The 57,671-nt window shown below is 38.5% G+C and carries 56 protein-coding genes and 1 other RNA gene (2 of these 57 cut by a window edge); 51 read left to right on the top strand and 6 right to left on the bottom strand.

What is annotated here, in order from left to right:
- The 10 genes from ACESSZ_RS00570 to ACESSZ_RS00525 form a co-directional block, all read left to right on the top strand.
- Positions 1–171, top strand: partial view of a helix-turn-helix domain-containing protein gene (locus ACESSZ_RS00570; RefSeq protein WP_008688152.1) — the 3' portion only. 147 nt of this gene lie to the left of the window's left edge; only the last 171 of its 318 coding nucleotides appear in the window; the start codon falls outside the window, past its left edge; its stop codon occupies positions 169–171.
- A 150-nt stretch (positions 172–321) separates the two neighbouring features.
- On the top strand, positions 322–534 hold the full coding sequence (locus ACESSZ_RS00565) for a sporulation initiation factor Spo0A C-terminal domain-containing protein (protein ID WP_029732086.1): 213 nt from the start codon (positions 322–324) through the stop codon (positions 532–534).
- A gap of 4 nt (positions 535–538) precedes the next feature.
- Positions 539–970, top strand: a complete 432-nt coding sequence (locus ACESSZ_RS00560; protein WP_161286416.1) for a hypothetical protein — start codon at positions 539–541, stop codon at positions 968–970.
- Positions 971–1,296: 326 nt separating this feature from the next.
- Positions 1,297–1,770, top strand: coding sequence for a sigma factor-like helix-turn-helix DNA-binding protein (locus tag ACESSZ_RS00555; protein ID WP_172677211.1), 474 nt, complete (start codon positions 1,297–1,299; stop codon positions 1,768–1,770).
- 580 nt (positions 1,771–2,350) lie between these two features.
- Positions 2,351–2,731 (top strand): type II toxin-antitoxin system PemK/MazF family toxin, encoded by a 381-nt coding sequence (locus ACESSZ_RS00550; protein WP_161286413.1) that lies wholly within the window; start codon positions 2,351–2,353, stop codon positions 2,729–2,731.
- Complete coding sequence (locus tag ACESSZ_RS00545; protein WP_015568866.1) at positions 2,712–2,960, top strand: DUF6870 family protein; 249 nt, start codon at positions 2,712–2,714, stop codon at positions 2,958–2,960. Before ACESSZ_RS00550 ends, ACESSZ_RS00545 begins: the two co-directional genes overlap by 20 nt.
- A gap of 108 nt (positions 2,961–3,068) precedes the next feature.
- Complete coding sequence (locus ACESSZ_RS00540) at positions 3,069–4,760, top strand: recombinase family protein (protein ID WP_161286412.1); 1,692 nt, start codon at positions 3,069–3,071, stop codon at positions 4,758–4,760.
- Between the two features lies 1 nt (position 4,761).
- Positions 4,762–6,453 (top strand): recombinase family protein, encoded by a 1,692-nt coding sequence (locus tag ACESSZ_RS00535; RefSeq protein ID WP_161286410.1) that lies wholly within the window; start codon positions 4,762–4,764, stop codon positions 6,451–6,453.
- Positions 6,450–8,021: a recombinase family protein gene (locus ACESSZ_RS00530; protein WP_026648813.1), complete on the top strand. Its 1,572-nt coding sequence runs from the start codon at positions 6,450–6,452 to the stop codon at positions 8,019–8,021. Before ACESSZ_RS00535 ends, ACESSZ_RS00530 begins: the two co-directional genes overlap by 4 nt.
- Before the next feature lie 391 nt (positions 8,022–8,412).
- Positions 8,413–8,868 (top strand): low molecular weight protein-tyrosine-phosphatase, encoded by a 456-nt coding sequence (locus ACESSZ_RS00525; RefSeq protein ID WP_117547545.1) that lies wholly within the window; start codon positions 8,413–8,415, stop codon positions 8,866–8,868.
- A 27-nt stretch (positions 8,869–8,895) separates the two neighbouring features.
- On the opposite strand, the gene ACESSZ_RS00520 is transcribed toward ACESSZ_RS00525, so the two are convergent.
- The 3 genes from ACESSZ_RS00520 to ACESSZ_RS00510 all read right to left on the bottom strand — a co-directional run bounded on the left by ACESSZ_RS00520 (position 8,896) and on the right by ACESSZ_RS00510 (position 11,500).
- The gene (locus tag ACESSZ_RS00520) at positions 8,896–9,477 is read right to left on the bottom strand and encodes a uracil-DNA glycosylase family protein (RefSeq protein WP_270355558.1); all 582 of its coding nucleotides are present in this window, start codon (positions 9,475–9,477) and stop codon (positions 8,896–8,898) included.
- Between the two features lie 69 nt (positions 9,478–9,546).
- Entirely contained in the window at positions 9,547–10,779 is a 1,233-nt protein-coding gene (locus ACESSZ_RS00515; protein ID WP_117547546.1) for an MFS transporter, read from the bottom strand.
- A 79-nt stretch (positions 10,780–10,858) separates the two neighbouring features.
- On the bottom strand, positions 10,859–11,500 hold the full coding sequence (locus tag ACESSZ_RS00510; RefSeq protein WP_117547547.1) for a TetR/AcrR family transcriptional regulator: 642 nt from the start codon (positions 11,498–11,500) through the stop codon (positions 10,859–10,861).
- A gap of 269 nt (positions 11,501–11,769) precedes the next feature.
- On the opposite strand from ACESSZ_RS00510, the gene ACESSZ_RS00505 reads away from it, so the two are divergent.
- The 10 genes from ACESSZ_RS00505 (at position 11,770) to nth (ending at position 18,190) form a co-directional block, all read left to right on the top strand.
- Entirely contained in the window at positions 11,770–12,294 is a 525-nt protein-coding gene (locus tag ACESSZ_RS00505) for a YqeG family HAD IIIA-type phosphatase (protein WP_119983323.1), read from the top strand.
- A complete protein-coding gene (gene yqeH, locus ACESSZ_RS00500; protein WP_119983324.1) occupies positions 12,287–13,366 on the top strand; it encodes a ribosome biogenesis GTPase YqeH in 1,080 nt (359 codons plus the stop codon). Before ACESSZ_RS00505 ends, yqeH begins: the two co-directional genes overlap by 8 nt.
- Entirely contained in the window at positions 13,366–13,650 is a 285-nt protein-coding gene (locus ACESSZ_RS00495) for a YhbY family RNA-binding protein (RefSeq protein ID WP_119983325.1), read from the top strand. Before yqeH ends, ACESSZ_RS00495 begins: the two co-directional genes overlap by 1 nt.
- Position 13,651: 1 nt before the next feature.
- Positions 13,652–14,677, top strand: coding sequence for a nicotinate (nicotinamide) nucleotide adenylyltransferase (nadD, locus tag ACESSZ_RS00490; RefSeq protein ID WP_119983326.1), 1,026 nt, complete (start codon positions 13,652–13,654; stop codon positions 14,675–14,677).
- Positions 14,674–15,012, top strand: a complete 339-nt coding sequence (gene rsfS, locus ACESSZ_RS00485; protein WP_008688226.1) for a ribosome silencing factor — start codon at positions 14,674–14,676, stop codon at positions 15,010–15,012. The genes nadD and rsfS overlap by 4 nt, the downstream gene beginning before the upstream one ends.
- Positions 15,009–15,713: a class I SAM-dependent DNA methyltransferase gene (locus ACESSZ_RS00480; protein WP_119983327.1), complete on the top strand. Its 705-nt coding sequence runs from the start codon at positions 15,009–15,011 to the stop codon at positions 15,711–15,713. The genes rsfS and ACESSZ_RS00480 overlap by 4 nt, the downstream gene beginning before the upstream one ends.
- Before the next feature lie 14 nt (positions 15,714–15,727).
- Positions 15,728–16,405 (top strand): 5'-methylthioadenosine/adenosylhomocysteine nucleosidase, encoded by a 678-nt coding sequence (locus tag ACESSZ_RS00475; RefSeq protein WP_119983328.1) that lies wholly within the window; start codon positions 15,728–15,730, stop codon positions 16,403–16,405.
- Between the two features lie 139 nt (positions 16,406–16,544).
- Entirely contained in the window at positions 16,545–17,000 is a 456-nt protein-coding gene (locus ACESSZ_RS00470; protein ID WP_008978468.1) for a hypothetical protein, read from the top strand.
- A gap of 9 nt (positions 17,001–17,009) precedes the next feature.
- Positions 17,010–17,543, top strand: coding sequence for a DnaD domain-containing protein (locus ACESSZ_RS00465; protein WP_008978467.1), 534 nt, complete (start codon positions 17,010–17,012; stop codon positions 17,541–17,543).
- Positions 17,543–18,190, top strand: coding sequence for an endonuclease III (gene nth / locus ACESSZ_RS00460; RefSeq protein ID WP_119983329.1), 648 nt, complete (start codon positions 17,543–17,545; stop codon positions 18,188–18,190). Before ACESSZ_RS00465 ends, nth begins: the two co-directional genes overlap by 1 nt.
- A gap of 195 nt (positions 18,191–18,385) precedes the next feature.
- On the opposite strand, the gene ACESSZ_RS00455 is transcribed toward nth, so the two are convergent.
- Entirely contained in the window at positions 18,386–21,088 is a 2,703-nt protein-coding gene (locus ACESSZ_RS00455) for a transglycosylase domain-containing protein (RefSeq protein ID WP_499842650.1), read from the bottom strand.
- Positions 21,078–21,638 (bottom strand): Holliday junction resolvase RecU, encoded by a 561-nt coding sequence (gene recU, locus ACESSZ_RS00450; RefSeq protein ID WP_008978464.1) that lies wholly within the window; start codon positions 21,636–21,638, stop codon positions 21,078–21,080. Before recU ends, ACESSZ_RS00455 begins: the two co-directional genes overlap by 11 nt.
- A gap of 404 nt (positions 21,639–22,042) precedes the next feature.
- Between recU and ACESSZ_RS00445 the strand changes: the two genes are divergently transcribed.
- The 23 genes from ACESSZ_RS00445 to ACESSZ_RS00335 all read left to right on the top strand — a co-directional run bounded on the left by ACESSZ_RS00445 (position 22,043) and on the right by ACESSZ_RS00335 (position 47,099).
- Positions 22,043–22,369 carry a DivIVA domain-containing protein gene (locus ACESSZ_RS00445; protein WP_119983331.1) on the top strand — a complete coding sequence of 109 codons (327 nt, stop codon included), beginning with the start codon at positions 22,043–22,045 and terminating at the stop codon, positions 22,367–22,369.
- A 6-nt stretch (positions 22,370–22,375) separates the two neighbouring features.
- Positions 22,376–22,717: RNase P RNA component class B (gene rnpB / locus ACESSZ_RS00440), an RNA gene on the top strand.
- A gap of 200 nt (positions 22,718–22,917) precedes the next feature.
- Positions 22,918–23,856, top strand: a complete 939-nt coding sequence (locus ACESSZ_RS00435; protein WP_119983332.1) for a helix-turn-helix domain-containing protein — start codon at positions 22,918–22,920, stop codon at positions 23,854–23,856.
- Positions 23,840–24,430: a CDP-diacylglycerol--glycerol-3-phosphate 3-phosphatidyltransferase gene (gene pgsA, locus ACESSZ_RS00430; protein WP_119983333.1), complete on the top strand. Its 591-nt coding sequence runs from the start codon at positions 23,840–23,842 to the stop codon at positions 24,428–24,430. Before ACESSZ_RS00435 ends, pgsA begins: the two co-directional genes overlap by 17 nt.
- On the top strand, positions 24,431–24,907 hold the full coding sequence (locus ACESSZ_RS00425; protein WP_119983334.1) for a CinA family protein: 477 nt from the start codon (positions 24,431–24,433) through the stop codon (positions 24,905–24,907). It begins immediately after the preceding gene.
- Between the two features lie 16 nt (positions 24,908–24,923).
- Positions 24,924–25,955, top strand: coding sequence for a recombinase RecA (gene recA / locus ACESSZ_RS00420; RefSeq protein ID WP_008688242.1), 1,032 nt, complete (start codon positions 24,924–24,926; stop codon positions 25,953–25,955).
- 202 nt (positions 25,956–26,157) lie between these two features.
- The gene (gene rny, locus ACESSZ_RS00415; protein WP_008688243.1) at positions 26,158–27,714 is read left to right on the top strand and encodes a ribonuclease Y; all 1,557 of its coding nucleotides are present in this window, start codon (positions 26,158–26,160) and stop codon (positions 27,712–27,714) included.
- Between the two features lie 5 nt (positions 27,715–27,719).
- Positions 27,720–28,505: a TIGR00282 family metallophosphoesterase gene (locus ACESSZ_RS00410; RefSeq protein ID WP_008688244.1), complete on the top strand. Its 786-nt coding sequence runs from the start codon at positions 27,720–27,722 to the stop codon at positions 28,503–28,505.
- Positions 28,506–28,787: 282 nt separating this feature from the next.
- Positions 28,788–28,961 carry a 4Fe-4S binding protein gene (locus tag ACESSZ_RS00405; RefSeq protein ID WP_008688245.1) on the top strand — a complete coding sequence of 58 codons (174 nt, stop codon included), beginning with the start codon at positions 28,788–28,790 and terminating at the stop codon, positions 28,959–28,961.
- Between the two features lie 86 nt (positions 28,962–29,047).
- Positions 29,048–30,487 carry a tRNA (N6-isopentenyl adenosine(37)-C2)-methylthiotransferase MiaB gene (miaB, locus tag ACESSZ_RS00400; RefSeq protein ID WP_008688247.1) on the top strand — a complete coding sequence of 480 codons (1,440 nt, stop codon included), beginning with the start codon at positions 29,048–29,050 and terminating at the stop codon, positions 30,485–30,487.
- Positions 30,488–30,668: 181 nt separating this feature from the next.
- Complete coding sequence (locus ACESSZ_RS00395; protein WP_499842649.1) at positions 30,669–32,330, top strand: ribonuclease J; 1,662 nt, start codon at positions 30,669–30,671, stop codon at positions 32,328–32,330.
- A gap of 26 nt (positions 32,331–32,356) precedes the next feature.
- Complete coding sequence (locus tag ACESSZ_RS00390; RefSeq protein WP_008688250.1) at positions 32,357–34,753, top strand: DNA translocase FtsK; 2,397 nt, start codon at positions 32,357–32,359, stop codon at positions 34,751–34,753.
- On the top strand, positions 34,746–36,254 hold the full coding sequence (locus tag ACESSZ_RS00385; protein ID WP_008688252.1) for a YjjI family glycine radical enzyme: 1,509 nt from the start codon (positions 34,746–34,748) through the stop codon (positions 36,252–36,254). The genes ACESSZ_RS00390 and ACESSZ_RS00385 overlap by 8 nt, the downstream gene beginning before the upstream one ends.
- On the top strand, positions 36,232–37,071 hold the full coding sequence (locus ACESSZ_RS00380) for a YjjW family glycine radical enzyme activase (protein ID WP_008688254.1): 840 nt from the start codon (positions 36,232–36,234) through the stop codon (positions 37,069–37,071). The genes ACESSZ_RS00385 and ACESSZ_RS00380 overlap by 23 nt, the downstream gene beginning before the upstream one ends.
- Positions 37,072–37,167: 96 nt before the next feature.
- A complete protein-coding gene (locus tag ACESSZ_RS00375) occupies positions 37,168–38,235 on the top strand; it encodes a BMP family lipoprotein (protein ID WP_008688256.1) in 1,068 nt (355 codons plus the stop codon).
- 289 nt (positions 38,236–38,524) lie between these two features.
- Positions 38,525–40,051: an ABC transporter ATP-binding protein gene (locus tag ACESSZ_RS00370; RefSeq protein ID WP_008688258.1), complete on the top strand. Its 1,527-nt coding sequence runs from the start codon at positions 38,525–38,527 to the stop codon at positions 40,049–40,051.
- On the top strand, positions 40,048–41,151 hold the full coding sequence (locus tag ACESSZ_RS00365) for an ABC transporter permease (RefSeq protein WP_008688260.1): 1,104 nt from the start codon (positions 40,048–40,050) through the stop codon (positions 41,149–41,151). Before ACESSZ_RS00370 ends, ACESSZ_RS00365 begins: the two co-directional genes overlap by 4 nt.
- A complete protein-coding gene (locus tag ACESSZ_RS00360) occupies positions 41,148–42,098 on the top strand; it encodes an ABC transporter permease (RefSeq protein ID WP_008688262.1) in 951 nt (316 codons plus the stop codon). The genes ACESSZ_RS00365 and ACESSZ_RS00360 overlap by 4 nt, the downstream gene beginning before the upstream one ends.
- A gap of 141 nt (positions 42,099–42,239) precedes the next feature.
- Positions 42,240–43,496, top strand: a complete 1,257-nt coding sequence (gene yfmF, locus ACESSZ_RS00355) for an EF-P 5-aminopentanol modification-associated protein YfmF (protein ID WP_008688264.1) — start codon at positions 42,240–42,242, stop codon at positions 43,494–43,496.
- Complete coding sequence (gene yfmH, locus ACESSZ_RS00350) at positions 43,477–44,760, top strand: EF-P 5-aminopentanol modification-associated protein YfmH (protein ID WP_119983335.1); 1,284 nt, start codon at positions 43,477–43,479, stop codon at positions 44,758–44,760. The genes yfmF and yfmH overlap by 20 nt, the downstream gene beginning before the upstream one ends.
- A 176-nt stretch (positions 44,761–44,936) precedes the next feature.
- Positions 44,937–45,263, top strand: a complete 327-nt coding sequence (locus tag ACESSZ_RS00345; protein WP_008688269.1) for a single-stranded DNA-binding protein — start codon at positions 44,937–44,939, stop codon at positions 45,261–45,263.
- A 226-nt stretch (positions 45,264–45,489) separates the two neighbouring features.
- Positions 45,490–45,840, top strand: a complete 351-nt coding sequence (locus tag ACESSZ_RS00340; RefSeq protein WP_008688272.1) for a hypothetical protein — start codon at positions 45,490–45,492, stop codon at positions 45,838–45,840.
- A 161-nt stretch (positions 45,841–46,001) separates the two neighbouring features.
- Positions 46,002–47,099 (top strand): glycerol dehydrogenase, encoded by a 1,098-nt coding sequence (locus ACESSZ_RS00335; protein WP_008688273.1) that lies wholly within the window; start codon positions 46,002–46,004, stop codon positions 47,097–47,099.
- A 130-nt stretch (positions 47,100–47,229) separates the two neighbouring features.
- Here the strand turns inward: ACESSZ_RS00335 and rpsD are convergent, their stop codons facing one another.
- Positions 47,230–47,832 carry a 30S ribosomal protein S4 gene (gene rpsD / locus ACESSZ_RS00330; RefSeq protein ID WP_008688275.1) on the bottom strand — a complete coding sequence of 201 codons (603 nt, stop codon included), beginning with the start codon at positions 47,830–47,832 and terminating at the stop codon, positions 47,230–47,232.
- A gap of 329 nt (positions 47,833–48,161) precedes the next feature.
- Here rpsD and ACESSZ_RS00325 point away from each other — a divergent pair, with 329 nt between their 5' ends.
- From ACESSZ_RS00325 to ACESSZ_RS00290, 8 genes are all read left to right on the top strand, one after another.
- On the top strand, positions 48,162–49,916 hold the full coding sequence (locus tag ACESSZ_RS00325) for a septation ring formation regulator EzrA (protein WP_008688277.1): 1,755 nt from the start codon (positions 48,162–48,164) through the stop codon (positions 49,914–49,916).
- 1 nt (position 49,917) lies between these two features.
- The gene (locus ACESSZ_RS00320; RefSeq protein WP_008688279.1) at positions 49,918–51,048 is read left to right on the top strand and encodes a cysteine desulfurase family protein; all 1,131 of its coding nucleotides are present in this window, start codon (positions 49,918–49,920) and stop codon (positions 51,046–51,048) included.
- On the top strand, positions 51,029–52,246 hold the full coding sequence (gene thiI / locus ACESSZ_RS00315) for a tRNA uracil 4-sulfurtransferase ThiI (RefSeq protein ID WP_008688281.1): 1,218 nt from the start codon (positions 51,029–51,031) through the stop codon (positions 52,244–52,246). The genes ACESSZ_RS00320 and thiI overlap by 20 nt, the downstream gene beginning before the upstream one ends.
- 47 nt (positions 52,247–52,293) lie before the next feature.
- Positions 52,294–52,536, top strand: a complete 243-nt coding sequence (locus ACESSZ_RS00310) for a hypothetical protein (protein ID WP_008688283.1) — start codon at positions 52,294–52,296, stop codon at positions 52,534–52,536.
- Between the two features lie 247 nt (positions 52,537–52,783).
- Complete coding sequence (locus tag ACESSZ_RS00305) at positions 52,784–54,388, top strand: single-stranded-DNA-specific exonuclease RecJ (protein ID WP_017144658.1); 1,605 nt, start codon at positions 52,784–52,786, stop codon at positions 54,386–54,388.
- A gap of 59 nt (positions 54,389–54,447) precedes the next feature.
- Complete coding sequence (locus ACESSZ_RS00300; protein WP_008688285.1) at positions 54,448–54,963, top strand: adenine phosphoribosyltransferase; 516 nt, start codon at positions 54,448–54,450, stop codon at positions 54,961–54,963.
- A 41-nt stretch (positions 54,964–55,004) separates the two neighbouring features.
- On the top strand, positions 55,005–57,206 hold the full coding sequence (locus tag ACESSZ_RS00295) for a RelA/SpoT family protein (protein WP_017144657.1): 2,202 nt from the start codon (positions 55,005–55,007) through the stop codon (positions 57,204–57,206).
- A gap of 36 nt (positions 57,207–57,242) precedes the next feature.
- A protein-coding gene (locus ACESSZ_RS00290; RefSeq protein ID WP_119983336.1) for a GNAT family N-acetyltransferase crosses the window boundary here: on the top strand, positions 57,243–57,671 show its 5' portion. It continues 117 nt past the right edge of the window; the window shows 429 of its 546 coding nt (coding positions 1–429); the start codon lies at positions 57,243–57,245; the stop codon falls past the right edge of the window.

The raw sequence follows: 57,671 nt of genomic DNA, 5'->3' as shown, positions 1-57,671 counted from the left end.
TTTGTTGCAATTGCAAATGCATTAGATGTTTCAGCAGATACTCTTTTGATTGATGTTGTGGCACATTCAGTTACAGGTGTTACCAATGAGCTGACAGAAAAAATTGAAAAACTTCCGATCAAAGAGCAGAAAAAAATCATCAAAGTAATTCACACATTATTGGAAGAGTGATATGACAAACTGGGAAGAGCGAGTAGCTCTTCTTTTTTTGACCTTTTATTCAGCTTTAAGTTGTAAAGTGTCTTTTCATGATAATAGAAATATGCTAAATTAGTTCTATAGAACAAGGTGTAATTCTACTTATATATTGGAGGAAAATGAATGAGAGAGAAAACTATTTATGAGAAGATTGCAGAAAAGTACAACACAACACCAGAAGAGGTACGCAGAGAAATGCAGATAGCCATAGATGCAGGATTTGATAATCCCGATCCGGCTGTGCAGGAAGAATGGAAGAAAATGACACTTAAAGGAGACAGACCCACACCGGAAGAAGTAATCAATTACGCAGTAAAAAAACTAAAAGGAAAATAAAAATATGAAGAAAAAGATAATTGCATTGATTTCAGGAGCAGTGATCTTGATAATTGCTGCAGGAAGTATTTATGGGAAATCTGAATCTGGTCATAAGGAAGGCGAACCGGATGTGGTAGGAACATTTTCCGTAAATCGGGATGAAAATCTAACCGTAGTCGCTAACCGGGAACATATCGAGGATAGAGAAGCGTTTGCAAGAGAACTTTTGCAGATGTACAAGGATGATTCATTTTATTCGACAAAATTCTCCACAGACAGGGGATATGCGACGAGCCTTGATATGAACATCTATTTATGGAAAGAGGATATTGAAGATGGGGAATCGGTAATGACAGCCGAATATAGACCTGTAGAATACGGAAAGGACTATGATGTAGTCAATAATCCTGATAAATTTCAACTATATATAGATGGAAAAGAAGTAGAAGAATAACACGGTGAACTTTTTATACTGAAATATGTACGATTCTAATAATGAGATGAACTTATGGGAATGTATTGCGGATACTTTGTGAACTTTATCCTGATACAATGATTATGCTGATGAAAGAAGGCATAGATAACTGAATACAAGAAAGAGACTAAAGCCTCAGTAGTTAAGAAAAAACTACTGGGGCTTTTTTTCGTGCCTGAATTTCTCAGCCAATAACTGCGGGCGTATCCCGGCAGGATAAAGGCGGAGCAGGCATGATCCTAAACAGAGGTCCGCCTTCTGGATTTGAAACGAGCAACAAGATTTCAAATTCAGGAGGAACGGATATGTATATTGAACACCCATATTTTTACGAAGGAAAGTATTACGCAAATATTGATGGAGAAATGATCGAGATTACAAAAGAAGTTGCGTATGCGATGAATAATTTTTACAGAAGCAGCAAGGCAAAAAAAGTTGAGATTAAGAATGAACTGGGTGAGGTTGTGGATAAGATGCTGAGAGAAGTACCTTACAGCGGTCAGTCCATTGATGGAGAAGGCTTCATGATTGAGGATTTTCCAGATCTGAACTGTGATGTGGAGCACTGTGTACTGACAAAAATGGAACAGCAGGATATTCACACAGTGATCAATCAACTGAACTCAGAGGAACGCATGATTATTTATGGCATTTTCTTTGAAAACAAGACACAGACACAGATGGCGGAGATTATGGGGATTTCCAGACAGATGCTGTCATACAAGCTGAAATCCACTCTTAATAAGATGCGTGAAATGTATATGAATAAATTTTTTTAAAAAATTTTTCAAAATCTTTTGCATCTGCCAAAGTCATTTGACTTTAGTAATTAGAGGAAGTTAAAGGACTTCCTAAAATGAACCATGATAACTGAATATCCAATAATAACTGACGTGACATTTCATGCAAAGAGCACGAGGAAGATGCCGCTATAGGATTATAAGACAAAACAAAGATTTTTAGTTCAGTCCGTAATGCTGCGAAAAAGCACTGACCGAAGCCAGCTGGCAGGCTGGTGATGCGATGATATGTATGAGATGCGATACACTTGCAGATCCTGAGAAGTCTGTAACTGGTAAACCTATGAACTGCTGGAGCCTGGAAACGAGAGTTTCCGGGGTGTGGTCCGGAGTATGCATCCGGGCAGGTTATTATTCCCTTCCTGCATATGCGGGAGTAACGATTCGGGGTATCGAGGATAAATAGAATCGAGCGAGCACTGTTTAATAATCAAATTGGCTATAGAGGTTATGCGGCAGAGCTTTCCTTATGGGAAAGAAACTCTGCCGTATTCCTGTGGAGCCAATATAGCGCTATGGATGCTTTACAAATAAAAATAATAGATTGGAGAGAGGACAAATGACAATCCGCAGAGGAGATATTTTATGGGCAGATCTCGGTATGTTTCCTACAACATCTGTTCAGGGTGGAATAAGACCGGTGATCGTAGTGAGTAATAATAAAGCCAATACATACAGTTCAGTCATAACGGTAGTTCCGCTGACATCAAGAATTTATAAGAAACGGTATTTGCCAACACATGTGTTTATCAGCAAATATGATATGACGGGAATCCGAAAAGGAAGTTTGGCACTGGCTGAACAGGTTATGAGCATTTCTACGAAATGTATTATTGAGAAATGCGGAAGAGTGAACAAGTGGAGCCTGGATCGGGTACTGAAAGCAGTACAGATTCAGATGGGAATGGAAGGAGAAGGGCATGACGGCAGAGGAATATAGAAATTATCTGGAGCAGGATTTCAGTGACGTAGATATAAATGAAATGACTGATCTACGGATGATAAAAGCAGACAGAAATAAATCGCTTCAGGAACGGAGAGATATTTTCCTGAATAAAGTAGGAAATCCTTATCTGGTCCGGATCGGTAATATGAAAGTAAAAGTCAGATTTGCCAATAACGGTATATCTATGGAGCAGGCATTTGAGAATATGCTTCTGAGTGTCTGAAAAAGTACTGGCAAGATTGAGGGGACTGTGTTAGAATGTCGGTAAGGACAAATTATGCAGCCCCCTTTTATTACATGGATTTTCTGACGTAATAAAAGGAGGTAAGATATGTATCAGAATATCAATAAAATCTATCATGCCGCCATCTATGTCAGATTATCTAAAGAAGATGGCGATATTTCCAGTTCAGCAAAACTGGAAAGTAACAGCATTTCTAACCAGAAAGCTTTGATTCTGGATTTCCTGAAAGACAAAAAAGATATAGAAGTTGTTTCAGTCCGAGTTGATGATGGCTACTCAGGCTCTAATTTTGATCGTCCTGCATTCCAGGCAATGCTGGAAGATATCCGGCGTGGGATTGTAGACTGCGTAGTGGTAAAAGATTTATCACGATTTGGAAGGGAATATATTGATTCCGGGAAGTATATCGAGAGATTATTCCCGGCTCTTGGTGTGCGTTTTATTGCCATCAATGACAATTATGACAGTCTCAAGGGAAAGAATCAGGCAGACGAAATTATTATCCCATTTAAGAATTTAATCAATGATGCTTATTGCCGTGACATTTCTATTAAGATCAGGAGTAATCTTGAGATTAAGAGGAAAAAAGGTGAGTGTGTGACTCCGTTTGTAGCTTTTGGATACAGGAAGACAAAGACAGATAAGCATAAATTAGAGATTGATCCATCTGCAGGCAGTGTAGTACAGGATATTTTTAAGATGAAGCTGCAGGGAATGAGTCAGGATGCGATCGCTAATCGTTTAAATGAACTGGGTATTCTTTCCCCATTTGAGTATAAAATCAGCAACGGCAGTCGTTATGAAACAGGCTTCCGGCAGAAAGAACAGGCACTTTGGAGTTCCGTTACCGTCCGCAGGATACTGGAAAACGAGGTTTATATCGGAAACCTTGTGCAGGGAAAAAGGACGACACCGAACCATAAAGTGAAGCAGACTTATGTGAAACCGGAAGATGACTGGATCCGGATTGAGAAAAATCATGAGCCATTGGTGAGTGACCGTGATTTTGAAATTGTTCAGAGACTTCTGGGCATGGATACACGTACTTCGCCTGACCAAAAGCAAGTATATCTGTTATCCGGAATTGCTGTATGTGCGGATTGTGGTGCACCTATGACAAGAAAGGTTTCTACTGTGGCAGGGAAAAAATATGCTTATTATCTATGTTCCGCAAATAAAGAAACAAAACGCTGTTCCAGTCATAGAATACCGGAAAAGGATCTGGAAGATGCCGTACTGGTGATGCTGAAACAGCATATCCAGAATATCCTGCACCTGAAAAGAGTCCTGGAATTTGTTGGTACTGTGCCATTTCAGGAGATCAATATGAAGAAGCTGCAGGACAGGCTGGAGAAGAAAAAACAGGAGACAGAACGTTGTAAGGAGTTACGGATGATGCTCTATTCGGATATGAAAGAGGGCATTGTATCAAAAGAAGACTATGTAGAGCTTCATGCAGCCTATGGAAAGAGGCTTAGAAATGCGGAAAAGAATATCCGTGCAATCCAGAAAGAAATGGATAGTGAGCTGGAAAAAGCAGACAATGCCAATACCTGGCTGGATTATTTTGTGAAATATCAGGATATTGAAGAACTGTCCCGCACAGTGGTGGTAGAACTGATCAGGAAAATCAGAGTATATGATAAAAAGAATATAGAGATCACTTTTGATTTTGATGATTGTTATCAGACATTGCTGAATCAATTACCGGCTATGGGAGTTGATACGGTAGTAGATGATGATAATAATCTGCAGGTCAAGGTAAAGGAGGTTGTATAAAATGGCACGAAAGAGTAGGAAAAACATTCCGGAAGTAGTCGGCAGTGCAACCGTCCAGACAGAGGTGAGAAGACCATTCCGGGCAGGATTGTATGCCAGAATTTCAATGGAAACAGAAGAAACATTAGAAAGAGGGACGATAGAAACCCAGGTGGAATTGATGAAAAACTTTGTAGCAGATACGGAAGATATTTCGGTTGCGGAAGTTTATAAGGACTCAGACTATTCAGGTACAAATTTTGACCGTCCTGGATTCGTACAGATGATGGAAGATATCAAGCATGGAAAAATCAATTGTGTTATTGTAAAAGATTTGTCCAGACTTGGAAGAAATTATGTCGAAACCAGCAACTATATTGAACGAGTATTTCCGTTTTTTCATGTAAGATTCCTGGCTGTGACAGATGATTTCGATTCCTTCAGAGAGGGTGTGGATCTTACAGTTCCACTGAAGAATATTATCAATGAGTTCTATTCGAAAGACCTTGCCAAAAAGAGCAGCAGCGCAAAAAAAGCTCTTTGGAAAAAAGGAAAATTTACAAGTGCCTGGGAACCGTATGGTTACAGAAAGTCAGAAGAAGACCATCATCAGCTGATCGTTGATGAAGAAGCTGCAGAACATTTGAAAAGTATATTTTCTATGTATATGGATGGCAGGAACTATAGTGATATTGCAAGACAGCTCAATAAAGATGGAGTTTTATCGCCGACTTTACAGAGAAAATTCTATAAAACCGGTGAGAAGCCGCTTCCGGAGTCAAAACCCTGGAACAATTATGAAGTGAAACGAGTTCTTCAGGATGTTCATTGCACAGGTGATTCTGTATTTGGAAAATATCAGCAAAGTGTTTTCCAGGGAAATAAACAGAGAAATCGACCAGAGAGTGAATGGGTGCATGTGGAGAACACGCATGAAGGGATTATAGATAGAGAGTTGTTTCAACAGGTACAATCTAAAATCCAGGAATATACGGAAGCTTATAAGAAGAAACATCAGCAGAACAATGGGGCTATTAGAAACCATAATTTCTATACAGGAAAGATATGGTGCGGAGGCTGTGGCAACCGCATGACGTTGTCCAGAGAAAGAAATGGCACATTCTTTTATATCTGCGGAGCCAATACTAACCATAAATCCGGAGGAAAGCAATGCAAAGGGCACAGAGTCAGAAAAGAATATGTGGATGACGATGTTCTTCGCCTGATCCAAACGCATATGAAAACCGTATTGGATACAGAAAAAATGATTCAGAAAATGAATGCAGCTTCCAAAAATCAGACACAGTACCTGCTTTTGGATAAAGAGGTAGGAAAACTTCGACGAGAACTAAGCCGTATCAGTAAGCGTAAATCGGATTTATATGAAGACTATTCCGAACGTTTGATTACAGAAGAAGAATACATACAGTTTTCTCGGATCTATTCCAATGAAATTGAGAATATCAAGAGCCGTCTGGACACAGTATTGGCGGCACAGGTTCGGTATTCCCAGGATTACCACATTGAAGAAGGCTGGGGAAATGTGATACATACTTATATGTCAAAGCGTAAGCTGACAAAAGAAATGGCAGATGCCTTTGTGGATTCAATTATTATCCATGGTAAGTATGATTATGAGATCAAGCTGGTATATGACGATCAGTTTGCAGATTTACAGAAACTAAAGAAAGAGAAGGAGGCGCAGTCAAGATGACAGATCTTAGAAAAACAGCTGTTTACATCCGTTTGTCTGCAGAAGATGACAATGTAGATGGCAGAGCCAAAAAAGAGAGCGACAGTGTAACTTCTCAGAGAATTCTGTTAAAATCATTTGTAATTGATGAGCTGGGTGTAGTTGAGTCGGATATTCTGGAATATGTGGATGACGGTGTCAGCGGTACTCATTTTAAAAGGCAGGGATTTCAACAGCTGCAGGATGACATGAAAAGCGGAGAAATCGGCTGTGTAGTTGTGAAAGACTTTTCCAGATTTGGAAGAGACTATTTGGAAGTTGGATTTTATATTGAATATATTTTTCCACTTCTACAGATTCGATTTATTTCGATTAATGACAGCTATGACAGTGCAGCAAGTAGCGGAATGACTGGTGGAATGAATGTAGCATTGCAGAATCTGGTATACAATATGTATAGCCTGGATTTGTCCAAGAAAATTTCATCAGCATTGCAGACAAGAACGAGAAATGGTACACGCCTTCCGGTAAATGCCAGATATGGCTATAAAAAAGGAAAAGATGGAAGGCTGGAAGTAGATCCAGAGGCTGCAAAAGTCGTGAAAATGATTTTTCGGATGGCAGCGGAAGGAACAAGTTTTGCGGATATTACAAGGGAATTGAACGGACAGGCGATTGCCACTTGTGATGAGCAGAAATTATCAAGAGGGGATCAGGTGCAGTTCCAGAGGTTTGACACGATCAAAAAGAAACACTGGAGCCCTACGACAGTAGCGGCAATTGTCCGGGATGAGATTTATATTGGAACCAGAATCTGGGGAAAAACACGTTGCAGTATGCATACCGGTCATAAAGCAGTTCTGAATGATGAAACAGAATGGGTTCGCCTGGAAAATCATCATACGGCAATTATAGACAGGGCATTGTTTGAAAAAGCAAATGAAATGCATCCGAAAAAGAAGAGAAGTGTTGCGGAATCACGTACCAATTTTACTCTGGAAAGACGTAAAAAACAGCCGGCATTGTTGCTATGTGCTAACTGCGGGCATTCTCTGCTAAAAGAAACAGAGCATTTGCTGAAATGTTCAGATGCCCGAACCAATGGAGATCCTGTGTGTCGAAGTCTGGTGATCCGGCGGGAACCGTTGGAGGAGAATATCCTTGGGCTTGTTCATCAGTATGCAGCGTCAATATTGGAAAAAGAAAAGAAAGTATCTTCCAACAGGCAATGCGACGACAAAGAGATCAATACCGCAGAATTGCAAAAACAGAGCCGACAGTTGACCTCGGAAAAGATGAAACTCTATGATGATTACAAAGATGGTCGTATAGATCGTGATTCGTATAAGCAGAGAGCAGGAAAGATAAGTGTACAGCTGGAGGAAATAAAACGAAAGATAGAAGATGCGGAGAATAGTAAAAAGCTTCTTGAACAAAATGAACTTTCTGATAAAATAAAACTAAAAGATTTCTTGGGAATTCAGAAGTTCGATACAGAGAAGCTGCGTGAGATTATCAAGGTGATCCGTGTTCATAGTCAGGATGAAATCGAAATCGAATGGAATTTTGACGATATTTTTTCAGAATAGAGGTAACTTGAGCAGGACAAGAATGACTTACCAGAAGATAATAAAGGTGCTGGGACTACCTGATGGAAGCGTCAGATAGTCTTCGGCAGAAAAAAATAAAATTTTTTTTGTCCTATACTTGACACATCCACATGTTTGTCAACATACCTTTGTTCTAATATGGCAAAGTTAGGAATGAACCCTAAGACATTATAAAAGATTATGGAACATTCTGATGTAGGAGTTACACTGAATGCATACAATCACTTGGTCTTTGTTGATATTCAAAAGAAATGATAGAAATGGATAATAAGTGAGTTATAAAATAAGGGTAGTTTATTTTACAACTTTTTCCTGCTAAAATATAAGAATTTATACAAGGAAATATGACGATTTAAGGAGATATAAGAACATGATTAAAATACTTTTTATTTGCCATGGGAACATCTGTCGCTCAACAATGGCAGAATCCATCATGTGCTGGCTGGTTAAAAAGAACCATCTACAGGAAACATATTGTATTGCTTCTGCTGCAACAAGCACAGAAGAAATTGGCAATCCGATTCATCATGGAACAAGAAGAAAACTTAGGGAACAAAATATTCCAATTGTTGAACATTATGCACGACAGATTTGCATACAAGATGCAGAAAAATACGATTACATCATCGGTATGGATGATGCTAATATGCGTAATCTAACACGCATGCTGCCAGCACAGTATCATCATAAACTTTCTAAATTATTGGATCATACAAAGCGAAAAGGGAATATCGCGGATCCTTGGTATACAGGTAATTTCGATGAAACATTTACGGATGTATTGGAAGGCTGTCAAGGATTATTAGAGGAAACTAGACCAAAATGAAAATGACGTAACTGCTACGTCATTTTTTTAAAGCGATGGAATATCTAAAATTTCATGTAAGACTTTGCGTAAAAGTGGAAGGCGTTCACTAATAAATTTTGGATGTTGTTTGAGCCAGCGATTATTTAAAGGGGAAGGGTGTGGCAAGATGAAAGCTTTTCGATCGTGTAAGGTTTGGGTATTAAAGACAAGATCATGAAAAGGTATTTTGGGGAATATATAAGAGGCAGCAAGTGCACCAATGATGATATAAAGCTCGCTATCCACCATTGCCATTTCTTTTTGTAACCAGTGCTCTGCACAATGTTTGGGTGGTAAACAATCACCTCCACGCTCTTTTTTGCCAGGATAACAATGTCCCATAGAGGCAATGTAGAAATTGTTTGGATCATAAAAGCATGCATCACTTATTTGATACCATTCTTGGCGCAACCGTTTTCCACTGGCATCGTTAAAAGGAAGGCCACTTTCATGTACATGAATGGAAGGCGCCTGAGAAATCTGAAAAATTTTTGCGTGAGGATTTCCTTGAAAAAATCGGTCTTGGCTCGTGTGGAAAGATGTTTTCACAAAGCCGACATTGTAAAAGCTCTTTTTTAATTTCTTCAAAATCGCTCATAGTATCACCTCTTAGTAGTATTTATTATAAAACATAGGAAGCATGGCATACAAGAAAAGCTATTCTATTACTTTTAATATTGAGCGACAGCGTAAACTGATGCCAATGGATATGAAGGCAGCGACCATAAAAATCAGATACGGCAGCGCATCCAATACATCAAATAAGACACCATAGACAGCTTGTCCTAACGGATAGGTACACATAACGATCATCGTAACAAAGGAACTGACTTTTCCTAGCATCTCGTTTGGTGTGTTGTGTTGTAAATAGGTTTGTGCATAGATGTTGAAAATAGCAGCAAAAGCCATACATAAAATACTGGCAGCGAATACGATAGCATAACTTACATAAACACTGTTTAAAAACATTATGGCTAGACCGATAGGGAAAAGAAATAAGCTAGCAAGCATGAGAAAGATATACGAATGAGCCAGCTGAAAACGTTTTTGAAAGATAGGTAGTAACATAGCGCCAATGATGCTGCCAATACCGATACCTGCCTGTAACCAGCCAAAGTAAACGGGATCTAAAGCTAGTGTGATATTTGAAATGACCGGCAAACCGACACTCATTAAAGATGATAAAATGAAATTTAACAGGGCAAGGATCATCAATAACTTAAATAATGTTGGACGATCACAATAGACGAATTGCATACCTGCTTTCAGATCTTGCCAGGTGGATTTTAGAAATGTATCTTTTCGTTTTTGAGGCACAAACGGAATCTGCATGATGCATTCCAATAGGGAAGAAAATAAGAAGCAAGCAGCAGAAATAATCAATAAAGTAGCAAAGGGAAGCAGGCTGAATAAAACACCACCTAAGATGGGACCTAACAAAGTGGCTAACGCATTTACTTGTACGGTAATCCCATTCGCTTGCATCAATTTTTCTTCATCGACCAATAAGGGAATACTAGCTTGTACAGCAGGTTGATAGAAGGATTGAATAATTGATAATACGATCATTGTGATGGCAACAAGGGCTAAGGAAGATGCTTGTGTGATTAAATACGTGAAACCAAGCAGTAAAAAACCGGTAAAGCAATCTAGTAAGATCATGATATGACGACGACTCATACGATCTGCTAAAACACCGCCAACGGGGGATAAGAGAATGGTAGGAATCATGGAAATAGCTAAGATCGTGGCAAATGCACTAGCTGAACCGGTGGTATCTAATACATAAAGGGACAAGGAAAAGCGAAGCATGGCATTGCCGAATAATGAGATGATCTGGCCGATGACAAGCAAAGTGAAATTTTTGTTCCATACATAATGTTTCTTCATATAAGAGTTCTCCTTTTTATAATACCGAACGACGGTATGTATGTTGGCTAAAAGATAGCTGCCATATTAGGCAGCAATATTAGGCGAGTACAGCTTTCAAATATTCTAAGAAATTTTGTTCCAGTTCATCATTGATAATAGGAATTCCCATTTCTTCCATCAATTTGCGTAAATACGTAACTTTATTCTTGATATGCTGTTCATCATAAGGTTCTAAAGGAGTTACTAACCAGAAATTGATTAACAATAGATACACCTGACTGGCACATAGGGGATCTTGTGCTTGGATACTACCATCTTTGATACCTTCTTCAATTAAGGTAGCACCAAAAGCGGCAGCTTCACATAGTGTTTCCCGTAAACTCATGACCATAAACTTTGGATTAGAATAGGCATCCATCATGACGGGATCAAGTGAACGTTTACGTGGATCCTTTAGCTGAGCCTTAAAAATCATACGTAGTTTTTCCAGTCCATTCATATCGTTGAATGAAGATACATAAGCTCTTAATCCGTCAATGGAGGAATAGGATTGATTTCCCAATGCCTCAATGATATCATCCTTTGATTTGAAATGGTGATAAATAGCACCTTTTGACATTCCTAAAGCATCTACAATATCTTGAATGGTTGTTTTCTCATAGCCTTTTTCGCCAAATAATTTAAGACTGACATCCAGAATTTTTTGAACGGTTTGTTCTGGATGTTTATTTCTAGCCATAACCACACCTCACTAACATACATACGTTTGGTATGTATAGAGTGTAACACTCTTTTTTGAAAAAGTAAAGAAAATAAACGGATAAAAGATTGTGATGAAAGTGCAACTCCTTTTTCTTCACATCATGAATAACTGTATTTGGAAATCGGCAGATAGCCATTCATGATATGGTAAAAAAGCCATTTGCATTGATTTTTACATGTTTTTTCTACCCAGACAACTAGGAAATATGGTAAGATATATACTGTGAATTCAAAGGAGTGCATGGAATGCTGAAACTGTTTACCCCGAATTATTATATCCATCGTTATACGGCACTGCGACCTGCGTTTTTAAAAGAACAAGGTATTCAGTTGTTGATTTGCGATATTGATAATACACTTGTCCCTCATGATGTAGCTGTACCGGATGATGAAGCAATCGCTTTTTTGGAATCCATTCAGGATGCAGGTATTCAAATTGTTTTTATATCCAATAATGTAGAAGAACGTGTTGCCACCTTTGCGAAAGGATTAAATATTCCTTTTTATCCATTTGCTATGAAGCCGTTGCCTAAAACCTATCGAAAAATGTTAAAAGATTTTCATGTGAAGCGAGATGTGGTGGCAGTTTTAGGTGATCAGCTGATGACGGACATCTTAGGTGCCAATGTTATGCGGTTTTATACGATTTTGACAGCACAGGTCGTTGAACGTGATCTTTCTTTCACTAAGGTGAATCGCGTGTTTGAAAATATTGTGTTTTCCTTATTGAAAGTAACAGGAAAACTGGTGAAAGGAGAATATGATGAGTAAGATTTGTAAAGGCTGTGGCGTTGTTATGCAAAGTGAAGATAAAACAAAACTTGGTTATACACCAAAACCAGAGGCAGACTATTGTCAAAGGTGTTTTCGTATTCGTCATTACGATGATGTTGTCATCTCTATGAAACAAGGAATTCATTCTGATGAGGTGCTGGCACGTATAGCGATGATGGATGCACTTGTTGTTTGGGTCGTTGATCTGTTTGATTTTGAGGCAAATATGGTCAGTGGGTTAAATCGACATCTGCTGCAAAAAGACATCTTAATGGTGGCAACTAAAAGAGATCTGCTGCCGGCAACCATGTCGGATCAAAAATTAGGCGATTTTTTGTTACAGCGTTTAAAAGAACTTTCTATTCAGGTTAAGGGAATTGTCATTTGCGGAGATTTGATGAAACATCCGAGACGTGATGAAAATAATTCCATTGATGAGATTGCATATGCCATTGAACATTATCGCAATGAACGTGATGTTGTAGTGATGGGAATGGCAAATGCAGGAAAAAGTACTATGTTAAATGCCTTATGTGAGAAAGTGAATCTGACGACTTCACGTCATCCGGGTACAACCTTGGATTTTAATAAAATCAACATGGATGGCTATACCTTATATGATACTCCGGGATTAACAAGAATGGATTCTTTATTGACACATGTAGATGATAAGCTATTGAAGACAATGATTCCACTAAAACCATTAAAACCGAGAGGATATCAATTGTATCAAGACCAGACTATATCCTTAGCAGGTTTTGTGCGCTTGGATTTGCTAGGTGGTCACAAGGTGAGCTGTGTAGCATACTTTGCGCCTGATCTTCCTTTACATCGCAGCAAACAGGAAAAGGCTGATCAGTTATGGCAACAACATCTCGGTGAATTATTGGCGCCTGCTATTGATGAGAGCATAAAGGAGATGCAGATGTTTGAAATGCATCCAAAAGGTGAAAAGGTTGATGTGGTGATTCATGGCTTAGGCTGGTTTTGTGTAAGTGGGGATGTGAAAACGATTCGTGTATATGTTAGTAAATATGCAAATGTAACATTTAGAAAGGCGATGATATAATGTTAACAAGTAAAGATAAAAAAGCACTGCGCTCAATTGCGCAAACGAGAAAGGCGTTATTTCAGATAGGAAAAGATGGAGTGACGCTCAATATGATTAAAACAATTTCCGATTCTTTAGAAGCCCATGAATTGGTAAAAGTTTCATTATTAAAAACATGTCCTCTTTCCGTACAAGAGGCAGCTTTAGATATTGCCGGGGGAACGCGTAGTGAAGTTGTACAAACGATAGGACGTACTGTTATTTTCTATCGACGCAGCAAAGAGAATAAGCTGGGGTTATAACATGCGTATCGCTTTGCTGGGAGGAAGTTTTGATCCGATACACGAAGGCCATTTGCGAATTGCGAAAACCGCTTTAGCAAAACTTCCAATTGATGAGGTTTGGTTTTTACCTTGTAAAGATGCGCCATTAAAAAAAGGTCAACAAGTAGCTTTCCATCATCGATGTGCCATGGTAAAGTTGGCGATAGCTCCATATCGTAAAATGAAGCTTTGTACATTAGAAGGAGAGCTAGATGGTGTTTCCTATACGATACGCACGATAAAGGAACTAAAAAAACGTTTTCCTCATGACACTTTTTCTTTTTTAATTGGTGATGATCAGGCAGCGCAATTTGATAAATGGAAAGATAGTGCGCAATTGAAACAAGAAGCATGCTTTTATGTGTTTTCACGTCATGAAGACGGTCAGTTGCCAACGGGGATGAAACGTGTTCCAATGCAACTGATTTCGGTTTCTAGTACAGAAATTAGAAATGGTGAAAAGAAATGGGCTTTACCTAAGACAGTAAGGCGTTATATCGGAAGCAATGGGCTATATGTAATAAATTGGGTGAAAGCAAGTATGTCGGAAAAGCGTTTCCAGCATTCGGTATCAGTCGCTGAAGTTTGTGTCAGACTAGCACATGCACATCACTTAGACGAACATGTCGCATGGTGTATGGGTATCACACACGATATTTGTAAACAAATGCCTTTTGAAAAGGCAAAGATCTGGATGATTCATCATATGCCATCTCATTTACAGGAAAATAGTGCGATTTGGCATGGCTATATTGGTGCTGATTATGCAAAACGCTTTTTATATCTGGAGGATAAACGTATCATCTCTGCTATTTATCATCATGTCTTAGGAGATGGCGCTTCGCCATATGCAATTATTTTATATGTGGCAGATAAGCTGGATCCAGCGCGAGGCTATGATTCCAGTGAACAACTGTTATTGTGTGAAAAAAACTTATCATTGGGATTGGCAAGAGTAAAACAGGAACAGCAGGAATATTTGCGAAAAAAAGGAGTAATTTCATGAAGGAATTAATAAAAGTCGTACAAAAAGCCATAGATGAAAAAAAGGGAGAACACCCTGTTATATTTGAATATCATACATTAAACCCGTTCATTGATTATGTGGTGATTTGCAGTGCTCCAAGTTTACGCCAGGTTTATGCGATTGCAGATAATGTGGCAGATCGTGTAAAGGAACATGGTTATACTGTACGCAGCATGGAAGGCGATAAGGATTCCAGTTGGGTGTTGGTTGATTTAGACAGTATTGTCGTACATGTATTTCAAACAGAAGAAAGAGCACACTTTCAGTTAGAAAAATTATATGCGGATTTGCCTAGTGAGGACTTTTCCTTATGATGTATGGAACATTGGCACAATTTTATGATGCTTTAGTTAAAGATGAAGAAGCTACGCAAGCATGGGTAGCGTTAATCGAAGAATATGTAAACGGTAAGGAAGTGTTAGAACTCGCTTGCGGCAGTGGTGAAATCACGATAGCACTTGCGAAAGATGGCTACCATGTTACTGGAACGGATATCAGCGCAGAGATGCTGCAGGCAGCAAAAAAGAAAAAAGATCATGATCTAGTAGACTGGAAAGTGATGGATATGTGTGATTTTCAGGTGGACGTAAGTTATGATGGCATTTTATGTTTATGCGATTCTTTTAATTACTTATTAAAAAAAGAGCAAGTGCAAAAGTTGTTCAATCAAGTTAAATCACATTTAAATAAAGATGGTGTCTTTATCATGGATATGCATTCAATGGATCGTTTGTTAGAGTTTGCGGAAGAATATAATGAAGCCGGAAGAATTGATCATCATGAATATCAATGGACGATTCAGACAATCGAAGACTGTATCTATCAGAATTTTGCTTTTTATGATGAAGCTGGCAGGGTAAGTTTGGAACAACATATCCAGCGTGTTTATGATCCTATGTGGGTGAAAGAACAGCTGGAAGCTCTTGCTTTTGATGTAAAGATTATTACTGATTTTACATTTGATGGTATCCAAGAAGGTGAAAAATTGTTTTATATTTGTAGAAAAAAATCATAAAGGGAGGGAATAACATGATTGGTATTATCGCAGCAATGGAGAAAGAGATGGATGCTATAACATCTTTATTGACAAATAAGGAAGAATATAAGGTATCCGGTATTGCAATGGTAAAAGGCAGTATCAAAGGGAAAAATGTCATCGTAATGAAGAGTGGCGTTGGCAAGGGAAATGCCGCAATGGCGACAACGATTCTGTTTGAAAATTTTGTTATTACGGCAGTGATAAATATCGGTACGGCAGGTGGCTTAAAAAAGGATCAGCAGGTGTTGGATGCTGTCTTGTCGACACGCGTCGTACAACACGATTTTGATACTAGCATCATTGATGGAAATGATGGATTAGGGTTGTATTATGATGCTGATGCGAAATTAATCGATGCATGTGATCAGGTGTTAACATCTATGGGAGTACGTGTGTTTCGTGGCTTAGTAGCCAGTGGAGATCAATTTATTGCTGAAGATGAAAAACGGGAGCGTATAGAAACTTTATTTCCGGATGCTATCTGTGCAGAAATGGAAGCCGGAGCGATTGCCCAAGTATGTTCTCATTATCACGTACCTTTTGTTGTCTTGCGCTCTTTAAGCGATGTAGCACATAAAGAAGATTCACAAATGGATTTCTTAATATACGTAGAACATGCTGCAAAACGCAGTGCCACCTTATGTCAAGAATTAATGGAATTTATGTAATAGACATCCAATCAAGGATGTTTTTTTAGAAAGGAGCATCGCTTTGTTAAGAAGTGCTGCTCAACCAAGGTATTTCTTGCGTATAAAGAAAGACAAATGCAAAAAAATCATGTATAATGAGGTACGTTAGGAGGTCGCTATGAAAATAAATGGAAAATCAGTAGCTGTTACATGTGGACTGCTGTTTATGGCATTGATTGTCATTTTTATCGAAATCGCTATTTTTATTAGCGGGCCTGCGCGTAAATTTGAAGATAAGGTAGATCATCAGATTGCCAAAATCAAAGAATCTTATGCGCGAATAGAGGATGTACAGCGCCATGTCTTTCATTATGTTGTCTACATAGGAGAAGATAGCGATATGTATGTCTGGTTTAATGAAAAAGGTAAAGCCATTGCCAGTCGCAAGAAAACAAGTTATCGAAAGGCGGCTGTAAACGCTCTTATAGAAAAAAACTATCAAGGTAAGGTTAGTAAGGTATCACTTGGCTATGGGTATAAAAATCCTGTTTATGTAGTGAATTTTGATAAAGGTGAAGTATTATTGGATTATGATACATTAGATGAAGTCTATTATCTAAAGAAAGGAGAATAGCATACAGTTATGGATTGGTGGAAAGAAAAGTTTATCAACCGCCGTGATTACATGCTAGATCATTTAGATGAATTAACGATGACTAGCGATGAGACCTTATTAATCATGTTAATTGATTTTTTAAATCAACACCAAATACCGGTCACTCACGGTATTTTGGCAAAAAAGATGAAAAAGGATAGTGGCGAAATTGATGATTTATTATCCCAGCTTAGTGCAAAAGGATATGTACAGCTGACATTTCAAAATGGGAAGATTTTATTTGAAATTGATGGTGTTTTTGCCGGTGCTAAGGAAAAAACGATGAATTTTGATGCTTCTTTATTTGATCTATTTGAAACAGAGTTTGCTCGACCATTATCACAAATGGAATTGCAACGGCTGGCAGATTGGTTAAATGTATATGAGCAGAAATTAATTGGTTATGCCTTGCGAGAAGCATTGACTTATGAGCATCTGAGTTTTGACTATATCGAGCGTATTTTGGTAGAGTGGAAAAAGCGTGGTTTGCGTCCGGAAGATTATGAGGAGGGGAAACGATAATGACAACAGATGAAATCTTAGATATATTAGAATCACGTTTTCCTAATGCACATTGTGAATTGGTGCATCAAAATCCCTTTGAATTATTGGTAGCCGTAGTTTTATCTGCGCAAACTACAGATGCTGCGGTTAATAAGATAACGCCTGCTTTATTTGAGGCATTTCCAACTCCGGATGCATTAGCTTCGGCAAACAGTAAAGAAGTCGAAGCTAAAATCCGCCGCATTGGATTATATCGCAATAAAGCACGCTCTATTCAGGCTTTAAGTGCTTCTTTGGTAGAACATTTTGACGGACAAGTACCACAGAGCATGAAGGAGTTGACTTCTTTAGCCGGTGTAGGTCGTAAAACAGCAAATGTAGTACGCAGTGTTTGTTTTGATATTCCAGCAATTGCAGTGGATACACACGTAGAACGCATCGCTAAGCGATTAGGGCTGGCGAAAGTAGGGGATAGTGTTGAAGTAGTAGAACAAAAATTAAAACGTAAAATCAAAAGAGAGCGATGGAATCGTGCACATCATTTATTTATCTTCTTTGGTCGATACCAATGCACTGCAAGAAATCCTCAGTGTGATCAATGTCCCTTTGCCTCGTTTTGCAAAAAAGACAAGTTGGAAGCATATCGCAGTCAGAAAAAAAGCTGACTGTTTTTTTATGATATACTTTTTCTTATTATAGAAAAGACGATAGTAAAGCGTGGTTGACGAAAGAAAAGGTCATGGTAAATACGGATAGATACCAGAATTCTGTCAAAAAGAAAGCCTTTTGATGTGCGTATGTAGATAATAGACGATAATAAAAGAGATTCTTCAAGCAAAGAATCTCTTCTGTGTAATATGCTAATCACCAAATGAATTACTAGTTGGCCTGCCATTTTCTTTGTTGCCAGTTCCACTCGCAGTATCACCTTTATTGGTGTTATCATTTTTATCCGTATTAGCATTATTATTGTTATTATCATTTGGCTTTTGATTGTTGTTATTAGGCGGTGTTACTTCTTGTACTGGATGAGCTTTACAAGCTTCAATAGCAGCTTGGATATCTTGAACGGCTTGATTGATTTCTGCCTGTGTCACACCGCTTGATGTTAATAAAGCATTTGCTGCATTGATTCGACTATTTAATGCTTGCACATAAGCACTTTGATATTTTGTAGTATCGGTATATGCAGCAGCATTTTGAATAGCAGATGTTAGGGAAGTTGTTGTTACGGCAACTTCTTTTTCTTTCAAGCCACGTATTGCATTTTCTAAGGCTTGTTTTGCTCTATTTACTTCGTCTTCTGTGACGTCTTCTTTATTTAACAACGTATTTGCTTGTTTTAGAGCTTCTTGCAATGCAGCCCATGTTTCCGGTGTATAATCGCTTTGTTTATATTTACTAGCATCACTGATAGGTGATTTTAATGCATCACTAGCTTTTTTCACATTGGCTACGGTTTCAGGATTGTTTTTTGCAGCATCCTTTAGGAACTCTGTTTTGATGAGACCTCCACCATAAGAGCTGATACCACCGGGATTTTGAATCCTTGTCGCATTGGAACTTAAGGAATCTAAAATATAACGATTGATCTTACCAGGTATATTCATATTTTGTACAGCTTCGGATAAATAGGTGTAGCCGTTGACACGTGAATCGAAGCCGTTCCATGAAGCAATCGTATAATCGCTTGTGTAATTGACCATCCAACCGTCATGGGCATTACCACCGACTTCATCAGCATAATCATCCCAGTCAGAAGTTCCGGTTTTTCCATAAACCGGATATCCAGCACCATTGAAGGCTTGGCTCATATAGTTATATCCGCTATATTTGCCTGTGATAGCTTTGTTTAACAAATCACTTGTCATATAAGCAGCCTGCGGGGACATAGCCTGTGTCGTCTTAGCGTTGTTCTCATAAGTTTTACTGCCATCTTTATATACAACCTTTGTGATCATATGCGGTTCTATATATTTTCCACCGTTTGCTAAGGTAGCAAATGCGGCTGCCATTTGAGTAGGGGTTGCTTCAAAATTAGCACCACCAATGGCATACAGTAAATCGAATTTTTCAGCAACCTTATCATCAAAACCTAGTTTTTTCATATACTCTCGCATATAATCGTTGCCAACCGCATTTGTCACGGCTTGCATAGCTTCCAGAGCAGGGATGTTTAAGGATTGCGCTAACGCACGTTCTAATGAAACTTTTCCATGATATTTGTTATCGTAATTACTCTTTGTATCTCCATAAATTTGGATAGGTTTATCTTCTACGATTCGTGATGTCGCCCAGCCGATTTGATCAAAAGCCTGTGCGTATGCCAATAATGGTTTTGATGTTGATCCTGGCTGATGCTTTTCTTTTGTCGCACGATCTTTATACGTACTGGAAGTAGGATCATCAAAGCCAGTACCAATAGCAATGATCGTACCTTTACGATTATCGATAACGCTTGCAGCTATTTGGAAATATTTATTTTCCGGCATACCGATAACTTTCTTTTCCTGAATATCATTGAGACGATCTTGGGTGGAAGTGTCCAGAGCAGTATAAATTTTCATTGGTGTTGTTGCCGGGTCTTCACCGGTCAGCTCTCTAGCCTCAGTAATCGCAGCTTGTGCATATGCGAGGTAAGGATTATCCTTGGCCTTTGATTCTCCTTTTAATTGGAATGCCAGTTTTGTTGCTTTCGCTAATTTATATTCGCTTTCACTGATATAGCCATGACTCAACATTAAGGAAAGGGTTTCGTTGCGGCGTTTGGTAGCATAAGCATAATAGTTTTGTTTCGTTTTAGAATCATAGCCTTGATATGGGTTATATAATGCAGGTGCATTGACAACGCCGGCTAAAAAGGCACTTTCGCTTAGATTCAGCTGCTCTACGTTTTTGCCAAAATAATATTGCGCTCCTTTTTGAATACCGCGAGCGCTGGCACCAAAGTTAATTTTATTCAAATAGTTTGTTAAGATTTCTTCCTTGCTCATTTTAGAATCAAGGCGAAGACTTAAATAAATTTCCTGAATCTTCATTTCAATTTTATCTTTTTGTGTTAGCTTAATGCCTTCACTGTCTGCCTTTTCTTCCTTAGGCTTATTAATAAAGTTATCAATCGTCTGCATGGTCAAGGTAGAACCACCCTGTGCCAAGGATCCGGAACGTAAATTGTTGAACGCACTGGAAATAAAGCGAGGAAGATCAAAACCGTTATGTTTAAAATAACGGGAATCCTCAATAGCCAAAAAGGCATCAATGGTAACTTGTGGAATTTGTTCATATTCAACAATTTCACGGCTTTCTGCACCGAGCTCATAAATGACTTTGCCATCAGCACTGTATAATGTGCTTGGCTCTACATTAATGATTTTTTCTTCCAATTTTCGCTCATCTTCACTGACCTTACCAATGATTTGGCTTAGCAGGAAGAATCCGGTCACGCCTCCTAATAATACACAACATAAGAAGACGATGATGATACCATTCACGACGTTACGAACGGTAGCTTTCTTTTTCTTTCCTGTTGGATTGGAATTTTTTTTCGTAGTATCATTTGCCATACGAGTTTTCCTCCTTGAAATATAAGGCATCTACATTATCTAAATAACGCAGCCGTGGGGATAATCCTTCCTTGATATAAGAACCGAGCTGTTTTACTTGTTCATAAGGAATGGACTTACGTTCACTATTTTCATAGCGTTCGATTATTACGCCAGCGTCAATCAGATAAGTCTCATCATAAAAAGTGAATCGGATGATGAAGAATCCAATACCTCCATGAAATAAGACCTTTTTCAGATGATGAATCTGATGGGGATGTATGCTTTTAAAGGGAAAGGATGTTTTTGATTTGGTTTCTTTCGCTTCAAAGTCAATTGCTTTTCCCCGATACACGCCATTATAATCAGTCGTGCTAGGGGTCTTATAATAGGCCTCTGTTATTTTGGCGGCACAGCGGGCAGGATAATCGACCTTAACGACCTGAATCGGTGTTGGCTTCTTATGAATCAAGGCGCGATCACATGCACGATAATAGGCATTGCTGTCATTGATGTCTTCCTCTAATGACATTCCACGGCCCATATGATTATCCACAGCTGTTTGACTCACCTTGTTTTTTTTATTGGGGTATCCTATCACATGTATCACCAGTTTATATTATATCATAAGGTTTTCATGATTGCGATAAACAACCGTAAGAATTCATGGTATTCTAATGATAAAAAGCATGAATTTGATGAATATTGTGCTGAGAATACACGATTCTGAAAGTTTTCTTAACATTTGAGTAGGTTTTTTATTATGCAGAAAAGGTCGTCATTTAAAGGTTTCTTATAAAAATTTTTATATATTTTACTGCAATAACTTAAGAAGCACTACCAAAAAATCAATCATCTTACTCACAATATAATAAGGATATCTTATGAAAAAGATACTGCAAAGGATAGGAAAGCAAAAAAATATCTTGCAATTTTAGTGGATTTTTGAGAAACTATAACAGGAAGGTGAGTGCAATGGAAAAAAGGTTTAAACTGAGTGTGGAAGATGTATTAAACAAACAGTTCAATGTGGATTTTAAAGGATATTCTTCTCGTGAGGTCGATGAATTTTTAGATCTTGTGATTCATGACTATCAAGAATATGACCACATGATTGAAAATCTTGGCAATCATCTTCAAGAGTATGAACGTCATATCGCCACCCTAAAAGCGAAAATCGTAGAATTAGAAGGAAAACAGGAAGTGGAAGCTAAAAAAGCTGAACTGACTGGAGATAACATCGATATTCTGAAACGATTAACACGTTTAGAAAATGCGGTATTTCGGAAAGAAAAAGAATAATCGGTAGCGTTGCGGCAGTCGCTGGTCATTTGACTAGAGGAAAGTCCATGCTCGCACGATCTGTGATGATCGTAGTGTTTGTGCTGGATGAAACAATAAATCCAGGCAGTGTAATTACTGACGGCTGAAGGAAACCTAAGGGAAACTATGGTGTACTTCTTTAAAAGTGCCACAGAGACGAGCTTTTATGGAAACATAGAAGATGGAACGGGTAAACCCCGCAAGCGAGAAACCCAAATTTGGTAGGGGAACCTGCCGGAGGTGAAGCGAAATCATCCGGTGGGGCGTTTGAAAAAACGCAGATAAATGACTGCCACTCCATTGGAGTACAGAACATGGCTTATGCAATGAAACCGTAGAGCAGGAGTAATCCTGCTTTTTCAATGTAAAAATGACGCGAAATTGTGGAAATGCTGTGAGATTTTCAAAAATGTTCATAATAATTTTACAATTTAGTTTTTGCTTGTTATAATAATAAGGACTATAAAAACGGGACATACTGAAGATATCGAAGAATGTCGTTCAGGTACTATAAAAGAGGTGTGCAAATGGAAAAAATAGGAAACATGTTAAAGGAAAAACGTATCGAACTCGGTATGAGTGTCGAAGATATAAGTGAAAAAACCAGACTTACAACAAAGCACATCAAAGCCTTAGAAGAAGGAGATATTTCTTTTTTTCATGAGGACCTGAGTTATTTACGCTTTTTTGTGAAATCGTATTGTGATGCGGTCGGTATTGATTTTGAAGATATGAAAGATGAATTGCGTGAAAGCATTGATGATTATACCATGACATCTGTACAAAGCGCACAGCTTTCTCATGAAGAAATTGAACATAATATCGCTAAGAGTGAGAAGCTTACGAAAGTGCAGACCGCAGATGTGAAAATGCCGCGCCAAAAGCGCAGAAGAGCGAAACCAGATGTTTCTTTAATTTCGCTTGTGGCAATTATTGGTGTTGTGGTCATTGTATTGATGTTTGCTTTTGTGATTTTCATGCAGACAGATAGTGGCAAGGATAACAAACCGACAAACAATATGCCAATTGCCGGTGAAAACGATAAAGAAGCCTATCCTAGCGATGATGAGAAACAAAAAGAAGAACAGAAAGAAGAAGTCAAAGAATTAGAAATCGTCAAAAATGATGTGACCGATTATACAATCAACAATGTCAAAGAAGGCGAGAAATTAAAAGTGGAAACGAAATTTAATGGCAGCAATTCTGGTTACAGTGTTACGGTTGATGAAAAAGATATTCGTGAAAATAAGATATTTAATGTGGGGCAGACAGCTACAAGTGAAATTGAAGTGAAAAAAGGCACGAAGATTTCTATCTATATCGGTTGTATGGTACAAACTGATATAAAAATTAATGGAAAGGTCGTAAAGACGGATAGCAGTATAAATCCAAGCACATATCCTGGATATTGTCCAAGCAATACGTTGACGTTTACGGTGGGTGAAGTAAATGAATCTGCCAAATAAATTATCTTTGTTTCGTGTCGTTTTAGTACCGATCATCGCTATTCTATATTTGTTTTGTGATTTGGGTACGGCATTCCAAGTGAATGTACAAGATGTTATGGTGACAGTGAAATGGAACGATATCGTGGTGCTGATTTTATTTGCGATCGCTTCTTTTACTGATTTTTTGGATGGAAATATTGCACGCAAACGAAATCTGGTTACTTCTTTTGGTAAATTTGTTGATCCGATTGCCGATAAGCTTTTAGTAAATACGATGCTGATTTTATTTGCTGTTGGCAATAGAGTGCCAATCATCGCGGTGATCATTATGATTTGGCGTGATACGATCGTGGATGGCTTGCGAATGTCAGCAAGTGCAAAAGGCAAAGTGGTGGCAGCGGGCATGCCAGGGAAAATTAAAACTGTACTGCAAATGTTTGCCATTATTTTTGTCATGCTATATGATTTACCATTTGCTTATTTAGGTATCCCTATGGATCAAATTTTTATTTGGGGAGCAACAATAGCTTCCGTGTATAGTGGAATTGTCTATTTTATGAAGTTGAAAGATGTTGTCATGGAGACGATGTAGATGGAACAGGTAACAACAGCAGCATCTTTCGTGGCTTTGCTGAAAGAAAAAAAACTGACAATTGGCAGCTGTGAAAGTTTTACGGCGGGTGCCTTTTGTGCAGCAATAGCAGATGTTGCGGGAGCAAGTGCCGTTTTAAAAGGTGGATTAGTCACATATGCCACACAAGAAAAAATAGCATTGGCACATGTTGATGCAAAAATTATCGAAACATATGGCGTTGTCAGTGAAGAGTGTGCAATTGCAATGGCGCGAAGCGCACGTGCTGTATTGGATGTTGATCTATGTATCTCCTTTACGGGAAATGCCGGGCCGGATGCCTGGGAAGGTAAACCGGCAGGTTTAGTGTATTGTGCAATAGCGGATATCCAACATGTACAAGTATTTGCATTGCATTCTAAATTGCCACGCAATGAATTGCGGGCATATGCTGTACAATTTATGATGGAAAAAGCAGTCGCATTCCTCAGTGAATGAGAAAGGGAAAAGTAGCATGAGTGAAAAGAAAGATAAGAAAACAGAGACAAAAGCAGAAGATAAAAAAGATACCTTGTTAAGTGATGCAATTAAGGCCATAGAAAAGCAATATGGAAAAGGCAGCATCATGAAATTAGGAGATCGTGCAGCGGTAGAAATTGATGCTATCAGCAGTGGTTCCATCAAAATTGATGAGGCTTTAGGTATTGGTGGATATCCCAAAGGCCGTATCATTGAAATCTATGGTCCGGAATCAAGTGGTAAAACGACATTGGCATTGCACGCGATTGCTGAAGTACAGAAAAAAGGCGGGCGTGCTGCCTTTATTGATGCAGAAAATGCGATTGATCCTGTATATGCGCAAAAACTTGGGGTCAATATTGATGAGTTGATCTTATCACAGCCAGATAGTGGAGAACAGGCGCTGGATATTACCGAAATGTTGGTAAAAAGCGGTGCAATCGATTTGGTTGTCGTGGATTCGGTTGCTGCTTTGGTACCACAGGCTGAATTGGATGGTGAGATGGGTGATTCACAAGTAGGATTACAAGCTCGTTTGATGTCAAAAGCGATGCGTAAATTAAGTGGTGTCATGAATCGCAGCGAATGTACGGCAATTTTCATTAATCAGCTGCGCGAAAAAGTTGGAGTTGTTTATGGCAATCCTGAAACCACACCTGGTGGTCGTGCTTTAAAATTTTATTCCAGTGTGCGTTTGGATATTCGACGCAGTGAGGCAATTAAAAATGGAACTGAAATTATTGGGAATAAAGTAAATGTAAAAATTGTGAAAAATAAGGTGGCACCACCTTTTAAAACGGCTGCCATTGAAATCATGTATGGCGAAGGTATCTCTTATATCGCGGAGTTATTAGATTTATGTGTGGATCATGATATTGTTATGAAAAGTGGTGCTTGGTTTTCTTACAATGGTGAGAAAATCGGACAGGGGAAAGAAGCTGCGAAAAATACGATCAAGTCTAATCCAGAACTGTTAGAAGAGTTAAAAACAAAGCTCATGGAGAAAACAGCAGCTGAAAAAGCTTAAAAAGCTTTAAGGATCGTTTAGTTTACCTATCAAAAAAGAAGGACAGGATTGCCCTTCTTTTACTTTTTGATGGAACGGCTTTCAATTTTTGATTCTAATTTTCCAAAAACTGCGGTTTTTAGTTGAGAAAAATGTGAAATTTATGTACAATATATGTTAGAGAATAAAATTCTCATTACATGACGAATGGAGGAATAGTGTTATGGAAAATAATGCACTGCTCATCTTTTTGTCTGCGTTGATAGGTCTTGCCGTTGGAATTATCGTTATGATAGTGGTATCTAAGGCAGGTTTAAATAAAGATCAGCAAAAGGCCAACCTGCTGCTGAAGGAAGCGGAAGCAAAAGCCGACGCAACCGTCAAGCAGGCAGTATTGGATGGTCGTACACAAGCGCATGAATTGAAACTTGCGGCAGAAAAAGAGATAAAAGAACGCAAGCAGGAGGTTACCGATATGGAAAATAAACTCCTGCGCAGAGAAGACAATCTGAATTTCCGCGATGAAACATTGACAAGCAAAGAAAAACAGATTGATCTGAAAAGTGCTCAATTAGCTGACAAAATGGCAATGCTAGATAAAAAAGACAAAGAGTTACAGGCAAAGATTGATGTACAGGTAGAGGAATTGGAACGTGTAGCGGCCATGTCTACCAGTGAGGCAAAAGAAGAATTATTTGCAATCACCGAAAAACGTATGGAAAAAGAGTTGGTTGCCTACATCAAAGAAAAAGAAGAAGAGGCCAAAGCAACTGCAGATGAAAAGGCGCGCAATATCGTTGCACAAAGCATTCAGCGCTTATCGCAGGATGAGGCCGTTGATCGCACCGTTTCCGTTGTTGCTTTACCAAGTGAAGAAATGAAAGGTAGAATCATCGGACGCGAAGGGCGTAATATCAAAGCCATTGAACAGGCGACTGGTGTTGATTTGATTATTGATGATACGCCAGAGACGATTACTGTTTCTTGTTTTGATCCAATTCGCCGCGAAGTTGCAAGATTGGCATTGGAACATTTAATCAAAGATGGCCGCATTCAGCCGGGCCGTATTGAAGAAGTTGTCAATAAAATCAAGAAAGAAATGGATACCAACATCATGAAGACTGGTGAAGATACCGTCTTTAAATTGGGTATCGGTCGTATTGACCGTGAAATCATTAAGATGATTGGTCGTTTAAAGTACCGTTATTCTTATGGACAAAATGCATTACAACATAGTATGGAAGTTGCTCATCTGGCCGGTATGATGGCAGCTGAACTTGGTTTAAATCAGCAGCTGGCTAAACGAGCAGGCTTGCTTCATGATATAGGAAAGGCTATGGATTTTGAGGTTGAGGGTAGTCATATTGAATTAGGCTACAAATTCTGTAAGAAACATGGTGAACGCGATGTGGTATTGAATGCGATTCAGTCACATCATGGAGAAGTTGAACCGAAATTTCTCATAAGCAATTTGGTTATAGCTGCTGATACGATTAGTGCAGCGCGTCCAGGTGCTCGCTATGAAGCGTTACAGAATTATATCAACCGTCTGGAAGAGCTTGAAAAGATTACAAAATCATTTGATGGTGTGGATAGTTCTTATGCGATCCAGGCAGGACGTGAAGTTCGTGTCATGGTCGTACCGGATAAGGTGGATGATTTGGCTTGTCATAAACTTGCCCGTGACATCAAGGACAAGATTGAGGCGGAACTGACATATCCAGGACAGATCAAGGTTACGGTCATTCGTGAAACAAGATCTTGTGAGCTGGCTAAATAAAAAATATGAAAGTCTTATTTATAGGAGATATCGTAGGAGCTGCCGGAAGGGAAACTGTTAGCCGGCAGCTTCCTCTTTTGAAACAGCAGTATGCCATCGACTTGGTAATTGCAAATGGTGAAAATGCTGCTCATGGGAAAGGTATTACCCGCCGCATTTATAACCAACTGCTGGCCTGTGGGATTGATGTCATCACCATGGGAAACCATACATTTTCTAAAAATGATATTTATCAGTTTATTGATGAAGCTGAGCGTATGGTACGCCCTGCCAATATGGAACCTTTAGAATATGGGGAACATACCGTTGTGATTAAGGTACAGGGGAAACGGGTTGCCATCACGAATTTAAGTGGTGAAGTTTGGATGAATAATGTAATAGATTCGCCGTTTTATTGCATGGAAGATATTCTTCAAGAAGTGGAAGCAGACATTTATCTGGTTGATCTTCATGCTGAGGCAACGAGCGAGAAAATCGCTTTTACGTATTGCTTTGCGGATCGCTTAAGCGCTGTAGTTGGCACACATACGCACGTACAAACTGCAGATGAACGAATCGTGTATGGGTGTGCGGCTATTACGGATTTGGGGATGTGCGGTGCGTATACCAGTGTTTTAGGACGTGATGTGAATGAAATAGTAACGCGTTTTACAACACAAGAGAAGACCAAATTCAAAATTGCTGAAGGTGAAGGGATTTTCTGTGGTGCTTTAGTGGATATCGATGATACAACGAATCGTGCAATAGGTATCGAACGCATTCAAATACGTCCAGAACATGTTGAATGTTAATTGCTTAAAATAGGAAGAAAGACAATGGAAAACCATTGAATGTTCTTCCTTTTTTTAACTTTGATTGCTTTCATCTTTCTAACATGTAAATATTTAAAGCCTTATTTAGGGGAAATTTTATGATGATCGGATATGCACAAGAAAAGATTTCTGAAAGGGGTGTTCATAGTTTTGTGAAAGATGTAACAAGTGCGTCTTCACAAAAGTATTTTTGGCTTTAAATGCTTGCATGTCCTTGGAGATATTGGTATAATAGGAATGGTTGTAAAGGAGGAATAAAGAATGCCAGTAAATGTAAATGCTGATACTTGCATCGGTTGTGGTGCTTGTGTAGGAGTTTGCCCAGTTGGAGCTTTATCCATGAACGCTGATTCTAAATCAGAATGCGATGAAGGAACTTGTATTGACTGCGGATCTTGTATTTCCGCTTGTCCAGTAGAAGCAATCTCTCAGTAAACCAAGTAGAAATGCTTGGTTTTTTTAAGTCAAGATCATCCACTTAGGATGTTTATTATATTAGAAAAAAGAAAGCAGGGAAGTAAATGAAAACACAGCCAGGATGGGCGTTGCCTAATTTGCATGAGGCCCAAAAACGTACACAGAAAGAAGTCACGATTGAAAAAAGCTTGTTTCAAATACCTAGTGAAGTTAGAACACTGGGACAGGGAAAGAAATACTATCTAAGAACTTATGGATGTCAGGCGAATGAACGCGATTCTGAAACCTTGGCAGGTATTTTAGAAGAATTGATGTTTACACCGGTAGAACACCCTGAACAGGCTGATTTGATTTTGTTAAACACATGTGCTATTCGTAAAAATGCTGAGGATAAGGTGTTGGGCGAGATCGGTTCTTTAAAGCGTTTGAAACGAAGCAATCCAGATTTGATTTTTGGTTTGTGTGGTTGTATGGCACAAGAAGAAGATGTCGTACAAGTGTTATTAGAAAAATATCGCCATGTCAATCTTATTTTTGGAACACATAACCTTCATCGTTTACCAGAACTTTTGTATGAGGTGATGGTTGGGCATAAGCGTAGTGTCGAGGTGTTGTCAAAAGAAGGCGATGTCATTGAAAATCTTCCGGTAAGACGTTTTGGCAAACATAAGGCTTGGGTCAATATTATGTATGGATGTGATAAATTTTGTACATATTGCATCGTCCCTTATACTAGAGGAAAAGAACGTTCCCGAGCTATGGAAGATGTATTGCAAGAAATACGTCAGTTAAAACAAGATGGCTATAAAGAAATTACCTTGCTGGGGCAGAATGTTAATTCTTATGGAAAAGATTTGCATATCGAAGGTGGTTTTGCGAAATTGTTGGAGGAAACGGCGAAAATTGGCATAGAACGTATTCGTTTTACAACAAGCCATCCATGGGATTTTAGTGATGAGATGATTGATGTGATTGCACGTTATGACAATATTATGCCATTTATACATCTGCCGGTACAAAGTGGTGATGATGAAATTCTGAAGATTATGGGGCGTCGTTATACAAACGCACAATATCTCACCTTATTCCATAAGATCAAAGAACGTATGCCAGAGTGTGCAATCTCTACAGATATCATTGTGGGTTTTCCTAATGAAAGCGAAGGACAGTTCCAACATACGTTAGATCTAGTGAAAGAATGTCAGTTCGATAATGCTTTTACCTTTATTTATTCTCCACGAGAAGGAACACCGGCTGCACGTATGGCGGATAGTGTATCTTTGGAAGTCAAACAGCGTCGCTTGGCGGAACTTAATGCTTGTTGGAATCAGTATGCTCACGTTAAAAATGAGGCATATCTCGGTAAAGTAGTCAAGGTATTGGTGGATGGCGCCAGCAAGAAAAAGGCGAATGTATGGAGTGGCTATACAGAAACCAATAAGCTTGTAAATTTTACTGGTGAGCATGTGACTGCTGGGGATATCGTAAAAGTGAAAATCACAGCATGTAAGACATTTTCTTTAGATGGTGAACAAATTCTATAAAAAGTGAGCAATCACTTTTTTTATGGTTTCGTTTATGGTTTTTGCGATAAAAAGCAATTCCCTTGTCTTTTTTTTGATGTTTAGTGGTATAATATCATTAGTTTATCATGGAATTTCGAGTTCATTCAGAATGAAACAATAAGAAAACATAATAACAATATGAAAACGGAGGTAACGATTTATGGATCAAGTACGCATTTTTGCGCTTGGTGGACTTGATGAAGATGGCAAGAATATGCTTGTCGTTGAAGTCAATGAAGCTATATTTATTATTGAAGCCGGATTAAAATATCCGGATACAGGACAGTTAGGAGTGGAATTCATCATTCCGGATTTCTCTTATCTGATCGAAAACAAAGAACGTATTCAAGGGATCTTCATCACCCATGCCCATGATGATGTAGTGGCAGCCTTGCCATATTTATTAAAACAGGTGAATGCGCCAGTGTATACAGGTGCTTTAACTGCGAATATCATTCATGAGATGCTAAAAAAAGAAGGCATAAAGAATGCAAAGATTCATCGTTTAAAACGCTGCAGTAAGCAGACAATTGGCGGTGTCAAAATACGTACATTCCCAATGACACATGCATTTCCTGACAATTTTGGATTGGCGATCAGTACCGATCAGGGATATATCGTCTATACAGGAGAATTTATCGTAGATTATGATATGCTTCAAAAAGAATATTTATGTGATTTAAACGAATTAAGTGATATAGGAAAAAAAGGTGTTTTGTGTCTGTTGTGTGAATCCCAGGGCGCTGATAAGAGTGGACACACGGCTCCTAAACATCGCATTACATCTTTGATTGAACCGATTTTTGAAGCTAGTGAAGGAACACGAATTTTGATTTCCTGTTATTCCCAAAGTTTATTCCGCATCATAGAAATTATTGAATTGGCGAAAAAGTTTAATCGCAAGATCTTTTTTCATGATAAAGGAATTCGTGAACTGTTAAAACATTTAGAAACGATGAAATACTATCGCGTTCCTAAAGAGATGGAAATCAATGAAAAGAACTTTAGTGATGACATGGAAGATGTTGTCGTTTTGATTAGTGGCAATGGTAAAAATCTGTTCCGTACGATGACAAATATCGCTAATCATGAAGATGCGCATGTAAGTTTCCGTACGAGTGATACGATTATTGTAGCCAGTCCAATTGTCAGTGGTACAGAATTAGATGCCAGCAATATGGAAAACGAAATTTATAAAGAGGGCGGCAAGATTTATACGCTGGATTCTAAAACCGTATTATCTATGCATCCATCCAGTGAAGATCTGAAAATGATGCTGTATCTCTTCCAACCTAAATATTATATACCGATCAAAGGCGTGTATCGTCATTTATATGTAAATGCAAATTTAGCAACGAAAATGGGGTATTCACCCGATCGTATTCTGATTTTGGAAAACGGACAGATTGCCTTATTTGAAAATAAAATCTTAAAGAGTGTCGCACAGCGTCTGGAATTAGAAGATACGATGATTGACGGTAAGGAAAATTGGGATGTGACAGGTGTTGTCTTGAAGGATCGTGAGGTTCTATCGACAGATGGGGTGATGATCATCGGTGTTGGTGTTAATCATAAGACGAAGGAAATATCCAATGGTCCGGATGTGCAGACTAGAGGGCTGATTTATTTAAAGGATGCAGAATATATCATTAAAGAAGTCGGTAATATCATGGAAAACTGTATCGAAAAAGCAGTAAAAGAAAAACGTTATGATAATTTGACAGTACGTGCAGAAGCGCGCGATAAGATCAGTAAATATTTAATGAAGGAAACCGGGAAACGCCCGATGGTCTTACCGGTCATTATGGAAATTAATTCATAAGTATTTTGTAGAGAAGGGAGGACAGTATGGCAGCAAAAAAGAAAACAAAGAAAGCGCAAAAGAAAAAACAGGCAGCTGAAAATGAAATTCTGGTTTATATTTATGCTTTGGTCCTCATTACCTTATCCATTATCGGATGTCTGGAAATTGGCTTTTTAGGCAATCTGATCACAGGTGTTATCCAATATGTGACTGGAAATCTATATGGTGTCGTTTACGGTCTTATCATTGTTTTTTCCTTCATGTGGATGCTTAAGAAAAATATTAGCGATGTACCTCTGAAATATACAACAGGGGTCATCGTTTTACTGAGCGCATGGCTAATTGCGGCAAGTTTGCCTAATGATGAAAAACTAACGGGGATGGACATACTATCCCATTTTCTTGGCAACAGTGCGCAAGTTTTTCATGGTGAACAGATTGGTGGTGGACTAATTGGTGCTTTTCTTGTGTCCATCACGACTTTTTTGGTGGATTATACGGGTACTAAGATCATTATCATCGCTTTAGTGGTCTTAGGCTGTATTTTGCTTATATCAGGGCCTTTATTTGCGTATTTACGGCAAGGGGCATCCGCATTCCAAAAGCCTTTTTCCTCAATGAAAGAAAATGCTCAAGCCAAACGTGAACAGCGACGAAATAAGAAAGCGTTGAAAAAGGAACAAAAGGTCGAAAAGACGAGTGAACAAGCAAATACCACACCTGCTAAGGAAAGCATGTTTGGTAAGATCAACTTGGAAGAACGCGTTCGTCCAGGACAGGTGTCTTTCTTAGATGTGGATGATGAGTTTGATATTATTACGGATGGTCGCAATGATGCTTTTGAACCGCTTGTGTCAAGCCAGGATGCTCATGAGGAAGAGGATGAGGTTGTCATAGGTTTTGGTACAGCTTCAAAAGCCGTGCAACAGCAAAAGGAAGATAAACGAATCATTGAAGAAACGATAGGAAAAAGTGATACATTCGTAAGTAGTTTTAAAGAGGATTGGTCAAAATATAAGTTGCCTAAGCTGACCTTGTTAAATGATATAGGAAAAAAAGCCCGCAGTACTGCGAATATCAAGGCAGCAAATGAAAGTGGCCAGCGGTTGATTGAAATCTTAGATGAATTTGGTGTACGTGCTACTTTAATGGCTACGCACATTGGACCATCTGTCACTAAATTTGAAGTAAAGCCGGATCTTGGCGTGCGTGTCAATAAAATCAGCAATTTGCAATATGATATTAAAATGGCACTAGCAGCAAAAGATATCCGAATTGAAGCACCGATACCTGGCAAAAGTGCTGTTGGCATCGAGATTCCCAATGTGGAAAAAACTAGTGTTAGCATGAAAGAATTGATGAAATCAGTTCCGGAAAAGTACCAGGATAAAAAAATGTTGTTTGCCTTAGGAAAAGATCTCATGGGCAGCTGTGTATATGGAGAACTCAACAAGATGCCCCATTTGTTAATTGCTGGAGCAACCGGAAGCGGGAAAAGTGTATGTGTGAATTCTATCATTACCTCTATATTAATGCGTGCAAGACCAGATGAGGTCAAGTTGCTATTAGTAGATCCCAAAAAGGTGGAGTTTACACCTTATAAGCAAATTCCCCATCTGTTAGGTCCGGTCATTACCGATGGAGAGGAAGCAAATCGCGCCTTAAAGGTAATTGTGGCCATGATGGATAAACGCTATGAACTATTTGCTATGGCGGGTGTACGTAACATTGCCGGCTATAATACATATATTGAAAATCATCCTGAGGATGGTTTAGAAAAACTACCGTGGATCGTTGTCATCATAGATGAATTAGCTGATTTAATGTTAGTTGCAGCGAAAGAGGTTGAAGCAAGTATTCAACGTATTACGCAGTTGGCACGCGCAGCCGGGATTCATTTGATCGTAGCCACACAACGCCCTAGTGTCGATGTTATCACTGGTGTCATTAAGGCCAATATTCCATCGCGTATCGCTTTTGCGGTATCTAGCGCTGTGGATTCACGAACGATACTGGACCAGATGGGTGCAGAAAAGCTCTTAGGTTATGGAGATATGTTATATATCCCGGTGGGAGAGACCAATCCTACCCGTGTACAAGGTGTGTTTGTAAGTGATGCGGAGGTACAGAGCATTTGTGACTTTGTCAGTGCCCAAGGAAAACCCAAATATGAGGATGCTTTTTTACGTTTAGAGGCTGTAGATAGTGAATATGCTGCTACGCAGGAAAGTGCAGATCCCTTGTATGAAGAGGTAAAATCTTTTATAATAAGTACTAGGAAGGCTAGTACATCATTGATACAGCGTAAGTTCAGTATTGGCTATGCCAGAGCTGCGCGGTTGATCGACGTATTGGAGGAACAAGGCGTTATCGGACCTAGTCGTGGTTCTAAGCCGCGTGAGGTGCTTGTACGCTATGAGGAGGATGATTTTGATGAGTAGAGTAAAAGATATTATCAGTGACCCTACACTAACTTATCAGCAACAATTATTGGCATTAGCCAGATTGGCTGAAAACGATGATGATTCATTACCTTTAAAACCGGAGATGAAAAAGGCATTGGAGGAAGAAACTTTATGTGATTTAGGAGAAGGAAGAGCACCTTATCGCCCTCGCTATATCTTGCCGGATTATCAAAAGTTGATGAAAGAAGGTTGCGCATTTTTAGGCTTGCAGCCACCGACAGATATCTGGGAAGCTACCAATGCTTTATTAATTATGTACAAACATGTTCCAAGCATTACTTCTTTTCCTGTCTATCTGGGTAACTTTGCTGATTTATTCACTCCATTTGATAAGGACGAAGAAGAAACGCGTAAAGCGTTGCGTCTGTTTTTGCTGCATATCGATAAAACGTTGACGGATTCTTTTGTACATGCCAACATCGGACCAGAAGATTGTCGTGTGGCAAGAATCATCTTAGATCTAACAAAAGAAATGCAGTTAGCAATACCAAATGTTACTTTATTGTATGATCCAGAACGGACAAGCGATGAGTTTGCGAAAGCCTGCATTGATTGTATGCTGGCAACAGCTAAACCAAGCTTTGCTAATGATGTCATGTATCGACAAGATGGTATCGGAGAATATGGCATCGCCAGTTGCTACAATGCGTTAAAGATCGGTGGAGGCGGTTATACGCTGCCAAGAATACGCTTATATAATGTAGCTAGCAAGGCAAAAGATAAAGCTGATTTCATGGAGCATATCTTACCATATTATGTAAACATGATGTTAGAATTTATGGACGATCGTATTCGCTATATCGTAGAGGAAAGTAACTTTTTCAAGGCTAATTTCTTGGTAAAAGAAGGCTTTGTTAAACGTGAAAACTTCACAGGTATGTTTGGTGTTGTAGGCTTGGCAGAATGCTGCAACCATCTTTTAGGTATAAAAGATCCTAAGGAAGGTTATGGACATAATGAAAAAGCACATCAACTTGGTGTCGAAATCATGAATGCGATTGAAACGATGGTAAAAAACCATCATGGTCTGTATTGTGAAGGCTGTCATAACCAATATGTGCTGCATGCACAGGTTGGTATCGACAGTGATGGCCGCGAAAATTCACCAGGTGCTCGTATCCCGATTGGCTGTGAACCGGATTTATGTGATCATATCGCTGTAGAGTGCAATTTCCATAAGTATTTTGTATCCGGAATCGGTGATATCTTTAAATTTGATGATACATGGAACAATACACCGGATGCATTATTGGATATCATCAAGGGAGCCTTTGCTCAAGGTATGCGCTATTTTACCGGCTATAATGCGGATAATGATGTAGTACGCGTGACCGGATATCTGGTAAAGAAAAGTGAAATTGAAAAATTGGACCGCCAAGAAGCAAGTTTGAATAATGTGACCGTGTTTGGACAGGGAGCACGTAACACAGCAAACGCTCTGGATCGTCGTGTATATGATGAAAGCGCCCGTAAATAAGATCATTCCTTTTTCCAATGTAGATGGCCCAGGTAATCGCTGCGCCATCTTTTTTCAAAGCTGTCCCTTCTCCTGTCTGTATTGCCATAATCCCGAAACAATCCATATGTGCATGCATTGCGGGGACTGCGTTACAACTTGTCCAACAAACGCTTTGACATTGGAAGCGGGAAAGGTCTTGTGGAATTCTGATAAATGCGTAGATTGTGATACATGTATTCATACGTGTACGCATTTAGCATCACCTAAGATACGCTATATGAGCGTAGAAGAATTAGTTGAGCAAATTAAAGCTAAAAAAGCTTTTCTGCGAGGAATCACGGTGAGTGGAGGAGAGTGTATGAATCATGCGGCTTTCCTATTGGACCTATTTAAAAAAGTAAAAAAGCTTGGGTTAACATGTTTGATTGACAGTAATGGGTATTACGACTTTTCACAATATCCTCAGCTGATGGCAGTTTGTGATGGGGTCATGTTGGATGTCAAAGCAGTTGATGCAAAATTTCATCAATATCTTACCGGCTGTGACAATACTATGGTATTAAAAAATCTAGCGTATTTATTACATACACAGAAGTTGGAAGAAGTACGTACGGTGATTTTACCTAATCAAGATGAACAAAATGAGAAAACAGTACGCTATGTCAGTGAGCTTTTGAAACAGCAAAGTCGATATAAGCTGATACGCTACCGCCAGTATGGAGTGCGTGAAGAAGGTTTGAAAGCGCTGGGAAATACAACGGTTTCGCAAATGTACGTGGCTCAGTATAAGCAAATCTGTGAGGAAAATGGTAATACGACTTCTATCATAATCTAGGGCTTTGTAAGGGCTTAATTTCTTGACAAAAGATAAGATTAATTGTAAACTTTTGATAGGACCATTAGGAAGGTCAAATAAATGGAGGAGAACCTTATGAACAAATTTGCAAAACTGAGTTTGGTCGCGATGATGGCTGCGACAACTCTTGCCGGTTGCGGCAGCAAAGACGATGGTGACAGCAAGAAGAAAGACTGTCCGGTAAAAATCGGCTTTGTTACTGATACCGGTGGTATTGATGACCACTCATTCAATGAGGGTTCATGGAAAGGTATTGAGAAGTTCGCAAAAGACAATAATATCAGTACGGACTGCATCAAGTATCTACAATCAAAAGGTGATGCTGACTATGAACCAAACCTGAATCAGTTATCAGAAGATGGGTATGATTTAGTTGTTGCTGCTGGTTATAAATTTAATGATGCAATGGCAAATGTATCAAAAGCAAACCCAGATACAAAATTCTTGGTCATCGATACGGTGATTGATTCTGAAAACGTACAGAGTGCTACCTTTAAAGCAGAAGAATCTTCTTATTTAGCTGGTGTAGCTGCAGCTATGCAGGCAAAGGCTGAAGGCGGAAATGCTGTTGGCTTTATCGGTGGTGAAGATGTTGATTTGATTCGTGCTTTCCAGGCTGGTTTTGAACAAGGTGTTAAATCAGTAGATAAAAACATCAAGATTTATGTAGATTATGCTGGTGGTTATGATAAAACGGAAAAAGGTACATCTTTAGCTGAAAAACATTACTCTGCAGGCGCTAAGGTTATTTATCACGCAGCAGGTGGTACTGGCAACGGTGTCTTCGCTGCAGCCAAAGACCGCGCTAAAAAAGGTGAAAAAGTTTGGGTTATCGGTGTTGATTCCGATCAGTTCAGCACAGGTATCTATGATAAGAAAGAAAATAAATCTGTAACTTTAACTTCTGCTTTGAAACGTGTAGATGCTGTTACAGAGGCTGTTTCTAAATCTGTATTGGACAACAAGTTTAAAGCTGGTTTGCAGACTTATGACAGTTCAAATGATGGTGTAGGTTTACCTGATGAAAACCCTAACCTGTCTGATGACATCAAGAAAGCTGTTGAAGATGCATCTGCTAAAATCAAATCTGGTGAAATCAAAGTTTCTGCAGAACGTACGATTGCTCCGGGAAGCAATGGTTAATTAATTCTACATATGTGATAAAGTCTCTCTTGTGAGGGACTTTTTTTTTGCACGAAGGAAAGGATAGAGAGAAAGACGTAAAGATAAAAAAGTTATTCTTTTCCTGTCTGTTTTTGTATATTTCCTAATAAAAAATATGATATAATAAATCAGTAATGAGCAATCATTCGCGTAAATCGTCTACTACTTGGAGTGTGTGAATCCCTAGTAAGATATGAGTACGCATAATTTGCTATAACGAAAACATTATTTTCGTATATTGTTTTCATGAATCTAAAGGAGGAAACCTATGACTTATGCAGTTGAACTGCTGAATATCACAAAAGATTTTCCTGGTATTCGTGCAAATGACAATGTGACTGTACGCCTAAAGCAAGGGAGCATTCATGCTTTGCTTGGTGAAAATGGTGCAGGAAAATCCACACTGATGTCCATTTTGTTTGGCTTATATCAGCCAACCAGCGGGACGATCAAGGTAAATGGCAAAGAAGTCAAGATCAATGATCCAAATGATGCAACCCAGCTAGGCATTGGTATGGTGCACCAGCATTTTAAACTGGTGGAATGCTTTACAGTTACTGAAAATATCATCCTTGGTATGGAACCTACCAAATTTGGTATGGTAGATATTAAATCAGCGGCGAAGAAAATCGAAGAATTTTCTAAGATGTATGGTTTAAATGTTGATCCATATGCCAAAATTTCCGATATTACGGTCGGCATGCAACAGCGTGTAGAAATATTAAAAATGCTCTACCGCAATGCAAACATTTTGATTTTTGATGAACCTACTGCTGTATTAACACCACAGGAAATTGAAGATTTGATGGAAATCATGCAAAAGCTGATTAAAGAAGGAAAAAGTATTTTGCTTATCACACATAAGCTGAATGAAATCAAGCAAGTTGCTGATGAGTGCAGTGTATTGCGTCGTGGAAAATATATCGGTACGGTCAATGTTGCGGAAACATCGACACAGCAAATGGCCGAAATGATGGTCGGTCGTGAAGTGAATTTTAAGGTAGAAAAAGGGCCACATGCTCCTGGTGAGGTAGTTTTGGAAACAAGACATCTGAATGTAAAAAACAGTAAAGGCGTCTTAGGACTTAAGGATTTTAATTTAAGCGTGCGTGCAGGGGAAATCGTTGGTATTGCTGGTATTGATGGAAATGGACAGGAAGAACTTGTGCATGCATTAAGCGGTTTGACCTCTGTAGAAAGCGGTGAAATTCTTTTAAAGGGTGAAAATATTACCCATACAAGCATTCGTGATCGTTTTGATAAAGGCATGGGACATATACCAGAAGATCGTCATAAGCATGGGCTCATACTTGATTTTCATTTAAAAGAAAACTTTATTATTCATGAATATGATCGTAAGCCATATTGTAAAAATATGATCATGCAACAAGATGTTATGGATGCGTATGCGGATAAACTGATTGAAGAATTTGATGTGCGAAGCGGTGAAGGCAAGGATTCCCTTACACGCAGTATGTCCGGTGGTAATCAGCAAAAAGCAATTATTGCCCGTGAGATTGAGCGCAGTCCTGATTTGTTATTAGTCGTACAACCAACGCGTGGTTTAGATGTTGGGGCAATTGAATACATACATAAAAGAATCATCGCTGAGCGTGATGCAGGAAAAGCCGTTCTTCTAGTATCTTTTGAGTTAGATGAAGTTCTGGATCTTTCCGATCGTATTGTTGTTCTATTTGACGGACATAAAAATGGGGAAATGCTGGCAAAAGATACGGATGACAAGGAATTGGGTCTTTATATGTCAGGTTCAAAGAAGGGAAGTGAAGATGAATGAAAAATAAAGATGCTTTAAAAATATCACTTCTGGCAATTCTGTTTGGTGTTTTGTTAGGAGTTGTTATCCTTCTCTTAACAGGACGTGATCCTTTCTATTTGTTTTATGGTTTAGTGCGTGGTGCCAGTGGTCTAGATTTAATCAAAGGTGGCTCTATCAATCCGCGTTATATCGGTGAATTTATTGTTGCTAGTATGCCAATTATTTTAACGGGACTATCGGTTGCCTTTGCTTATCGTACCGGTTTGTTTAATATCGGTGCAGAAGGGCAGCTAATGGTGGGAGCTTGCGCATCTATTGCAACTGCCGTCTTATTCCCACAGATTCCTGTTGTTCATATGCTCGTTTCTGTATTGGCAGGCATACTTGCGGGGGCTGCATGGGGCTTTTTGCCGGGAATCTTGAAGAGTAAGTTTAATCTTCATGAAGTTGTTATTTGTATTATGATGAATTATATCGGTATGTACTTAGCTAATTATGTATATGTTCAACTTCCGGGCTCGGATACGTCACGAACAGCTTTGATACCGGAATCAGCAAGCTTAAGTAATTCTTTCTTTGAATCTTTGACAAATCATTCGCGTTTAAATCTAGGTATTTTCTTTGTCATCCTAGCTGTTTTGGCATATTGGTTTATCATTGAGAAAACAAGCTTTGGATATGGCTTGCGTGCTACGGGATTTAATAAAGAAGGTGCTCGTTATGCCGGTATGAAGGTAGAGCGTAACATCGTCTATTCTATGATGATTGCTGGTGCAATGGCTGGCTTAGCCGGTGCGATCATTTCCCTTGGAACTTTTAACTATGGACGTGTATTATCTTCTTTTGAAAATTATGGTTTTGATGGTATTGCCGTTGCCTTAACGGGTGCCTGCAATGCTATTGGTGTTGTATTAGCTGGCTTATTGTTCGGTTTGTTAAAGGTGGCACAGCCAATCTTACAATCCGTAGGTATTCCTAAGGAAATCGGAGAGATTATATCAGCTGCTATCGTATTATTTGTGGCAATGCAGTATGGCATTCGCATTATATTAGATAAGTTATCGAAATTGCGTCATAAAAAGGACGCAAAAGAGCCGAAGGGAGAGAAGAGTGTATGACCTTATTATTTCAGATGTTTCCTTTGGCACTTGGTGTCGCTACTCCAATTGTTATATGTGCACTAGGTGGATTGTTTTCTGAACGAAGCGGTATAGTAAATATTGCATTGGAAGGCATTATGCTTGTTGGAGCCTTCTTTGGTGCTACCGTTTCTTTATTGTTGGAAAGTTCTTTTGGTAGTTTAGCACCTTGGATTGGTATTTTAGCCGGTTTGTTGGCAGGTTGTCTGTATTCTTTAATACATGCTTTTGTATCTGTAAGTTTAAAAGCAGATCAAACCATTTCTGGTACTGCATTAAATATGCTATCAACAGGACTTACTGTCTATCTATGTCAGATTATCTTTAATGCACAGCGTTCTGAACAATTCATTGAAAGCTTTTCAAGAATATCAGTGCCCGTTTTAAAGGATATACCAGTACTTGGACCATTATTCTTCACAAATGTATTTCCAACCTTTTATTTAGCGATTGCTTTAGCAATCATTACCTGGTTCGTTGTATTTAAGACAAAGTTTGGTCTGCATCTGCGCTCTTGTGGTGAGTATCCGCAAGCCAGTGCTTCCATGGGAATCCATGTGGAAAAAATGCGCTATATCGGTGTCTTGATTTCCGGTTGCTTAGGTGGTTTAGCAGGTGCTATCATGGTACTGTCATTGGATGTTCAGTTTACCGTATTCTCTATTCATGGAATTGGTTTTATATCCATGGCATGTTTGATTTTTGGTAAGTGGAAACCATTTGGCTGTTTAGGGGCCGGTATCTTCTTTGGTTTCTCACAGGTGTTGAGTGATTATTCTGGACAGATTCCCTTCTTAAAATCGCTGCCTAGTGAAGTATTCTTTGCTTTGCCATATCTGTTGACAATTATCGCCTTATTGCTATTTGCCCGCAGTTCCGTAGGACCTAAGGCATCTGGTGAGATATATGATTCAGGTAAACGTTAAAAAGAATGTCAAAATAATCTGATAGAATCGTCGTCTGCTATTGCCGACGGTTCTTTTTTTGTATTGTATATGGTATAATATGCCAATAATGATATAAAAATAATTTGATTGTTCATACTAATAACTACGGAGGTAGAAGATATGCAAATAACAAATGGCATTCAGGTACAATTTATTCCAACTACAAAGTTTAAAGATATCGGCATCAGTGTGCGCTTTCGCAATACCTTACAAGATGGTAAATCAGCAAAGCGCTCATTACTGGCACTCATGTTGGTAGACCGCTGTCAGAAATATGATACAAAATTAAAGATGAGTGAGATGCAGGATGAGCTTTATGGTGCGACTTTAACAGCTCAAACAGCCGGTTTTGGTGCAAGTCAGATCATTGAACTACGTTCAAAAATCATTAATCCATCTTTTCTAAATGAAGAAAACACCCTGTTAGAAGATACCTTTGCGTTTCTCCATGAGGTTATTTTCTCACCGTTGCTCAAAGAAGAGGTGTTTCATGAAAACAAAGAAATCTTGTTGGCAAAAATCAAACGAATGCAAGATGATCCATCACAATATGCTATTACATGCGGTTTACAAGAGGCAGGCAAGGGAACGCCTTTAGGAATCTCGGCGCTTGGAACTTATGAGCAAGTTGAACAATTGACACTATCCGATATTCAACAGATTTATCAAGAGATGATGAAAGAAGATTTAATCGATATTCTTGTTTGTGGTGACATAGAAGAAGATAGCATTTTAAAGTTGGTAAAAGAAACACTGCGTTTCACACCGCGTAATACGCAAATGCAAAGCTGGTATTGTGTTGAAAATGAGCGAAAGAGTGAGACTAAACGATTAACCAAACATATTTCACAAAGCTACATCATGATGACCTGGTTTACCCATACCCCGATTACCGATGAAAAATATTATGCATTACGTGTGGCAAATGCTGTGTTTGGACAATATTCAACATCTTTACTTTTTCAAGAAGTTCGTGAAAAACGCAGCTTGTGTTATTCCATTTTTTCGAACTTGATTAGCTATGATGGTGCTATGGGAGTGACTACAGGAATTGAGAAAGAACATATCGATAAAACAATGGAATTAATTCAAACACAATTCCACCGTGTTTGTGAGGGGGATTTTAGCGAAGATTTGTTAAATACCAGTAAACGTATGGTCATTAATTCTTTAAAAGCCAGTGAGGATAGCATGTATTCTTTGATGGCATTCGCTTATCAAAATGCTTTATTACAAAGGGATTATAGTGTATCAGATTTGATGGATATGGTAGAGAAGGTAACGCGTGAGGAAGTTATGGAAGTCATGAAGCGTTGTGAGTATAAGATGGGAGTCGTAGTGACAAAGGAGGATGACGATGAAGAAAATTGTGAATGAGCGTTATCAAGAAACGCGCTTTGAAGAAACTTTAGAAAATGGTCTGCATGTTATCCTTTGGCAAAAAAAAGATTATGTGAAATCCATGTTTATGATGGTAACCCCTTTAGGTGCCATGGATATGAAACAGGTTGATGAAAATGGTAAAGAATATCATTTCCCTGCCGGTATTGCTCATTTTCTTGAACATAAGATGTTCGAAATGAAAGATGGGGATGTCATGGATGCTTTTTCAACAATGGGGGCAAATGTCAATGCTTTTACCTCCTATACAGAAACGGCATATTATTTCACCACAAGTAATGCAATCGAGGAACCATTGAAACTATTACTTGATTTTGTGCAAGAACTTGCCATTGATGAAGAAAGTGTAGAGAAAGAGAAGGGTATCATCATACAAGAACTCCATATGTATAAACAAATGAGCGATTCGCGTTTGCTGATGGAAACATATGCATCCTTGTATAAAAATCATCCACTACGCTATGATATTGGCGGTGATGATGACAGTGTGCAATCCATTACTTTAGAACAGTTAGAAGAATGTTATCGTATTAATTATCATCCTAGCAATATGGTGTTGGTGGGTGTTTGCAGCGAAGATCCTGAGAATATAATGAAAATCATACGCGAAAATCAGAGTGGTAAAAAATTCCCTAAAATGGCAGGTATCAAACGGTTAGAATTTGATGAAAGTGAAAAGCCAGCACGTGAGACTTATACATTTTCAATGGATGTTACGTTGCCAAAGGTATCCATCGCCTATAAGTTAGATGGTGTAGAGGATGTATCCCAACGCATGAAGGAAGAATGGTGTATTCGTATATTGCTCGATGCCTATTTCAGTTCGTTGTATCCAGATTTTCAAACATGGTTAGATGATAAGATTTTTAATGACTATGTGGGCTGTGAAGTAGACTTAGGAAAAGATTATGGAATGATTATGTTTTACGCCGAAACATTAAAACAAGAAAAATTTAAAGAAATTGTACAGGATACATTAAAGCGTATGGAATCTGGCGATATTGATAAAAAAGTGTTACAGCAATTGAAACGACGTTATTTTGGACAAGCGATACGAAGCTTAAACAGTTTTGATGATATTGTCATTACATCAGCTCGTTGCTACTTTGATAAGACAGATTTCTTTTCTTCGATGGATATTCTGGATGCTATTGATGAAAAAGATATTAAAGCTGCAGCAAATAAGCTAAAGCAGGGACATTGCAGTATCGTTACGTTATTGCCAGAAAAAAGCAAGTAACTTTAACCAAATTAGTAAAATAGAGATGAAATAGGTTGGAAAGAGTATAAATAATCAGCTTGATTTCATCTTTTTTCTTTATTTCATACAAATACGTGAAATTGCATAAAGGAGCATCCTTTGACATAATGTAAGCCATAAAGAGACAACAAATGTTGTGAAAGGAGATTATTTATATGAATCTAGTGGCTTTTGTGGGAAATATTGTCGAACCTCCAAAACTTCGTGAATCAGCGATGGGAAATAAATTCGCCGTGATGGAGATTAATGTACGAAGAGCATTTCCTAACAGTGAAGGAGTGTATGAAGTTGACACTTTGGCAGTTACGTTATGGAAAGGAATTGCCCAAACGACTTCCGAGGTTGCTCAAAAGGGTGACACGGTAGCAGTGAAGGGAAGAATACAATCGCATACGTTTGAAGGTAATGATGGGCAGCAACATCGATCTTATGATATTATTGCTGAATATGTATCATTGATACAAAGAGAGGGGCAAAGCTAAACAGCTTTTGTCCCGTTTTTTTAAGTATTATTATAGTATTGCTCTTTTTTAAATTCATAAGAATGCGTATCAAACTATGAGCGCACATTGGTTTGCTATATCAAAAAAGGGAAAAATCCATTTGCTTAATAACATATAAGAAAACTATTTGCATGTCATTGACTTTTACAAGAGATGGAGCATAATAGAAGTAAGAGATGACTTATGTAAAAAGGAGGTATGGAAAATGAAAAAAGATTTGTTTTATAAAATAACAGATTCGCACGAAATACTCTTTACAAAGTCAGAAAATCATCATTCCTTGCCGGCTAAGGCTAAAGTTGAAGTTATTATATCACCTGTCTTAAAGTCTGGCGGTGTTGAAGTTGCTAACGCGATTGCAAATGCGGCTAGTAGCAGTTTAGGAAATGGCAATGAAAAAGTCAATGTGGCAGTACAAGTATGTTTTGAAGATGAGACAAGAGAATTGTTGTTAATGAATGAAACACCATTAATCCGCAATAATCTTGATTATCACGAAGCTGTACGTCATGCCCGCAATCTGCAAGAGGCATTAAAAAAAGATTTGGTGTGTTAACTACCAATACATGAATTGATGTTAGGAAAAGTGTAGCATTGATGGCTGCACTTTTCTTTTTAATTGACAACATTAATATCATAACATTCTGACAATTATTGACAATTTCTATTACTCTATATAAAATATTGATAGGTATAGACAATAAGGAGGATTCTATCGTGGCAAAAATCTTAATCAGTCCTAGTAAATATGTGCAAGGACCTAAGGAACTGAAAAAACTGGGAAGCTATACGCAAGGGTATGGGAAAAAGGCTTTGATTCTTATTAGTGATGGCGGCTATAAACGTATTGGTAAAATGATCGAAGATAGCTTTGCAAAGAGTACTTGTGAATATCATTTTGACTTTTTTCATGGGGAGTGCAGCAAAAATGAAATCACTCGTTTATGCAATATCATGAAAGAAACAAAATGTGATTGCATCATTGGAGTAGGTGGAGGAAAAATATTTGATACGGCAAAAGCTGTGGCATATTATGAGAAAACGCCTGTGCTTATTTGTCCTACCATTGCTTCTACAGATGCACCTTGCAGCGCCTTATCTGTTATTTATACGGATGATGGTGTTTTTGAAGAATATCTGTTTTTACCAGCAAATCCAAACATGGTTTTAATGGATACAGATATTATTGTACAATCTCCTGTACGTTTAACGATGGCAGGAATCGGAGATGCCTTAGCAACTTATTTTGAGGCACGTGCTTGTGAGCAAAGTGATGCAATGAGTTGTGCAGGAGGTAAGACAACACAGGCAGCGATGGCCTTAGCAAGATTGTGCTTTGATACACTGATGGAAGAGGGTGTTAAGGCAAAAATAGCACTAGAGGCAAAAGCGTGTACACCAGCAGTTGAAAAAATTATCGAAGCAAATACATTATTATCTGGAATCGGCTTTGAAAGTGCTGGTTTGGCTGGTGCCCATGCGATTCATAATGGCTTAACAGTATTAGAAGAATGTCATGCAATGTATCATGGGGAAAAAGTGGCATTTGGTACCATCACACAACTTGTGTTGGAAAATGTTGATGCGCAGGAATTGCAGGAAATCATTGAATTCTGCATCGCATTAGGCTTGCCAGTCACTTTACAGCAGTTAGGTGTTCACGAAGTCACGAAAGAAAAAATTATGGCCGTGGCAGAAGCTGCTTGTGCTGAAAATGACACATTACACAATATGCCATTTGAGGTTACACCAGCAACCGTTTGTGATGCTATTCTGGCAGCGGATGCTTATGGACATTATTTCTTAGGCATTTAAAAAGAGAAGAAAGTTAAAACATCTGCAATATCTAATAAGATAATAGCAGATGTTTTTTTTGATAGGCTTCATATATAACATAAGACTATTAATAAATAAAAAAACCGGATTGCTCCGGTTTTTATGAACATTATCTGTTGTAGAATTCTACTACCAGCAGTTCGTTTACTTCCTGGTTCAGTTCGCTACGTTCAGGTAAGCGCAGGTAAGTACCTTTTTTAGCATCTTTATCAACGTCTACGAATGCTACTGTATTTAAGCAAGCTTCCAATGCTTCGTTGATGGCTGCTAAGTTCTTAGATTTTTCTTTAACTTCGATCGTTGTTCCTGGTTTTACGATAAAGCTAGGAATATCAACTTTCTTACCGTTTACTAAAATGTGTCCGTGGTTAACCAGCTGACGAGCAGCGCGACGTGTACGGGCAAATCCTAAACGATATACTAAGTTATCTAATCTAGATTCTAACAGGTTTAAGAAGTTTTCACCTGTTACACCTTTCATTTTACTAGCTTTAACAAACAGATTATGGAACTGACGTTCATTTAATCCATACATGTAGCGGATTTTCTGTTTTTCACGCAACTGTAAACCATAGTTCGTTAATTTTACACGTTTCGTAGGTCCGTGCTGACCTGGTGCGTATGCACGTTTCTGAAGTTCTTCTCCAGTTTCCAGAATTGAGAAACCCAAACGACGGGATGTTTTCCAAACTGGTCCTTTTACTCTTGACATTTCATGTCCTCCTTATTGTTTTATGGCTATAAAACAATAACAGTACAAATCATCATTACCTGGTGTCTTCGCTTACGATATCTTCGCTCTTAGGCAGCCGAGTTACGTGATATCCCGTATATGTATTACGTCAAAGACGCGCTTGTGTAAGACTTTGCATGCTGCTATCAATTTTACGCCATTATAGTGTATCAGAAAGTGGAAATGTTGTCAAATGGTTCCTTGCATTATTTACCATAAGAATTCTAGATCTCGATGAATTTTGTTTTCTCATTTTTACAGAATTATGATACAATATAAGCAATGAATGTGGATGAAAGAGGTGCCTTATGGAGAATTTTATAAATAATATAAAAAATGTCGTATCACTAGATATATTGATTTGGATCGTTGCTGCTATCATCGCTATCATCATTTTGACGATTATCATGATGGTCATTCGCCAAAAGAAAGCTAAGAAGCAATTGGATGATTGTGAGATTCGTTACAACAACTTAAAAGGCATACCTTTGGCATTTAAATTAAATAAAGCAGTTGCATTATCAAGAGTCAATGAATTGATGGCGGAAGGGGTAGATAGTTGCCGTAATGACTTTGATGAAATTCAGGATAAACTGAAAGAAAGCAGTGTGCAGCTGGCCGAAATAGATGATTTGATCTATGTGCATAAGGTAAAGACAGCCTTAAATCGCATGGAGGCTTTAGATAAAGAATTGACGCTTTTGGAATCACGTGTAGCGAATGTGAATAAAGCATTGGATGAGGTATTAGAACAGGAAAACGAGCAGCGTGTACATATTAATAGATTAAAAGATGAATTCCGTTTGATCAAACGAAAGATTTCAGAAAACCGAGCATCTTATGCACAGTCGTATGAATATCTGGAGATGGAAATTGCTAACATAGAAAAGATGTTTTCATCGTTTGAAGAATGGATGTTTGCTTCAGAATTCAACAAAGCTGCTGATGAACAAAAAGAAATTCGCGAGCACATTGCTCATCTAAATGATTTGGTAGACATACTTCCAGGTATGTATGAACGTGCAAAAGGTGTGTTACCTAGAGCAATCGATGAAGTCGGTTATGCATATGCACAAGCAAAGAATAAAGGGGTTTATCTGGAACATTTAGAAGTTCATAAAAATCTTGACTTCGTCAGCGATATGCTGAAAGAAAGTTTAAATCGTCTACGTAATGGGAAACCAGATGGAGTTAATGAAGATCTAAATGATTGTGAAAAACGTATTATTCAATTGCAAGAGCAGATTACCAAAGAAGAAAAAGCATTTGATGAGGTAGATGAAAACCTGGACATTCTTTTTGATAGTGTAAAAACCATGAATGCAGATGTTGAGGGAATTGAGGAACTCTATAATCGTGTATATGAACGATTTGGCTTTGAGAACTGGACCGATCGTTTAAAAGAGGTCAATGCAAAGCTAGCTGTATTAAACGATATGCAAAGAAAACTACAGCTAGTTATCCAGGAACAGAAAGAGCCATATACCTCTATTCTGATCGCTTATAAAGAATTGGAACAAAGCAGTGCTGTTTTTCATAATGAAGTAAGCGAAATGAAACAAAAATTAGATACAGCTTGCAGTGATGAAGAACGAGCGAAGAAACAAATGGTAAAACTACAGTTGATTTTGAATGAGATCCGGGTGAAAATGAGCAAACATCGCTTACCAAGTGTATCGAAAAAATATGAGGATGATTTGCATCGCGGGGAAGTGATGATCAAGGACATTCATGTGATTTTGGATAATTCGCCGTTAGATGTAAAACATTTGAATGCAGAGTTGCGTAAAGCCATTGATTATATTTATACTTTATATAATAGTGTGAATAATTTAGTTGGCATGGCAGTGATGGTAGAAAATGCCATTGTCTTTGGTAATCGTTATCGATCGACATATCCCGATATTGATTCAGAACTGACACGTGCCGATCTGTGTTTCCGTAATGGACAATACACCAAAGCTTTAAAAATTAGTATTCAATGTATTGAAAAGATGCATCCGGGTGCTTATGAAAAATTAATTGCTAAAAAAGATCCGCATCTATTGAAAGAGGAGGCATAAGATGATCTATTTAGATTATGCATCCACAACGCCAATTCGCAAAGAAGTACGTGAAACATATCAAATGTTATTAGAAAACTATTATGGAAATAGTGATTCATTACATGATGTAGGAAGGGCTACAGCAAAATTAATGGAACAAAGCCGTGCAGCAATTGCACAGCTTTTCCATGTGCAAAAGGATGAAATTCTTTTTACTTCCTGTGCGAGTGAATCTAACAACTATGCAATGAAAGGGTTTGCTTGGAAAAATGCCCACAGAGGGAAGCATATCATCTCAACCTGTGTAGAACATTCCAGTATCCATAATGCATTAGAACAGTTAAAAGAAACGTTTGGCTTTGAAGTGACGTATCTTCCTGTTTATGCCGATGGAACGATACATTTGGAAGATCTAAAAAAGGCATTGCGCAAGGACACCATACTTGTATCGATGATGCTTGTGAACAATGAAACGGGGGCTATCAATCCTATTAAAGAATGTGCAGCATATGTACATGCCTATTCGCGTGCCGTTTTTCATATGGATGGTGTACAAGGATTAGGAAAGATACCCATTTCTTTACACGATGTAGATATGGCAACCTTCTCAGCTCATAAAATTTATGGTTTGAAAGGAAGTGCCATTCTATATAAGAAACGCAATATTGAATTATTGCCGTTACTTAGTGGCGGTCAGCAAGAGCAAGGATTGCGCGCTGGAACAAGTAATGCGCCAACAAATATCGTATTTGCCAAAACACTGCGTTTGGCATTAGAGGAACAGGAAAAAGCTTATCAGTATGTACAAGAATTAAACATATATTTACGAAGGGAAATTGAAAATATAGAAGATATGGTCATCAATAGCCCGGCGGATGCCTCTTGTTTCATATTGAATTTTTCTGATTTGAAGATTGGCAGTGAGGTAATGTTAAACGCATTAAATGCAAAGGGTTTTTGTGTTTCTGCCCAAAGTACTTGTTCAAGTAAAAGTAAGGCGATTTCCCATGTGCTACTGGCAATGGGGTTAGGGGAAGTACGTGCGACGCATGCGATTCGTGTTTCCTTATCACATATGACAACAAAAGATGAAGTGGAAAAGTTTATAAAAGCACTAAAGGAGATCCATCATGACTATCGAACAAAATAAATTGACGTATGACCATATTTTGGTCCGCTTTGGTGAGTTATCCACCAAAGGAAAAAATCGCAAAGATTTCATTAAGCGATTACTGACGAATGTAAAAAATGCATTACGAGATTTTAATGAATTGACATACGAACGTACGCATGATCGTATGTATATCATGCTAAATGGTGAAGATCATGAAGCAGTAGCAAAACATTTGCAACAGGTGTTTGGCATTTCATCCTTTTCCTTTGCGGTGAAGGTGGCAAGTGATATTGAAGTCATCAAACAAACATGCCTAGTGTTGGCAAAACAAAGTGATGCGCAAACCTTTAAGATTGAGGCTAGGAGAAGTTTTAAACAATTTCCTATGGTATCGGATGAAATAAATCGAGAAGTTGCTGGAGAAATTTTACGTAATACAGATATAAAGGTAAATGTAAGAGAACCACAGTTACGCATACAGATTGAATTGCATCAAGAGGCAACCTATATCATGACAGGAAAAATCAAAGGTAATGGTGGTTATCCGGTAGGAGTAGGCGGAAAAGCCTTGGTAATGTTAAGTGGTGGCATAGATTCACCAGTGGCTTGCTACATGACGATGAAACGTGGGGTCGCTATTGAATGTATTCACTACGCATCTCCACCGTATACTTCACAGGCTGCACAGGATAAAGTGCTTGAATTAGCAAGAGCAATAGCTCCATATCAGGGACATATCCGTTTGCATATTATTCCTTTTACGGATTTACAGTTGGCCATTTATAAAAATTGTGATGAATCTTATGCAATCACGATCATGCGCAGGATGATGTATCGAATTGCAGAACGTGTGGCCCAAAAGCAAAATTGCCTCGCAATCGTGAATGGGGAGAGCATTGGACAAGTGGCCAGTCAGACGTTGGAAAGCATGCAAACGATCAATTGTGTTACAGATATGCCGGTGATTCGTCCGGTTGCTTGTTTGGATAAATTAGAAATTATTGATATTTCACAAAAAATCGGAACATATGATATATCGATACAGCCATTTGAAGACTGCTGTACGATATTTACACCAAAAAATCCGGTTACAAAGCCAACGAAACATCGTGCAGAGCGTTTAGAGGGACGATTTGATTTTACGTCTCTTATAGAAGATTGTATTGCTCGCATGGAAAGTGTGGATATATATCCAGGCCGTAACATGATAGAAGAAAACGAAAATATTTTTTAGTATAAGATGTTTATCCTCACCCATACTATTTGTGTGAGGTGATAAAAATGGAAAGAAGAAAACAGTTTCAGAATGAGAAACAGGATCAAGATTTGTACCAGTACGAAATGGGTATTGAATTAGGTGCAGATGTTGAAGCTGAAAAACGTAATCATCGTAATGAATACGATCGTGAACATTCTTCTTCTGATTTCAAAAATGATTTCAACAACAACCAGCAGAGAAATCGTAACCAGAATCAGCAGAACAATCGTTTCAACAACAGCAATTCCAACAACAACCAGCGTTAAGTAAACGCGTAATTAAAAAGTCATCAGACTTCTGAATCATCAGAAAGCTCTGGTGGCTTTTTTCTTTTGTTAACAGAAACACTATTTGAAGAGTAGTATCCTTTATTGTTTCAATGAAATCTCATTGAAGAAGATTGCTTTATTGGATGATTTAACATAATAGAAAGTATGACATAGGGGAATTCTTTTCGTGCCTTTTCCATGCGGATTGGTAAGAAATATGCTATGATATATCACGGTGATATTAATGAAGATAAATAAGCTATCGACACAACGAATGGAAGATATACAGAGTACTTTTGGTTTGCCTCCCTTATGCGCAAAGGTCTTAGCAGCAAAAGGTTTAGCCAATGATGAAATAGCAGCATTATTACAGGAGCCTAAACTCTCTGATCCGTTTTGTGCAAATGGTGTAAAAGAGGTGGCTGATCGTTTGTATCAAGCAAAGCAAAAGAAAGAAAAAGTATTGGTTTGTGGAGACTATGATGCAGATGGTATTTGCGCTACCGCTATTATGGTGGATGCTTTACGCTCTTATGGGATTGATTGTGGGTTTTATATTCCAAATCGATTTAGTGAAGGATATGGCTTACACGAGAATACCGTAGGTTTGGCTAAACAAAAGGGCTATACACTTTTAATAACCGTAGATAACGGTGTGAAAGCGAAAACGGCATTATCATTTGCACACACGATGGGAATTGATGTGATCGTTACAGATCATCACAGTATGGATGAAGAAGTCACATGTTTGCAACTGGTGCACCCAACATTGATGGGAGAATCATTTACGACATTAAGTGGTGCAGGTGTGGCTTTGATGCTTTCCAGGGCATTGATTGGTGAAAAAAAAGAACATGTCGTTTTGGCATGTGTGGCGGCAATTGCGGATGTCATGCCTTTGCATAAGGAAACAAGAGCGATTGTGAAATTAGGTATTTCTTATTTAAAACAGGGTATCTGTCCACCAATCCGTTTTCTGGCTAAAGAGCGTTATCCTAAGTGGGATGAGATGCTGATAGCTTATCAAATCGTGCCGAAACTAAATGTGACAGGTCGATTAGCGGATATGGTCAATGTAAATAATACGGTAAAATATTTATTGTCAACATCTATGGAAGAAATTCAACATGTGGCAAAACAAATAAATGACTTGAATGAAAAAAGAAAAGTCATGAGTGATGATATGCTTTTAAAAGCCAAAACCTTAGTGCATGAGGAATATCGATTTCAATTACTGTTTGATGATTCTTTTCATGAAGGGATGGCTGGACTTGTGGCCGGAAAATTGGCTGAAGAATTGCAAATGCCAGTTATGGTGGCAGCCCGCAATCAGGATCACTTTAAAGGAAGTATTCGTTCACAAGGTTTGTTGGATCTGACAACGTTTTTTGATGAATGTAAACCTTCTTTAGTTAGTTTTGGGGGACATAAAGCAGCGGCAGGCATAGGCTTTTCTTATGATAAAAAACAAGTGATTCAAGATTATGTTAACAGCCGTATGGAACAGGTTGTATTTGATAATGATAGTAGCTATGATGTCATTGCTGTGGAACGAAGCGAAATTACCATTGCAGAAGTTGAGAGTCTGCAGTTATTAGCACCATTTGGAGAAGGTTTTGAAGAACCGTTGTTCTTATTGGAAAAGCAGAAGGTGCAGGATTGCCGTAGCTTAAGCAAGGGAGCACATACCAAATGGATCTTATCTGATGATTTAGAAGCTATGCAGTTTCAAAGTCGCGATTGGGAATTCTATAACCCAGAGGCGACCCTGAATTTTATAGGAAATTTACGTATAAATTCTTTCATGGGACGAAAAAAAGTAAATATTTACGTCTCCAAGGCATATTAGCTGATGCAATTTATAAGAGAGTTTGCTATAATAAAAGAGACGTGTTAGGAGGCTTACACATGAATTATAAAGACTATATTGCCGATATTCCTGATTTTCCTCAGGAAGGCGTACTGTTTCGTGATATCACACCTTTAATGGCAGATGGTGAAGCATTTCATCAGGCTTGTGACGAAATGATCGCTTTTGCAAGAAAAGTAGGGGCTGAGGTTATTGTTGGACCAGAATCACGAGGATTTATCTTTGGCTGTCCGGTTGCTTATGAGCTGGGTATTGGTTTTATTCCTGTTCGCAAGCCGGGGAAATTGCCTAGAGAAACGGTAAGTGTTTCTTATGATTTAGAATATGGCAGTAATGAATTGCATGTACATAAAGATAGTATCAAAAAAGGTCAAAAAGTCTTGATCATTGATGATTTATTGGCGACCGGAGGTACGGTAGATGCAACAATTCAGATCGTTCAGGAATTGGGCGGTGAAGTTGTGGGCTGTGGTTTTCTAATTGAATTAGAAGGCTTACAGGGCAGAGAACATCTAAAAGATTATGAAGTGTTCTCCTTAATGTCTTATAAATAAAAAAGGGGAAGTTCCCCTTTTCTTGAATGCGGGTGATTAGTATGGTAAGGAAGAATGTCGTTACATTTGATGAGATGATGCAAGAAGTTCGTCAATACATCAAAAAAGAAGAAAATATTGATTTAATTACACGCGCCTTTTTGTGTGCAGAGAAGAATCATGCAGGGCAGTATCGTAAAAGCGGGGAACCGTATATCATACATGCCATTCAGGTAGGTTATATATTAGCAATGTTGCGGACTGGTCCTAAGACGATAGCCGCAGGCCTTTTGCATGATGTGGTGGAAGATTGTGATGTCTGCTTAGAACAAATTAGTGAGATGTTTGGTGAAGAAGTTGCTTCTTTGGTGGAATCGGTCACAAAGATCGGTGCATTGAAGTTTAAAGATGAGAAAGAATATCTTGCCAGCAATCATCGTAAGATTTTTATCGCGATGGCGAAAGATGTGCGTGTTATTTTGATTAAGCTTTCTGATCGACTACATAATATGCGTACTTTACAATATATGACGCCGCAGAAACAGCAAAAAATTGCGAGTGAGACATTGGAGGTCTATGCGCCGATTGCCCATCGTTTAGGTATCAGTGATATTAAAAATGAACTCGAAGATCTGTGCTTTCAGTATTTAAATAAAGAAAAATATTATGAAATAGCCAAATTGGTGGAAAAACGTAAAACAGAACGAGATGCACAGGTACAAAGCATGATTAGAGAAATCAGTTCTTTACTGGATGAGCATCAGATAAAATATCGCATATTCGGACGCAGTAAGCATTTATATAGTATTTATAAAAAGATGATAACGAAAAATAAGCGTTTTGAAGAAATTCTTGATTTATTGGCGATTCGTATCATTACAGATACCGATACGGCTTGTTATGAAATCTTAGGATATATTCATGCGAAATACCGTCCGATTCCAGGACGCTTTAAAGACTATATCGCTATGCCGAAGGTTAACATGTACCAATCCTTGCATACGACCATCGTGGCTGAGGATGGTAATATATTTGAGGTGCAAATTCGTACAGAATCTATGGATGAGGTTGCAGAACAGGGGATTGCGGCTCATTGGCGTTATAAAGAAAATTTAAATGGCGGCCGTGAGGTGCACCAAAAAGAAATTGAAGAGCAATTGCATTGGTTTAAAGATTTCAGCGTCATGAGTGATGATGTCAATGATGATGCTATGGAATACATGAATCTATTACAGAAGGATATCTTTGAGGCTAATGTTTATGTGATGACACCAAAAGGTAAAGTGATCGCTTTGCCAAATGGTTCTACACCAATTGATTTTGCCTATCGTGTTCATACCGAGGTTGGTCATCATACGGTTGGAGCTACGATAAATGGTGTGTTAATGCCATTGAATACAAAATTAAAAACAGGAGATGTTGTCAGTATCCGTACAAGTAAACAATCTCCTGGTCCTAGTGAAGACTGGATCAAAATTGTAAAAAGTGCTCATGCACGTAATAAAATACGCTCATTCTTCCAGAAACAGGAAAACGAACGCCGTTCGCTTGATATAAAAAAAGGCGAAGAGATGCTGATGGAAGAATTGAAAAAACGCAACTTAGATGTTGCGACATATACAGAACAAAAGAAGATTGAAAATATTGCCGGCTCTCTAAGTTTTAATTCTTATAACGATTTGATGTATGCGATTGGTGTTAAACAAGTATCCCTGCCTGCTGTCATTGACCGTTTGGTGAAACATAAGACAAGCGTACCATTAGATAATGAAGAATTAGCGAAAATGTTCAATCGTCAGGAACGAAAGCGAAAAGTTTCTTCAACCGGTATCCGGGTAGCGGGTATTGATTCCATGAAAATATCACTGGCTGCCTGCTGTTCTCCTGTTCCTGGTGATGATATCGTAGGATATATAACAAAAGGACAAGGAGTAAAGGTACATCGTACAGATTGTCCCAATATCGTGCATGAGAAACAACGCTTGATTGATGTGGAATGGGATGAAAACATTGAACAGAAAACATATGAAGTCAAGCTGATCGTGAAGTCAAGTGATCGTAATTTCTTGCTATCCGATATTGTGACGGTAGTATCACAATGCAAGGCGGGTTTGCAGCATGTTGATTCTTCAGTTGATGAGGATAAGGTTTCAGCAACGACAAAAATGACGGTTGTTGTGGAAAATGCTATTCATTTACAGACATTGATGGCGAATCTAAGAAAGGTCAATAGTGTAAAAAGTGTCGAAAGAGTTATTCAATAAGGTGAGGTGACACTCACCTTTTCCAATGGAGGTTTTATGAAACAAGAAACATTTTTAATAACGAAAGCAACAACGGAGGATATTCCCGCAATCTTAGAAATGTATCGTCGTCGGGTCTTGTATAATAATGCTCATGGTATTCCACAATGGCGCTTAGCAGATGTCACATGGGAAGCCTTTTCGCAATTATATACGATTGATGATTATTATGTTGGTAAATGTAATGGAGAAGTCGTTTGCGGGTTATTCATTATTGATGTCGATGAATTATACTGGCCGGATGTAGACAAAGGAAAGTATTTATATCTGCATAAGATCTGTGTTGATCCTGCTCATGCCAAAAAAGGCTATAGCGATGCTATGATTACCTATTTCAAGGATAAGGGACGTAAAGAAGGCTATCCGGAAGTGCGTTTAGATGTGCGTGAGAAGAAGGTGAAACTAAGAGAGATGTATGAACGCAAT

Origin of the sequence: Eubacterium sp. 3_1_31, from assembly GCF_964249515.1 — a bacterium.
Classification (GTDB): Bacteria; Bacillota_I; Bacilli_A; order Erysipelotrichales; family Erysipelotrichaceae; genus Longicatena; species Longicatena caecimuris.
Note: the sequence above shows the minus strand (reverse complement) of the source record. Positions and strands in the feature narration are given on the sequence as shown.

Excerpts from the sequence above, each read along its gene's own strand:
- ACESSZ_RS00565 (WP_029732086.1), top strand. The coding sequence starts at position 322 with ATGAGAGAGAAAACTATTTATGAGAAGATTGCAGAAAAGTACAACACA.
- ACESSZ_RS00550 (WP_161286413.1), top strand. The coding sequence starts at position 2,351 with ATGACAATCCGCAGAGGAGATATTTTATGGGCAGATCTCGGTATGTTT.
- ACESSZ_RS00530 (WP_026648813.1), top strand. The coding sequence starts at position 6,450 with ATGACAGATCTTAGAAAAACAGCTGTTTACATCCGTTTGTCTGCAGAA.
- ACESSZ_RS00475 (WP_119983328.1), top strand. The coding sequence starts at position 15,728 with ATGATTGGTATTATCGCAGCAATGGAGAAAGAGATGGATGCTATAACA.
- ACESSZ_RS00370 (WP_008688258.1), top strand. The coding sequence starts at position 38,525 with ATGACTTATGCAGTTGAACTGCTGAATATCACAAAAGATTTTCCTGGT.
- ACESSZ_RS00560 (WP_161286416.1), top strand. The coding sequence starts at position 539 with ATGAAGAAAAAGATAATTGCATTGATTTCAGGAGCAGTGATCTTGATA.
- ACESSZ_RS00465 (WP_008978467.1), top strand. The coding sequence starts at position 17,010 with ATGGATTGGTGGAAAGAAAAGTTTATCAACCGCCGTGATTACATGCTA.
- yfmH (WP_119983335.1), top strand. The coding sequence starts at position 43,477 with ATGAAGAAAATTGTGAATGAGCGTTATCAAGAAACGCGCTTTGAAGAA.
- recA (WP_008688242.1), top strand. The coding sequence starts at position 24,924 with ATGAGTGAAAAGAAAGATAAGAAAACAGAGACAAAAGCAGAAGATAAA.
- ACESSZ_RS00360 (WP_008688262.1), top strand. The coding sequence starts at position 41,148 with ATGACCTTATTATTTCAGATGTTTCCTTTGGCACTTGGTGTCGCTACT.
- ACESSZ_RS00410 (WP_008688244.1), top strand. The coding sequence starts at position 27,720 with ATGAAAGTCTTATTTATAGGAGATATCGTAGGAGCTGCCGGAAGGGAA.
- yfmF (WP_008688264.1), top strand. The coding sequence starts at position 42,240 with ATGCAAATAACAAATGGCATTCAGGTACAATTTATTCCAACTACAAAG.
- ACESSZ_RS00405 (WP_008688245.1), top strand. The coding sequence starts at position 28,788 with ATGCCAGTAAATGTAAATGCTGATACTTGCATCGGTTGTGGTGCTTGT.
- thiI (WP_008688281.1), top strand. The coding sequence starts at position 51,029 with ATGACTATCGAACAAAATAAATTGACGTATGACCATATTTTGGTCCGC.
- ACESSZ_RS00480 (WP_119983327.1), top strand. The coding sequence starts at position 15,009 with ATGATGTATGGAACATTGGCACAATTTTATGATGCTTTAGTTAAAGAT.
- ACESSZ_RS00545 (WP_015568866.1), top strand. The coding sequence starts at position 2,712 with ATGACGGCAGAGGAATATAGAAATTATCTGGAGCAGGATTTCAGTGAC.
- ACESSZ_RS00515 (WP_117547546.1), bottom strand. The coding sequence starts at position 10,779 with ATGAAGAAACATTATGTATGGAACAAAAATTTCACTTTGCTTGTCATC.
- ACESSZ_RS00295 (WP_017144657.1), top strand. The coding sequence starts at position 55,005 with ATGGTAAGGAAGAATGTCGTTACATTTGATGAGATGATGCAAGAAGTT.
- ACESSZ_RS00340 (WP_008688272.1), top strand. The coding sequence starts at position 45,490 with ATGAAAAAAGATTTGTTTTATAAAATAACAGATTCGCACGAAATACTC.
- ACESSZ_RS00305 (WP_017144658.1), top strand. The coding sequence starts at position 52,784 with ATGAAGATAAATAAGCTATCGACACAACGAATGGAAGATATACAGAGT.
- ACESSZ_RS00395 (WP_499842649.1), top strand. The coding sequence starts at position 30,669 with ATGGATCAAGTACGCATTTTTGCGCTTGGTGGACTTGATGAAGATGGC.
- ACESSZ_RS00525 (WP_117547545.1), top strand. The coding sequence starts at position 8,413 with ATGATTAAAATACTTTTTATTTGCCATGGGAACATCTGTCGCTCAACA.
- ACESSZ_RS00320 (WP_008688279.1), top strand. The coding sequence starts at position 49,918 with ATGATCTATTTAGATTATGCATCCACAACGCCAATTCGCAAAGAAGTA.
- miaB (WP_008688247.1), top strand. The coding sequence starts at position 29,048 with ATGAAAACACAGCCAGGATGGGCGTTGCCTAATTTGCATGAGGCCCAA.
- ACESSZ_RS00365 (WP_008688260.1), top strand. The coding sequence starts at position 40,048 with ATGAAAAATAAAGATGCTTTAAAAATATCACTTCTGGCAATTCTGTTT.
- ACESSZ_RS00310 (WP_008688283.1), top strand. The coding sequence starts at position 52,294 with ATGGAAAGAAGAAAACAGTTTCAGAATGAGAAACAGGATCAAGATTTG.
- ACESSZ_RS00505 (WP_119983323.1), top strand. The coding sequence starts at position 11,770 with ATGCTGAAACTGTTTACCCCGAATTATTATATCCATCGTTATACGGCA.
- ACESSZ_RS00300 (WP_008688285.1), top strand. The coding sequence starts at position 54,448 with ATGAATTATAAAGACTATATTGCCGATATTCCTGATTTTCCTCAGGAA.
- ACESSZ_RS00345 (WP_008688269.1), top strand. The coding sequence starts at position 44,937 with ATGAATCTAGTGGCTTTTGTGGGAAATATTGTCGAACCTCCAAAACTT.
- nth (WP_119983329.1), top strand. The coding sequence starts at position 17,543 with ATGACAACAGATGAAATCTTAGATATATTAGAATCACGTTTTCCTAAT.
- ACESSZ_RS00425 (WP_119983334.1), top strand. The coding sequence starts at position 24,431 with ATGGAACAGGTAACAACAGCAGCATCTTTCGTGGCTTTGCTGAAAGAA.
- ACESSZ_RS00325 (WP_008688277.1), top strand. The coding sequence starts at position 48,162 with ATGGAGAATTTTATAAATAATATAAAAAATGTCGTATCACTAGATATA.
- ACESSZ_RS00535 (WP_161286410.1), top strand. The coding sequence starts at position 4,762 with ATGGCACGAAAGAGTAGGAAAAACATTCCGGAAGTAGTCGGCAGTGCA.
- pgsA (WP_119983333.1), top strand. The coding sequence starts at position 23,840 with ATGAATCTGCCAAATAAATTATCTTTGTTTCGTGTCGTTTTAGTACCG.
- ACESSZ_RS00455 (WP_499842650.1), bottom strand. The coding sequence starts at position 21,088 with ATGGCAAATGATACTACGAAAAAAAATTCCAATCCAACAGGAAAGAAA.
- ACESSZ_RS00470 (WP_008978468.1), top strand. The coding sequence starts at position 16,545 with ATGAAAATAAATGGAAAATCAGTAGCTGTTACATGTGGACTGCTGTTT.
- rsfS (WP_008688226.1), top strand. The coding sequence starts at position 14,674 with ATGAAGGAATTAATAAAAGTCGTACAAAAAGCCATAGATGAAAAAAAG.
- ACESSZ_RS00435 (WP_119983332.1), top strand. The coding sequence starts at position 22,918 with ATGGAAAAAATAGGAAACATGTTAAAGGAAAAACGTATCGAACTCGGT.
- nadD (WP_119983326.1), top strand. The coding sequence starts at position 13,652 with ATGCGTATCGCTTTGCTGGGAGGAAGTTTTGATCCGATACACGAAGGC.
- ACESSZ_RS00445 (WP_119983331.1), top strand. The coding sequence starts at position 22,043 with ATGGAAAAAAGGTTTAAACTGAGTGTGGAAGATGTATTAAACAAACAG.
- ACESSZ_RS00495 (WP_119983325.1), top strand. The coding sequence starts at position 13,366 with ATGTTAACAAGTAAAGATAAAAAAGCACTGCGCTCAATTGCGCAAACG.
- ACESSZ_RS00540 (WP_161286412.1), top strand. The coding sequence starts at position 3,069 with ATGTATCAGAATATCAATAAAATCTATCATGCCGCCATCTATGTCAGA.
- ACESSZ_RS00510 (WP_117547547.1), bottom strand. The coding sequence starts at position 11,500 with ATGGCTAGAAATAAACATCCAGAACAAACCGTTCAAAAAATTCTGGAT.
- ACESSZ_RS00385 (WP_008688252.1), top strand. The coding sequence starts at position 34,746 with ATGAGTAGAGTAAAAGATATTATCAGTGACCCTACACTAACTTATCAG.
- ACESSZ_RS00380 (WP_008688254.1), top strand. The coding sequence starts at position 36,232 with ATGATGAAAGCGCCCGTAAATAAGATCATTCCTTTTTCCAATGTAGAT.
- ACESSZ_RS00555 (WP_172677211.1), top strand. The coding sequence starts at position 1,297 with ATGTATATTGAACACCCATATTTTTACGAAGGAAAGTATTACGCAAAT.
- ACESSZ_RS00390 (WP_008688250.1), top strand. The coding sequence starts at position 32,357 with ATGGCAGCAAAAAAGAAAACAAAGAAAGCGCAAAAGAAAAAACAGGCA.
- rpsD (WP_008688275.1), bottom strand. The coding sequence starts at position 47,832 with ATGTCAAGAGTAAAAGGACCAGTTTGGAAAACATCCCGTCGTTTGGGT.
- rny (WP_008688243.1), top strand. The coding sequence starts at position 26,158 with ATGGAAAATAATGCACTGCTCATCTTTTTGTCTGCGTTGATAGGTCTT.
- yqeH (WP_119983324.1), top strand. The coding sequence starts at position 12,287 with ATGAGTAAGATTTGTAAAGGCTGTGGCGTTGTTATGCAAAGTGAAGAT.
- ACESSZ_RS00375 (WP_008688256.1), top strand. The coding sequence starts at position 37,168 with ATGAACAAATTTGCAAAACTGAGTTTGGTCGCGATGATGGCTGCGACA.